Here is a 57,671-nt window from a genome sequence, read left to right as displayed (position 1 = left end):
CAGGCCAAGGAGAAGACCAAGGACATCTTCAAGCACTGACCAGCACCGACGCCCGCGAAGGCGCTCACGCCTTCCGGTGCCCTATCAGCCGCGGCTTCTGCTCCAGGCCGTCCAGGCCGTGCCAGGACAGGTTCACCAGATGGGCGGCGACCTCCGCCTTCTTCGGGCGGCGCACGTCCAGCCACCACTGGCCGGTCAGCGCGACCATCCCCACCAGTGCCTGCGCGTACAGCGGGGCCAGCTTGGGGTCGAAGCCGCGGGACTTGAACTCGCGGCCCAGGATGTCCTCCACCTGGGTGGCGATGTCCGAGATCAGGGAGGCGAAGGAACCTGTCGACTGGGGGATGGGGGAGTCCCGGACCAGGATCCGGAAGCCGTCCGTGTACTCCTCGATGTAGTCCAGGAGCGCGAACGCGGCCTGCTCCAGCAGCTCCCGCGGATGCCCGGCCGTGAGGGAACTGGTCACCATGTCCAGCAGCCGGCGCATCTCACGGTCCACCACGACCGCGTACAGCCCCTCCTTGCCGCCGAAGTGCTCGTACACCACCGGCTTGGAGACCCCGGCCTTCGCCGCGATCTCCTCCACCGACGTGCCCTCGAAGCCCTTCGCCGCGAAAAGCGTGCGACCGATCTCCAACAGCTGCTGGCGGCGCTCCGCACCTGTCATACGGGTACGACGTGCCCGCCGCTGCTTTTCGGGACTGGGGGTGCTGGAGTCGGTCGCCACGCCGTCAATCATGCCGCCTCGACGGCCTCCGCCCCCTGTCGAGAGCCGCCTTCCCCGGTGTTACGGCGCGAATCGATACGCGAGCGTGACGGCCAGCGCACGTCGTACGCCCACCCGAGCTGCTCGCACCAGCGGATGATCCGCGCCGACGAGTCCAGCTGGCCCCGCTCCACCCCGTGCCGCGCCGAGGTCGGGTCGGCATGGTGCAGGTTGTGCCAGGACTCGCCGCAGGACAGCACCGCCAGCCACCACACGTTCCCGGAGCGGTCGCGCGACTTGAACGGCCGCTTGCCCACCGCGTGGCAGATCGAGTTGATCGACCACGTCACATGGTGGAGCAACGCCACCCGTACGAGGGAACCCCAGAAGAACGCGGTGAACGCGCCCCACCAGGACATCGTCACCAGCCCGCCGATCAGCGGCGGCAGCCCCAGCGACAGCATCGTCCAGTAGATGAACTGCCGGGAGATCGTCCGGATCGCCGGGTCCTTGACCAGGTCCGGCGCGTACTTGTCCTGCGGTGTCCGCTCCTCGTCGAACATCCAGGCGATGTGCGCCCACCACAGGCCCTTGATCAGCGCCGGCACGGTCTCCCCGTACCGCCACGGAGAGTGCGGGTCGCCCTCGGCGTCGGAGAACTTGTGGTGCTTGCGGTGGTCGGCCACCCAGCGCACCAGCGGGCCCTCCACCGCCATCGAGCCCGCGATGGCCAGCGCGATCCTGAGCGGCCGCTTCGCCTTGAACGAACCATGCGTGAAATAACGGTGGAAACCGATCGTCACACCATGACAGCCCAGGTAGTAGAAGAACACCAGCAGGCCCAGATCGAGCCAGCTCACGCCTCCCCAGCTCCACGCCAGCGGCACCGCCGCCAGCAGCGCGAGGAACGGCACGACGATGAACAGCAACAGGGTGATCTGCTCGATCGAACCCTTCCGCTCGCCGCCCAGAGTGGCGGAGGAAAGCGAGGTGTCGGCGGGCTTCTGGGCGTCTTCGATCACATCGGAACCAGACGAGGTCATGCGCGTCCCCTGTGGGGTCGAGGGTTGAGACAGGTGCCGATCCGCGGTCACCGCACGGGACTCTAGAACTCATTCCCTACGGTTCCGTAACCTACGGCGACGTAAGTATGGCAGCGAGGCGTCTCGCAGCAAGAGCCCGAGAGCCTGCGCGTCCTCATGGACACCTATCCTTGGAGTCGGTCGGACAGCGCGGTCCGCTCTGTTTTCTTCCCGGATGTCCGGCCCGTATGCGACCAGTGCGCCGCGCGGCTGACGGACGGGTCCCCTCCAGACGAGCTTCAACACTGCAAGGAGCCGCACCTGTGAGCAGTGCCGACGACCAGACCACCACGACCAACAGTGAGCTGCGCGCCGACATCCGGCGACTGGGTGACCTCCTCGGCGAGACCCTCGTCCGGCAGGAGGGCCCCGAGCTGCTGGAACTCGTCGAGAAGGTCCGCCGTCTCACCCGCGAGGACGGCGAGGCCGCCGCCGAACTGCTGCGTGGCACGGAACTGGAGACCGCCGCCAAGCTGGTCCGCGCCTTCTCCACCTACTTCCACCTCGCCAACGTCACCGAGCAGGTCCACCGCGGCCGCGAGCTGCGCACCCGCCGCGCCGCGGAGGGCGGTCTCCTCGCCCGCACCGCCGACCGGCTCAAGGACGCCGACGCCGACCACCTGCACCAGACCGTCCAGAACCTCAACGTCCGCCCGGTCTTCACGGCACACCCCACCGAGGCCGCACGCCGTTCGGTCCTCAACAAGCTCCGGCGAGTCGCCGCGCTGCTGGACACCCCGGTCATCGAGTCCGACCGCCGCCGCACCGACATCCGCCTCGCCGAGAACATCGACCTGGTGTGGCAGACGGACGAACTGCGCGTCGTACGCCCCGAACCGGCCGACGAGGCCCGCAACGCCATCTACTACCTCGACGAACTGCACGCCGACGCGGTCGGCGACGTCCTGGAGGACCTCACCGCCGAGCTGGAGCGGGTCGGCGTCAAGCTCCCCGACGACACCCGCCCGCTCACCTTCGGCACCTGGATCGGCGGCGACCGCGACGGCAACCCCAACGTCACCCCCCAGGTCACCTGGGACATCCTGATCCTCCAGCACGAGCACGGCATCAACGACGCCCTGGAGATGATCGACGAACTCCGCGGCTTCCTCTCCAACTCCATCCGCTACACCGGCGCCACCGAGGAACTCCTGGAGTCCCTGCGGGCCGACCTCGACCGGCTCCCGGAGATCAGCCCCCGCTACAAGCGCCTCAACGCCGAGGAGCCCTACCGGCTCAAGGCCACCTGCATCCGGCAGAAGCTGGAGAACACCAAGCGACGCCTGGCCACCGGCACCCCGCACGAGCCCGGCGCGGACTACCTCGGCACCGCCGAACTCCTCGCCGACCTGCGCATCATCCAGACCTCCCTGCGCGCCCACCGCGGCGGCCTGTTCGCCGACGGCCGGCTGGCCCGGACGATCCGCACGCTCGCCGCGTTCGGCCTCCAGCTCGCCACCATGGACGTCCGCGAGCACGCCGACGCCCACCACCACGCCCTCGGCCAGCTCTTCGACCGCCTCGGCGAGGAGTCCTGGCGCTACTCCGACATGCCCCGCGAGTACCGCGGCAAGCTCCTCGCCAAGGAGCTGCGCTCACGCAGGCCGCTGGCCCCGACCCCGGCGCCCGTCGACGCGGCCGGCGAGAAGACCCTCGGTGTCTTCCAGACCGTGAAGAAGGCCCTGGAGGTCTTCGGACCCGAGGTCATCGAGTCGTACATCATCTCCATGTGCCAGGGCGCCGACGACGTCTTCGCGGCAGTGGTCCTCGCCCGCGAGGCCGGACTCATCGACCTGCACGGCGGCTGGGCGAAGGTCGGCATCGTCCCCCTCCTGGAGACCACCGACGAACTCAAGGCCGCCGACACCATCCTGGAGGACATGCTCTCCGACCCCTCCTACCGCCGTCTGGTGGCGCTGCGCGGGGACGTCCAGGAGGTCATGCTCGGCTACTCCGACTCCTCCAAGTTCGGCGGCATCACCACCTCCCAGTGGGAGATCCACCGCGCCCAGCGCCGGCTGCGCGACGTCGCCCACCGCTACGGCGTGCGGCTGCGCCTCTTCCACGGCCGCGGCGGCACCGTCGGCCGCGGCGGCGGCCCCTCGCACGACGCGATCCTCGCCCAGCCCTGGGGCACCCTGGAGGGCGAGATCAAGGTCACCGAACAGGGCGAGGTCATCTCCGACAAGTACCTCATCCCGTCCCTGGCCCGGGAGAACCTGGAACTGACGGTCGCCGCCACGCTCCAGGCCTCCGCCCTGCACACCTCCCCCCGCCAGTCGGTGGAGGCCCTGGCCCGCTGGGACGCGGCCATGGACGTGGTCTCGGACGCGGCCCACGGCGCCTACCGCCGCCTGGTGGAGGACCCGGACCTGCCGACGTACTTCCTCGCGTCGACGCCGGTGGACCAGCTCGCCGACCTGCACCTGGGCTCCCGGCCCTCCCGCCGCCCCGGCTCCGGCGTCTCGCTCGACGGACTGCGGGCCATCCCCTGGGTGTTCGGCTGGACCCAGTCCCGGCAGATCGTCCCCGGCTGGTTCGGCGTCGGCTCCGGCCTGAAGGCGCTGCGCGAGGCAGGCCTGCGGCAAGAAGGGGACACCGTCCTGGACGAGATGCACGAACAGTGGCACTTCTTCCGCAACTTCATCTCCAACGTCGAGATGACCCTCGCCAAGACCGACCTGCGGATCGCCCAGCACTACGTCGACACCCTCGTCCCCGACGAGCTCAAGCACGTCTTCGACACCATCAGGGCCGAGCACGAGCTGACCGTCGCCGAGGTCCTGAAGATCACCGGTGAGGCCGACCTGCTGGACGCCACCCCGGTCCTCAAGCAGACCTTCACCATCCGCGACGCCTACCTGGACCCGATCTCCTACCTCCAGGTGGCCCTGCTCAAGCGCCAGCGCGACGCGGCCGCGGCGGGCGACCCGGCCGACCCGCTGCTCTCCCGCGCCCTGCTCCTCACGGTCAACGGCGTGGCGGCGGGCCTGCGCAACACCGGCTGACCGCCGCCTTCGGACACGGCTGTGCCCCCGGGGTCGTACACCCGGGGGCACAGCCGTATGTGTCTACCGCATCGCTGTGTCTACTGCACCGCGAAGAACGCCGCCGTCAGCAGCGCGATCCCCGAACCGCCCAGCACCCACGCCACCCGCGTCAGCCGCAGCCCCCCGGCCACCACCACCGACGCCAGCAGCAGCGCACCGCCCAGCGGCACCCACGAGTACAGGACCCCGGCGGGGCCCGACCGGACCACGTCATCGGTGCCGGGCTTCACGATCACGTCGTACGTCTGCCCCTTGCGCACCGCCACCGACTTGTCGATCACCACACCGGAACGCGCCGACGCCCCCGCCGAGACGGGCGTGAACGGCCCCGAGCAGGTGTCCGCACCGCACGAGGCCACCTTGACGGTGCCCTGCTCCTTGCCCTTCGTCAGCATCACGTGCTGCGCGGTGCCCCAGGAGCCCCACACACCGGCGATCAGGATCAGCACGGCCACCGCGCCCATCGACACGACACGCAGCGCGTCGACCGGAGCCGTACGGGAGGAAGCGGCTGAGGCAGCAGGCATGGCCGGGATCATTGGCCATTTCCCTACGGTCGGTCAACTTCCGTAGAGGACAAGCGGGGGACAAGTCAGGAGTTGTACGAGCTTTGCGCCCGCTCCAGCCCCTCGGTCACCAGCGCCTCCACCGCGTCGGCCGCCCGGTCCACGAAGTAGTCCAGTTCCTTGCGCTCGGCCGAGGAGAAGTCCTTCAGCACGAAGTCGGCGACCTGCATACGACCCGGGGGGCGCCCGATCCCGAACCGCACCCGGTGGTAGTCCGCCCCCATCGCCTTCGTCATCGACTTCAGCCCGTTGTGGCCGTTGTCCCCGCCGCCCAGCTTCAGACGGAGGACGCCGTAGTCGATGTCCAGCTCGTCGTGGACCGCGACGACGTTGGCGAGCGGCACCTTGTAGAAGTCCCGCAGCGCGTTCACCGGCCCGCCGGACAGGTTCATGAACGACATCGGCTTCGCCAGGATCACCCGCCGGCCGGCCGGCCCCGGCGCCCCGATCCGCCCCTCCACGACCTGCGCCTGCGCCTTGCCGGCCCGCTTGAACTTCCCCCCGATCCGCCCGGCGAGCAGATCCGCCACCATGAAACCGACGTTGTGCCGGTTCATCGCGTACTCGGGCCCGGGATTGCCGAGCCCGACGATCAGCCAGGGGGCGTTGGCGGGGGTGGTCACGTCCATCTCGATTCCTCGTCCGCACGGTGCGTAACGCCGTGGTACTTTCCTGTAGTCCCCAAAAGGGGCCGGTTCGGGCTGGACCGCAGCCTTCGGGTTGGAAGCCCGCCGCTTCGGCGGTGGGCGGAGTCACGTCTCCTTGATACGCGCGAGCGAGAAGGAGAGCGAGCGCGCGTGCAGCGCGCTCACGCTGCACGTCAGCCGCTGCCCCTCGTGAGGAACAGCGGCTGACGAAGCGACGACGGTGAGGATCAGGCCTCGGCGGCTTCCTCGCCCGCGGCCTCGGGGGCCTCCTCCGCCTGCGCGGCCAGGACCTGGAGGACGACCGCGTCCTCCTCGACGGCCAGGGTCACGCCGGAGGGCAGGGTGATGTCCTTGGCGAGGACGGAGGCGCCGGCCTCCAGGCCCTCGACGGAGACGGTGACGGCCTCGGGGATGTGGGTGGCCTCGGCCTCGACCGGCAGCGCGTTCAGGACGTGCTCCAGCAGGTTGCCGCCGGCGGCCAGCTCGCCCTCGGCGTGGACCGGGATCTCGACCGTGACCTTCTCGCCACGCTTGACCAGCAGCAGGTCGACGTGCTCCAGGAAGCCCTTGATCGGGTCGCGCTGCACGGACTTCGGGATCGCCAGCTCGTTGGTCTTGCCGTCGATGTCCAGGGAGATCAGGACGTTCGGCGTACGCAGCGCGAGCAGCAGGTCGTGGCCCGGGAGGGTCAGGTGGATCGGGTCCGAACCGTGGCCGTACAGCACACCGGGGACCTTGGCGTCACGGCGGATACGACGCGCGGCACCCTTGCCGAACTCGGTGCGCGTCTGGGCGGCGAGCTTCACCTCGGACATATGGATCACTCCTCGTAGAGGTAGATACGGACGTGGTCACCCGGCCACGAACGGCCTGCTACGAAGAGCGCGTCGATAACGGAGGCGTGGCCTCCCTCGCCGAGCAACTTCAGAAGTCTACTCGGCGCGAGAGGCCACGGAGAAATCGATCAGCACCCTGCGGGCGCGGACGATCATGCAGAAGCGTTTTTACAGCTCACTGCTCACGCTCACTGCTCGTCGAACAGGCTCGTCACCGAACCGTCCTCGAACACCTCACGCACCGCACTCGCGATCGTCGGCGCGATCGACAGCACCGTGATCTTGTCCAGATCCCGGCTCAGCTCACCCGGCGTCGGCAGCGTGTTCGTCAGTACGAACTCGCTCACCCGCGAGTTCTTCAGCCGGTCCGCCGCCGGACCGGAGAGCACGCCATGCGTCGCGGTCACGATGACGTCCTCCGCACCGTGCGCGAACAGCGCGTCCGCGGCCGCGCAGATCGTGCCACCCGTGTCGATCATGTCGTCGACCAGAACGCACACCCGGCCCTTGACCTCACCCACGACCTCGTGGACGGTCACCTGGTTCGCCACGTCCTTGTCGCGCCGCTTGTGCACGATCGCGAGGGGCGCACCCAGCCGGTCGCACCAACGGTCCGCCACCCGCACCCGGCCGGCGTCCGGAGACACGATGGTCAGCTTGTCCTTGTCCACCTTCTTGCCCACGTAGTCCGCGAGCAGCGGAAGCGCGAACAGGTGGTCCACGGGACCGTCGAAGAAGCCCTGGATCTGGTCGGTGTGCAGGTCCACGGTCAGGATCCGGTCCGCACCGGCCGTCTTCATCAGATCGGCGATCAGCCGCGCCGAGATCGGTTCACGGCCCCGGTGCTTCTTGTCCTGCCGGGCGTAACCGTAGAAGGGCACGATCACCGTGATGGAGCGGGCCGACGCGCGCTTCAGCGCGTCGATCATGATCAGCTGCTCCATGATCCACTGATTGATCGGAGCCGTGTGGCTCTGGATCACGAAGCAGTCGGCACCACGCGCCGACTCCTGGTAGCGGACGTAGATCTCGCCGTTCGCGAAGTCGAAGGCCTTCGTCGGGACGACCCCGACACCCAGCTGGTGGGCGACCTCCTCGGCAAGCTCGGGGTGGGCGCGGCCGGAGAAGAACATCATCTTCTTCTCGCCGGTCGTCTTGAACCCGGTCACAGCACTGTCTCCTCAGAGGTGTCTCAGCCGTACAGCCGGCTCACGAGTGACCTCCGCGCCAGGCGCGAGGGGTCGAACCAGCTGGTTAGGTGCGGGTGTGCACTTATCACGGTACGACGTCTTCGGCGCACCTGTTTCCGGTCAGTCCTCGCTCGTGCCCTGCCGGGAAGCCGCCTCGGCAGCCTTCGCCGCCGCGCTGCCCGGCCGCTTCCGGGCCACCCAACCCTCGATATTCCGCTGCTGACCGCGGGCCACGGCCAGCGAACCGGGCGGCACATCCTTCGTGATCACGGACCCGGCAGCGGTGTACGCACCGTCCCCGACCGTGACAGGAGCCACAAACATGTTGTCCGAACCCGTCTTGCAGTGCGACCCGACGGTGGTGTGGTGCTTGCTCTCCCCGTCGTAGTTCACGAACACGCTCGCCGCGCCGATGTTCGAGTACTCGCCGATCGTCGCGTCGCCCACATACGAGAGATGCGGAACCTTCGTCCCCTCACCGATCGACGCGTTCTTCGTCTCCACGTACGTACCGATCTTGCCCTTCGCCCCCAGCCGGGTGCCCGGCCGCAGGTAGGCATACGGTCCCACGGACGCGTCCGCACCGATATGAGCGGAATCGGACACCGTGTTGTCCACCCGCGCCCCCGCACCGACCCCGGTGTCCTTCAGCCGGCTGTTCGGCCCGACCTCCGCACCCTGCCCCACATGCGTGTCACCCTGCAGCAGGGTGTTGGGGTGGACCACGGCATCCTGCTCGAACGTCACCGTCACATCCACCCACGTCGTGGCCGGATCCACCACGGTCACACCCGCGAGCATCGCCCGCTCCAGCAACCGGTCGTTGAGGATCCGCCGCGCCTCCGCCAGCTGCACCCGGTTGTTGATCCCGGCGATCTCCCGGTGGTCACCCGCCACGGACGCCCCCACCCGATGCCCGGCCTCCCGCAGGATCCCCAGCACATCGGTCAGGTACTCCTCGCCCTGGCTGTTGTCCGTCCGCACCTTCCCCAGCGCGTCCGCCAGCAACTGCCCGTCGAACGCGAACACACCCGAGTTGATCTCCCGGATCGCCCGCTGCGCGTCGGAGGCGTCCTTGTGCTCCACGATGGCCGTGACGGCCCCGGAGACCTCGTCGCGCACGATACGGCCGTAACCGGTCGCGTCCGGGACCTCCGCCGTCAGCACGGTCACGGCGTTGCCGTCGGCGTGGTGGGTCCCGGCGAGCGCCGTCAGCGTCTCCCCGGTCAGCAACGGGGTGTCCCCGCAGACCACGACCACGGTCCCGTCGACCGCCCCGCCCAGCTCCTCCAGCGCCATTCGTACGGCGTGCCCGGTGCCGTTCTGCTGCTCCTGCACGGCGGTACGGACGCCGGCGTCGACCTCGCCGAGATGCGCGGCGACCTGCTCACGCGCGTGTCCCACGACGACGACCAGGTTCTCGGGGTCCAACTCACGGGAGGCGGCGAGCACATGACCCACCAGGGAACGGCCACAGAGCTGATGCAGGACCTTGGGTGTGGCCGACTTCATACGGGTGCCCTCACCCGCTGCGAGAACGACGACGGCTGCCGGGCGAATGGCGCTCACGGATGTGCCCTTCGGCTTTTTGGACGGGTGGGGACATCCGCAGGATACCGGGGCGTTTCATGGGGGACATGGGAGCGGGCCCTGACGGTGCTGTCGCACGTCAGGACCCGAACCGAGTATGGCTCCCCCGCCAGGACTCGAACCCGGACAGATGGCACCAAAAGCCACAGTGCTGCCAATTACACCACGGGGGAATATTCTCGACTAAACCGGACATTTAGCAAGGTCGTCGAGTGGCGCCTCCTACTATGCCGTACCGGGCGCCTTCCATGCGACGGTACAAGTCGGCGCCCTTGAGCACGTGGACGACCAGGCGGCCACGGTAGGTCTCCGAGGTGTTCTTCCGGCTCGCCCTCGGGGTGTGCCCCCCGGGGGCCCTCTGGAATGCGGAGCGTTCGACGCTCGCCGCATCGGCCCGGAACTCCTCGGCTTCGGTCGTCGAAATCCTGGTGCTTGTTGTGTGGATGCGCCACGGGCGTACCGTCCGGGCGGAATGCGCCATTCCGGGTTCGAACGGGTGTGGTTCAGCAGTTCGAGGGATTCCGGAGGGTTTCGGTGCTGTTCGGTTACGGAGTGTGGTGTAGGGCAGTAGACGAAACTCACCGGAAAAGCCCACCCTCGCGCCCGTAGGCTGGACGCATGACCACGACGGGGGCAGACCACGCGACGGCCGTGACCGGGCCGTGGTGGTGGTCGCGGTGGCGTAGTGCGGTTCTGGACGGGGCGCTCGCCCTGGTGTCGGCGCTGGAGTGCGGCGCCGAGGGGATTCCGTTCGCGCGGGACGCGGGGGTCCCGTTGTCGGCGGGGATCGTGTTCGGTTTGCTGGCCGGTTCCGTGCTGCTGCTGCGCCGGAAGTGGCCGATAGCCGTCGTGCTGGTCTCGATCGCGATCACGCCGGCCCAGATGGGCTTCCTGATGGGGATCGTCGGCCTGTACACCCTCGCCGCCGCGGAGCTGCCGCGGCGGATCATCGTGGCGCTGGCGGGGATGTCGCTGCTGGGCACGATGATCGTGACGTTCGTGCGGGTGAAGCAGGACATGGCGCGGGGGGATCTGACGCTGGGGGACTGGTTCGTGCCGTTCGCGGCGGTCACGACGTCGCTCGGGCTGACCGCTCCGCCGCTGCTGCTGGGGCTGTACGTGGGTGCGCGGCGGCGGCTGATGGAGAGCCTGCGGGAGCGGGCGGACAGTCTGGAGCGGGAGCTGCAGCTGCTCGCGGAGCGGGCGGAGGAGCGTGCGGAGTGGGCGCGGGGTGAGGAGCGGACGCGGATCGCGCGGGAGATGCATGACGTGGTCGCGCATCGGGTGAGCCTGATGGTGGTGCATGCGGCGGCGTTGCAGGCGGTGGCGCGGAAGGATCCGGAGAAGGCGGTGCGCAACGCCGCGCTGGTGGGGGACATGGGGCGGCAGGCGCTGACGGAGTTGCGGGAGATGCTGGGGGTGTTGCGTTCGGGGGAGAGCGTGCAGCGCCGTACGGCGTCGTCGGCGTCCTCCGCGGCGGTGCCGCTGGCCGCGGTGGGGGTGGCGGCCGCGGTGGCGGCTTCGCGGGTGGCGGAGGAGGAGGGGCCGTGGCTGTCGGAGCTGGAGGAGCTGATCGGGCAGTCGGCGGCGGCCGGGATGGCGGTGGATCTGTCGGTGGAGGGGGAGGTGCGGTCGTACGCGGTGCAGATCGAGCAGACCGCGTACCGGGTGGTGCAGGAGGCGTTGACGAACGTCCACAAGCACGCGGCGGGTGCGAAGACGCATGTGCGGCTCGCGCATCGGGGGGTGGAGATCGCGATGCAGGTGGAGAACGAGCCGCCGCCGGAGCCGGCGTCGGCGGCGTCGGTGAGGCTGCCGTCCGGTGGGAACGGGCTGGTGGGGATGCGTGAGCGGGTGCTGGGGCTGGGCGGGGTGTTTGTGTCGGGGCCGACGGATGCCGGGGGTTTTCGGGTGTCGGCGGTGATTCCGGCGGTCTGAGCGCCGGCCCGGTTACGCGTGGGTGGTGAGCCGGACGGGTTCGACGCCCGCGATGAGGGTGGTGAGGGCGCGGTCGATGTCGGGGCCGACGTACCAGTCGCCGGTGTGGTCGAGGGTGTAGACGCGGCCGTCGGCGTCGATGGCGAGGAGGGAGTGGGTGTCGGTTTCGGCGCCGAGAGGGCAGACCTCGGTGTCGAGGGCACGGCCGAGGTCGCCGAGGGTGCGGGCGAGGTGGAGGCCGTGGAGGGGGTCGAGGTGGAGGGTGGCGGGGGCGATCTGGCGGCCGGGGCCGGTGGGGGTGATGTGCAGCCCGCCGAATTCGGCCCAGGCTTCCACGGCGGCGGGGAAGACGGTGTGCCGGTGTCCGGCGGGTGAGGTGTGCTCGCGGAGGGTGTCGGCCCAGAACTCGGCTTGTTTTATGTCCCAGCGTCCGGGCTGCCAGCCGGCGGTGCGCAGGGCGGTGTCGACGGGCGCGGAGAAGCGGGTGGGGTGCATCTGCCCTTCGTTCGTGTGTGGTGCGGGTGTGTGCTGTGGGGGCGTGGGTGCGGGCGTCAGTCGCCGGTGGCGGGGTCGACGACGTGGACGCCGAAGTGGGCGGTGAGGGCGGTGCAGGCCCGGCAGGGGGCGGCGAAGCTGCCGTGCAGGGGGTCGCCGTCCTCGCGTATCCGGCGGGCGGTGAGTTTGGCCTGCTTGAGGGCTCTGCGGGCTTCGCCGTTGGTCATGGGTTTGCGGAGGGCGCGTTTGCTGCGGGCCGCGTCGGCGGAGCTGATGTGCCGTGAGATGAGGATGGCTTCGGCGCAGCGGCCGGTGAAGCGGTCGCGTTGCCCGCTGGGGAGGGTGTCGAGGAATTCCTGGACCAGCGGGTGGAGGGGGGGCGGCTGGTCGCCGCGGGCGGCGGTGCCGGTGAGGGTGGCGCCGCGGACGGAGAGGGCGGCGGCGACGGTGGGCAGAATGCCGTCGCGGCGGTGCTGGAGGGTGGGGGCGGGGGGTGTTTCGGTGCTGCTCCAGCCGATGCGGGGGTCGCCGTGGGCGGCGCTGTGGCCGGCGCCGGACATGGCGGTGTGTGGTCCCGTCTGTGTTGCGTTCATGATCGTCTTCCCCTCCCGGGGATCCCCCCGAAAATCACAGACTGCCAAATCCCGTGGCGGGTGCGGTAGCTGGGGCGGTGCGACACGCCCGGGTTTGGGCAGGCTGTCACGGCAGGGTGACGGCTGGTCACGGAAGTGGAGGGCCGGTGACCGGGGTTCGTGTACCGCATAGGCTGTCGCCACCGCGATGGGCGCGGTCGACGCGTCTGGGACGTGGGAGAGACAGCCGGATACGGGCCGTGGCGCGCCTTGGGGTGCGGTTTCGGTTCGTACAGAGTGCCGCAGGGGGCATCCGTCATGACGACAGGTCGGCTCGGGCTGGGGGCACCGCTCAGCGGCCAGGCCGGGGGACAGGCCGCGCCGCCTAACGCGGCCTATGCCGGGCAGGTCGTGCACTTCCCGGATCCGGTCCGGGCGGCACGTCACCCGAGAGGGGTACGCGTCGACGAGCGTGGCTACCCCGATTTCTCGCCCTACGCGCGTGCGGCCGCGGAGATCGCGGATCCGCCGGAGGGTTTCGGTGTCGACGAGTTGCGGCTGACGGACTTCGTGTCCGCGAACGCGGTGTTGTCGGCTTCCGGGCACGAGTTGTGGGACACGGTGCCGGCGGTGGCGACGCCGCACGGGTGGACCTGGCATCACGTGGTGGGTTCGCGGCGGCTGGAGTTGGTGCCGGTCGAGGTGAAGGCGTTGCTGCGGCATCACGGTGGGCTGGTGACGACGCGGGTGGACCAGGGCAAGCGTGGTACCCGTCCGTTGCAGGAGACGCGGCCGGCGCACTTCGGGCTGCCGAAGTCGGGTGTGGCGGTGTCGGAGCAGCAGGTGCAGGGGGTCGAGGAGGACCTGGGGTACCGGCTGCCGGGCGCGTACCGGTCCTTCCTGAAGGCGGCGGGTGGGTGTGCGCCGGTGGGTACGGCTCTGCACGCGGAGCTCGGACTGCTGCTGGACCAGCCGTTCTTCACGGTTCGCGACGAGGCCGCGGTCAACGACCTCGTGTACGTCAACAAGTGCCTGCGTGACCATCTGACCAAGGACTACCTGGGCGTCAGTTTCGTGCAGGGCGGTCTGCTGGCGGTGAAGGTGAAGGGCGACCGGCTGGGTTCGGTGTGGTTCTGCGCGTACGACGACGTGCGCGACGTGGATCCGTCGTGGTCGCCGGCGGAGCGCGTGGAGCGGCTGTTGCTGCCGTGCGGTGAGGACTTCGACGTGTTTCTGTCGCGACTGGCGGGTTCTCCGCCGGAGTTGGAGACGGTGGCGAACCTGATGGTCGACGGTGGTTTCGCGAGTGCCGTCCCGGTCTCTTCTGTTGGCTCGGGGGAGTGAGTCTCGGCATGGTGACGTTCGCGCAGGCGCAGGAGCGCGCGGAGGAGTGGATCAACGGGGACGTGCCGGCGTACCAGCATCGCGAGGTGCGGGTGCGGGAGTTCGGCCTCGGGTTCGTGGTGTGGGGCGAGGACCGTGCGGAGGGTCCGCGTTCGGACGCGGGCGGGCAGCGGTTGGTCATCGCCCGGGACAGCGGTGAGGCCACGCTGTGGCCGGCGTTGCCGGTGGGTGAGGTGATCCGCCGGTACGAGGAGGAGTACGGCCGTGAGGCGGAGGTCGCCGACGCGGTGCCGGCGGCGGCCCGGGTGGACCTGAACCAGACGTCGTTCCTGTTGAGCCCGCCGGAGTGGCTCCAGGAGGCGGCGGACAAGCTGGGGATCCCGGACCGCCGGTCCGGGGGTGACGGGGCATCGGCCGGTGCCGGTTCCGGCACCGGTGGGCTTGCGGAGACGCAGGCCGGGGTGGCTGGGGCCGGTCCGGCGGGGAACGGTGGTGCCTCCTGGCCGGCGGCCGGTGCGGGTGCCGGTGCGGGCTCGGGTGGTGTCGGAGCGCGTGCGGGCGCAGGCGCGCCCGCCGGGGCGCAGGGGGCGTCAAGTGCGCCGGGTGTGCCCGACGGCGCGACTCCCTGGGCCGGTACGGACACGAACGCCGATGCCGGTGAGGACCGTTCCGTCCCGCTGCCCGCGACGGTCTTCGCGCCGCCGCTGAGCGACGCCGACGACGGTGCCCTGGGCGATGCGGAGACGGCGCTGATGGCGGGGGGCAGCCAGCTGCCGCGCACGACGGAGGCCCCGGCGCTCGACCGCCCGGGTGCGCCCGGAGCGCACGGTACGGCTGCCGTGCCCGGCGCACCGCAGGACAGCACGCCTCCGCCGCCTCCGCAGGGCGTCCCGTCGTACGACTACCCGCAGGGACCCGCGGCTCCGCCCGCGCCTCCGCAGGCTCCCGCGGCTCCGCCCGCGCCGTCTTCCTACGGCTACCCGCAGGGACCGGCGGCTCCGGCCGGGCCTCCGCAGGCTCCCGCGGCTCCGCCCGCGCCGTCTTCCTACGGCTACCCGCAGGGACCGGCGGCTCCGGCCGGGCCTCCGCAGGCTCCGGCCGCCCCGGGCTACGGCTACCCGCAGGCACCGGCCGGTGCGCCCGACGCGCCCCGCCCTCCGGCGGGTCCGGCCGCTTCGGGCCGGTCGCTCGCACCGAACGCCAGTGACATAGCCGACGCCGCGACGAGCAAGGCCGCGCCTCCTGCACGCAGGGCGCGCGGTGCGGCGGGCGCGCCGCCTCCACCGCCGGGCGTTCCGGGAACGCCGGGTGCACGTCCTGGAGGCACGCCTCAGCCGTCGGCGCCGGGTGCGCCTGGCGTGCCGGGCGCACCCGTCAGCGGGTATGCGCCGACGCAGCTGGTGTCGTCGTTGGGTCCCAAGGGGCCCGCGGGTCCGATGGGCGCGGGGCAGGCGCCGGGCACGCAGACTCCGCCAGGTGCCCCCGACTCGCCCGGTGCGCCGGGTGTTCCGGGCGGCCCGCCCCCCGGTGTCGATCACGCGGCCACGATGCTGGCCGGCCCGGGCGGGATGGGCGGGGGCGCGCAGCAGCCTCCGGGCGCCCCGGGCGTACCCCCCGCGCCGGGCGCATCGCAGCCCCCGAACGCCCCGGGCGCACCTTTCGCCTCCGGTGCACCGCAAGCCCCTGGCGTCCAGGGCGCACCGCGGCCGTCCGGCCCCCCTGGTGCCCCTGGCATGCCCCCCGCGCCCGGCGCGCAGGGCCCTGCCGGTGGCGCGGTTCACCACGCGCAGACCGTGCTGGCCGGGCCTCCGGTGGGTGCCCCGGGCACCCCCGGTATGCCGCCGGGCGCTGCGCAGATGCCGCCGCCGATGCCGGCCGGTGCGATGCCGCCGCCCCCCGCCCCCGGCCAGCAGCAGCCGGCGTACGGCTACCCGCAGCAGGGGCAGCCGACCGTGGGCCCGGGCTATCAGGCGGTGCTGCGCTACCGCGCGCAGGACGGTTCGGAGCAGCAGCTGATCCGGCGTTCGGCGCCGGGGACGCCGCATCCGGAGTGGCAGATCTTCCATGAGCTGCGGGCGATGAACGTGCCGCCGGACCAGGTGCTGGAGCTGCACACGGAGCTGGAGTCGTGCGAGCTGCCGGGTGCCTACTGTGCCCGGATGATCCGGGAGCAGTGGCCGCAGGCGCGGCTCGCGAGCATCGCGCCGTACGGGACGGACCACGCGAGCCGGCAGCAGGGGATGCGGCAGTTGCTGGCGCACCAGGGCGAGTTGCACCAGGTGGCGGCGGGTCCCGCGCGACCCGCGCCGGTGCGGGCGCCGTTGCCACAGGTGCAGGCGGCGCCGCCGATCCCGCCGGAGGCGATCGGGCAGGAGCTGGCGGCGGCGTTCGGTCCCGGCGTGTTCCGGTTCGAGCAGGTGGCGGTGGACCGGCAGGGTGTGCCGCCGATCGTGGCGCACACGCTGGTCGCGGCGGGGCTGCCGCTGGACATGGGACCGTTCTTCTGGGCGCAGGCCCAGCCGGGCCGTCCGGTGCCGACGCTGGCGGAACTGGCGCAGGAGCGCGGGGTGCAGCCGGCGCCGGACGCGGGGTCGTACCTGGTCATGGGCACCGACTTCGGCAAGGCGGTCTGTGTGCAGTACGGGACCGCGAACATCGTGGCAGTGCCGGTGGAGGCGGGGCCGGGCGGCGGTTCCGTACCGCCGCAGTTCGTCAACACCGGGCTGCCGGAGTTCGTGCGCTGTCTGGCGCTGCTGGGCCGGATGTGGCGGCTCAGGTTCGGCCTGAACCAGGAGCAGGCGGGCCGCTGGACCGTCGACTTCCAGGCCCAGTTGGCCTCCCTGGACCCGGCGGCGCTCGGTTCGCCGGAGAGCTGGTGGTCGGTGCTGCTGGAGCAGATGTGGGACGGGCTGCTGTAGCGCGGCGGTAGGACGACCGGTGGGGCCGGTCCGGGCGGGTGTCCGGGCCGGCCCCACGCGCGCGTGCACGCTTTTGCCACCCGGTGTGCGTGGTGCGCGGGCATGATGGGCGGGTGGACTTCGAGCCGTACCGGGGCGAGTTGGTGGCGTACTGCTATCGGATGCTGGGCTCGTTCCACGAGGCCGAGGATCTGGTGCAGGAGACCATGCTGCGCGCCTGGAAGGCCCGTGACCGCTACGACCCGGCGCGGGCGTCGGTGCGGACGTGGCTGTACCGGATCGCCACGAACGTGTGCCTGACGGCCCTTCAGGGGCGCGCGCGAAGGCCGTTGCCGTCGGGGCTCGGGAAGCCCGGCACGGATCCGGAGGCGCCGCTGACGCCGGCGCTCGACGTGCCGTGGCTGGAGCCGTTCCCCGACGCGCGCCTCGATGTGGAGGTGCGCACGGATCTGCGGCTCGCGCTGGTGGCAGCGCTGCAGGTGCTGCCCGCGCGGCAGCGCGCCGTGCTGGTGCTGCGCGAGGTGCTGGAGTTCAGCGCCGCCGAGGTCGCCGACCAGTTGGAGACGTCGGTGCCGGCCGTGAACAGCGCGCTGCAGCGGGCGCGTGCCGCTCTCGCGGGCATGGGTGCGGCGGACGAGGTGACCGAGCCGGACGATCCCGGGGTGCGGGAGGCGGTCCGGCGGTATGCGCGGGCGTTCGAGGCGGCCGATGTGCCCGCGCTCGTACGGCTGCTCACCGACGACGCGGTCCTGGAGATGCCGCCGCTGGCGCTGTGGTACCGGGGCCGTGACGACTACGGCCTGTTCATGGAGCGGGTGTTCCGGATGCGCGGCACCGGCTGGCGTACGCGCCTGCTGACCGCCAACGCGCAGCCCGCGCTCGCCGCGTACGCCCCGGAGCCCGGCGGCGGTCACCGACTGCACAGCGTGCAGGTCCTCACGGTCAGCGGCGAAGGCCGGATCGCGCGCAACACGGTGTTCACGGACCCGCGCGCGCTGACGACGCTGGCACAGCAAGAAGCTCCCTGAAGAAGTTCGCGAAGAAGTCCCGCGAAGAAGTTCCGTCCACGCCGATGAGTCCGCCCGATGCCGCCGGTATGTACCGGTGACCATCGAGCGAAGGGACAACCGTCATGAGCGTTGTCGTCATCCAATTCACCACCCTGGACGGGATCGTGTCCGACCCGGACGGTTCCGAGGGCACCCCGTACGGCGGCTGGCTCTTCCGGTTCGGCCGGGAGGAGATCGCCGGGGACAGGTTCCGTCTGGGCAGCGTCCTGGACGAGGGGGTCGTACTGCTGGGGCGGTCCACCTGGGAGGCGTTCTCGCAGCTGTGGCCGGGCCGCGACGACCCGTTCTCCGCGCGCCTGAACGCCGCGCCCAAGCTGGTCGCCTCGCGCACGCTGTCCGATGTGTCCGCGTGGGCCAACTCCCGTCTCGTCGACGGTGATCTCCTGGACGCCGTCAAGGCCGAGCAGCGGGACGTGGTCGTCATGGGCAGCATCGGAGTCGTCCACGCGCTGGCGGCCGCCGACCTGGTCGACGAGTACCGGCTGGTGACCTTCCCGACCGTGCTGGGCACCGGCCGGCCGCTCTTCCCCGCGGGCAGCCCATCTGTCGAACTGGAGTGCGTGTCGGCGGAGCGGTCGGGCGCGACGGTGCTGACCCGCTATCTGAGGGCGCGCGACTGAGCGTTCGCGCCCCCTGGTGCGCTCACATCCCCGGGAACAACACGCGTTGCTTCGACCGTGACGTATCTGCGGAGTGTCGCGTTATGAACAGTTAAGCCCGATCCATCAAGATGTGCGCGAAATAATCATTTCGTGCGGGTCCGGTGGAGAGGGGTTCCCAGGGTGAGCAGCACATCGATGTCGCCGTACTGCTTCGTGACCGTCCGGGGGCGTGGCTACCGCCCCGAGCAGGTCGACACGTTCATGGCGGCTCTGTCGGAGGACCGGGACGCCGCGTGGGAACGTGCCGCGCGGCTCACCGTCCTCGCCAAGGACATGGAGAGGGAGGCCGAGCGGCTGCAGGCCGTCGTCGCGGAACTCCCGCCGCAGACGTACGAGTCGCTCGGGGACCGTGCGCAGCGTGTGTACCGGCTCGTGCTGGAGGAAGCGGCGGCCCTGCGCGAAAAGGCCCGGCGCGCGCTGACGGACGACGTCGCGGAGGCCTCGGAGCGTGCCGAGAACACCCGCAGTACGGCACAGGAACAGTCCGACGCGCTCCGCGCGGACACCGAGGAGCGCACCCGCCAGCTGCTTCTCGCCGCACGCGCCGAGGCCGACGACATCCGCGTCGGCGCCCGGCTGGAGGTGAAGGAGCAGCGCGGCGAGGCCCTCGGTGCGGTGCGCGAGGTACGGCAGCGCACCACGGCGATGCTGGCCGAACAGGCCAAGGAGCACGCCGAACGCTGGGCCGAGGCGGAGCGCGAGGAGGTCGCGAGCGCCGCCGCCGTCGACGCGCACAACGCCGAACGCATCGCCCGTGCCGAGGCCGCCCTGTCCGAGGCGAAGTGCGCCCTCGGTGAGGCGGAGGAGTCCTCGCGCCGTGCCGAGGAGGCGGCGCAGACGCGTGCCGAGGAGATCCTCGCGGAGGCGCGGGCCCGGGAGGACCGCATCGCCCGGGACACCGAGCGGGTGCTGCGCGAGCACGGGGAGACCTGGGACGGCGTGCAGGCGCACATGGACCACATGCGCAACAGCCTCATGTCCCTGACGGGGCGCGCGACGGCGGAATAGCGCACCCGGCCGTGGGCCGCGCCCCCGCGTACGCCAGGTTCGAGTCCCTTTCCGTACGCGTCGGCGCAGCCCCCTTCCGTGCGCCGTCGGCTCAGCGCCTTCCGTGCGCCGTCGGCTCAGCGCCTTCCGTGCGCCGTCGGCTCAGTGCCTTCCCTGACGCCGTCGGCTCAGTGCCCCCGTCGTTCCGCCCCCGCCAGGATCCACCCCTCCACCGCTTCGTACTGCCGCCGCTGTTCGGCGGCCCCGCGCCGGCCGGAGACCGCCGTCCCCAGCCACCCCAGGAAGAACCCGGCCGGGATGGAGACGATGCCGGTGGTGGTGAAGGGGAACCAGTTGAAGTCGGCGTGCGGGAAGACGGCGCCCGGCGATCCGGAGACCAGGTTGGTGCCCGGCATCAGGAGCAGCACGGTGAGGGTGCCGCCGAGGAGCGTGCACAGGAGGCCGGTGCGGGTGTAGCGGCGCCAGAAGAGGCCGTAGACCAGGGCGGGGGCGAGGGCGGAGGCGCCGAGGCAGAAGGAGAGGGTGGCCAGGGGCTGCAGGCTGTGGTGCTGGACCAGGACCGCCAGGAGGATCGTGGGGACTCCTATGGCGAGTGCGCAGACGCGGGCCAGGTTCATCTCGCGGCGGGCCGGCATCTCCTGGACACGGGTCGCGAAGACGTCGTGGGCGAGGGAGTTGGCGCAGGCGAGGATCATGCCGGCGACGGAGGCGAGCAGGGTCAGGAAGATCGCCGTGGTGACGGTGGTGAAGAGCAGGGTCTCCGCCGTCGACACGTCGGTCCCGAACGCCGCGCGGGAGCCGAGCAGATACGCGGTGTTGCCCTGCGGGTCGGCGGCGCTGATGGCGGCACGGCCGACCAGGGCGGTGGCGCCGAACCCGATGATGCCGATGATCAGCACGAACAGGGCCACCCCCGACACCGCCCAGGACATCGAGCGCCGGACCTGGCGGGCGCTGGAGGCCGTGTACATGCGCATGGTGATGTGCGGGAGACAGGCGCCGCCGATGACGATGGTCAGCTCCGAACTGATCATGTCCAGCCGGGGAGCGGGTCCGCCGCGGAACTCGAGGCCGGAGTGCAGGTAGGCGGTGCCGGCGCCGCTGCCCTTGGCGGCCGCGGTGAGCAGGGCACCGGGATCCCAGTCGAAGCGGTGCAGGATCAGCAGGGCGACGACGATGCCGGAACCGAGCAGCGTCACGATCTTCAGGATCTGGATGAGCGCGGTGCCCTTCATACCGCCGATGGCCGCGTAGCTGATCATCAGGGCGCCGAGGCCGATGACACAGCCGGTCTGCACGGACCCGTCGGAGAAACCGAGGATGAAGGCCATCAGCTGGCCGGCGCCGGCCAGCTGGACGAGCATCAGGGGCAGCAGGGCGGCGATGGTGACCGCGCAGGCCGCGATCCGTACGCTCCGGCCGGGCATCCGGCGGGCCAGCGCGTCGCCCATGGTGAACCGGCCCGCGTTGCGCAGCGGTTCGGCCAGCAGGAACATCAGCAGCAACAGCGACAGGGCGGTGCTGAGGGCGAGGACGACGCCGTCGTAGCCGCACAGGGCGATCACCCCGCCAGTGCCGAGGACGGTGGCCGCGGAGATGTAGTCGCCGGCGATGGCCAGGCCGTTGCGCAGCGGCGAGAGGGAGCCGTAACCGGTGTAGAACTCGTCGAGGTCGTCGCGGTCCGGGCCGGTCATCACGCACAGCAGGAGGGTGAGCGTGGCGACGACGGTGAAGGCGATCAGGGACATGGACTGGGCGGAACCGCTGAAGCCGGTCACCGTACGGCCCCTCGCCTGGCGTCCAGTTCGGCGGTTCTGCGGATGCGGTCCGCGAGCGGGTCGACATGGCGGCGCGCGGTGTGCTCGTACAGCGCGATCGCCAGCCAGGTGACGGGGAGTTGAAGGAGTGCGAGGAGCAGGCCGGCGGGGATGCCGTCGGCGACCGTGCTGGTCATCAGGTGCGGGGCGAACGCCGACAGTACCAGGAACAGCGTGAAGTAGCCGAGCGCGGTGAGTGCGGCGGTGCGCCGCTGCAGCCGGTAGGCGCCGCGCAGTACCCGGAGGTCGCTGTGGTGCCCGACCGGCTCCCGGTGCGGCACATGCCGGGGCCGTGGCGGCTCCGGGGGCAACGGCTGCCAGGGATAGGTCAGTTGCGAAGGCTCGCGTGGGGAAGGGTCGTAGGACATCCCGGTGCTCCTTGCATGGCTCGGGTCCGTGGCGGCGGACCGCAGGGAGGGGAGGGAACCGGGGACGCACGTTACTCGCAGGTATACGGGGCGCGCGGCTTTTTCCTTCAACTGGCCGGTCGGTATGCGCTTACTGTGCGGCGGCGGTCTGACCTCGGGTGTTACCCGCGTTAACCCGTCCCATACAACTGTTCGACGCCGGGCGGAGTCATATGAGCGGGGGTGCGTCTTGCCCCGCAGTTCGTCCATCCGCCACCGAGACTTCATATGGGGACCCATGTTCCAGACCTCTCCCGGACTTCGCCTCCTCGGGCGGACCGCCGGCACGATCGGCGCCCTCGCCCTGGTCGCGCTGGGCGCCACTCCCGCCGTGGCCGACGGATCGGCCCCCGGGGTGGTCCTGGGCAAGCTCGCCCCGGTCGACGGGGCCGAGCCGGGCAGTTCCTTCCAGGTGCCGGGCCAATTCACCAACACGGGCGCGGAGGCGCTCGGCAAGGTCTGGCTGTCGTACACCCTCACCCGCGGACTGAGCCTCACGGAACTGCCCTCCAACTGCTCCTCCCTCAAGATCCCGACAATGGACGAGATCCCCAACATGACCGAGGCGGTCTGTGAGTTCGACCAGACCGTGAAGCCGGGCGTCGTCTACGCGCCCGAGAAGCAGCTGACCTTCGACGTGCTCGACTACGCGTTGTACGACGACGTCACGGTGGGGATCGACACCGCGGGGTTCCCCTATCCCGGGGACAACTTCTCGCATCCGGAGCCGGGATCCGGGCCCGCGATCAAACTCGTCGAGCAGCCCGGCGCCACGCCGGCGGCCCCCGGCAGCGCGAAGCACCCGACCGGGGACGTGGCCTATGTGCCGGTCACCGCCGCGAACACGGCCGACTTCCAGGTGACGGGAGCGCGCCTGGAGGGCGTCGTCGGGGACACCGTCCCCCTGAAAGTGAAGATCACCAACGCCGGGCCGGCCTGGGTGTACCGGCGGGACCGTGCGACGGCGGCACAGGTACTGATCAAAATGCCCGCCGGTACGACGGTGGCCAAGAGCGACAACTACTGCACCAAGGCGGGCTCCGGGACCTACACCTGCTCCAGCGGCTACGCCTGGGTCCCCGAAACCTACAAGCAGACCTTCACCTTCGAACTGAAGATCGACAAGGCCGTGTCCGGGGCCGAGGGATCGATCGAACTCACCGGCCGCTCCCGGCCGTTCGACACCGACGCGAAGAACGACAAGGCCGACATCCGGCTCGACGTGACCGGCGGCAAGGGGTCGTCCGGCGGCGGCGCGAGCTCGACGCCCTCCACCGCATCCGGCGACGACCTGGCGAACACCGGTTCCGGTACGGCCCTCCCGCTCGCGGGCGCCGCCGCGGCCGCCGTCGCCCTCGGCGCGGGCGCGCTTCTGGCGGCCCGCCGGCGCGTGAACAGGCGGTAACCGCGCGAACGGGCGGCAGCAGGGCGGGCCTTCGGGACGGCGACGATCCCCCGGAAGCGCCGGAGAGAGGGGCCGTCCCTCACCGCTCCGTCAGGACCGGAAAGCGCCGGGGCGCCAGCACCAGCAGCACCACGAAGGCCAGCGCCGCCGCGCCCGCCGCTCCCAGGTACACCGCGTGCACCGCGTCCGCGATGGCCCGCCGGGTCGCCTCGGGCGCGGTCCCGGCGGCCAGGGCGCGGGTGACGGAGTCCAGGTCGCCGGCTCCGCCCAGGCGCGCGGACAGCACCCCGTTGGCCACCGCCCCGAAGGCCGCCGCGCCGATCGTCTGCCCGGTCTGCCGGCAGAAGAGGACGGACGCCGTCGTGGTGCCGCGCTCCGCCCAGCCGACGGTGGACTGGACGCCCACGATCAGCGGGAGCTGAAAGAGCCCCAGGGCGGCGCCCAGCAGGGTCATCAGCAGCGTCGGCTGCCAGGCCGATCCGGGATACGGCAGGAACGGGAAGGCGAGCAGGATCAGCGCCGCCGCCCCGATCCCCAGCATCGCCGTGTTGCGGAAGCCGACCCGCCGGTACACGTGCTGGCTCAGCGCCGCCGCCACCGGCCAGGTCAGCGTCCAGACGGACAGCACGAATCCGGCGGCCACCGGGGCGAGGCCCAGGACCGACTGGGCGTAGGTGGGCAGGAAGACCGTGGGGGCGACCATGAGGAGTCCGAGCGCGCCCGACGCCAGATTCACCGCGGCGATGGTCCTGCGCCGCCACACCCACCCCGGGATGATCGGCTCCGCCGCCCGGCGCTCGATCCCCACCACGAGCGCCACCAGCGCCAGCCCGGCGGCGAACAGCGCGCACGACGGCGCGGACCACCAGGCCCACGCCACCCCGCCCTGCACGAGCGCCGTCAGCAGTACACCGCCGCACGCGAAGACCGCCAGTGCGCCCATCCAGTCCACCCGCGGGCGCGTGCGCGGCGCGCGCTCCGGCTCGTGCAGGTGGCGCACTATCAGCCAGAGCGCCGCCGTGCCGATCGGCAGGTTGACGAGGAAGATCCACCGCCAGTCCGCGTACGCGGCCAGCACCCCGCCGATCCCCGGCCCGGCCACCGCCGACACCGCCCACACCGTCGACAGCTTGGACTGGATCTTCGGGCGTTCCTCAAGGGGGTACAGGTCGGCCGCGAGGGTCTGCACGGTGCCCTGCAGCGCACCTCCGCCGAGGCCCTGCACGATCCGGAACGCGATCAGCGCGCCCATGTTCCAGGCCAGCGCGCACAGCAGCGAGCCCAGCAGGAACAGCACGGCGCCCACGACCAGCACCGGCTTGCGGCCGAAGGTGTCGGAGAGCTTGCCGTACACCGGGAGGGTCACGGTGACGGCCAGCAGATAGCCGGAGAAGAGCCAGGAGAAGACGGAGAAGCCGTCGAGGTCGCCGACGATCTGGGGGACGGCGGTGGAGACGATGGTGGAGTCGAGCGCGGCCAGCGCCATCGAGAGCATCAGGGCGGCCACCACGGCTCCCCGCCGGCCCGTCCCGGTGTCCCGCCCGGCCGCGCGTATCGCGGGTGTCGTACTCCCCACGCCGGATCCCCTCCCCATGCGTTCCCTATGCATCTATGTCGCGTACGACAGCTTCCCATCCGCCCCGACCTGGCGGGAGTACGCCTCCGCTTGCGTCTCACGCCACGGGAGGGTGGAGGCTGACCGGGCCGGCGGGTGGAGTCCGACCCCTAGACGGTCTCCACCCGCCGGTGGACTTCCCCTAGGGGGTTCTCCGTATCAGGGCCCGGGGAGGGTTCGTACCGCCGGAGGAGGAGACGGCACCCCGGTCGTCCTTAACCTGGCTTTATGCCGCCGGGGGGCGGTTGACCGAACCGGCGGGGGTGGGGTTTTCCCCCGGGCAAGACGGGGCTTCGCACCAGCGCGGGGCACCCCCGCCCACCGCCAGACTCATCGTCGTACCGAACGCTGCACAGCACGGCGCAGCACAGCGCTGCCCGTTCGCTGACCGACTTAGGAGACATACCGTGACATCGGCTGTGACCATTCCCAGGCACGGGGGTACTGGAGGGCGTACGGCCGTTGCCGCGCGGGCGCGGCAGGTCGTCAAGGCGTACGGGGCCGGAGAGACCCGTGTCGTCGCCCTCGACCACGTCGACGTGGACATCGCGCGGGGCCAGTTCACCGCGATCATGGGCCCCTCGGGGTCCGGCAAGTCCACCCTGATGCACTGCCTCGCCGGGCTCGACACCGTGACGAGCGGTCAGATCTACCTGGACGAGACCGAGATCACCGGCCTGAAGGACAAGAAGCTCACCAAGCTGCGCCGGGACCGGATCGGCTTCATCTTCCAGGCGTTCAACCTGCTGCCGACGCTGAACGCGCTGGAGAACATCACGCTCCCCATGGACATCGCCGGACGCAAGCCCGACAAGGAGTGGCTGGAGCGCGTGGTCACCACCGTGGGGCTCGCGGACCGGCTCAAGCACCGTCCCACGCAGCTCTCGGGCGGTCAGCAGCAGCGCGTGGCCGTGGCGCGCGCCCTCGCCGCGCGCCCCGAGATCATCTTCGGTGACGAGCCGACCGGAAACCTCGACTCCCGCGCGGGCGCGGAGGTCCTCGGCTTCCTGCGCAGCTCCGTGGACGACCTGGGCCAGACCATCGTGATGGTCACCCACGACCCGGTGGCCGCCTCGTACGCGGACCGCGTGCTGTACCTCGCCGACGGCCGGATCGTCGACGAGATGTTCAAGCCGACCGCGGACGCCGTCCTGGACCGCATGAAGGACTTCGACGCGCGGGGGCGTACGTCATGACCGTCATGAGGACCTCCCTGCGCAACTTCTTCGCGCACAAGGGACGCATGGCCCTGTCGGCGGTCGCCGTGCTGCTGTCGGTGGCGTTCGTCTGCGGCACGCTGGTGTTCACCGACACCATGAACACGACGTTCGACAAGCTGTTCGCGGCGACCTCCTCCGATGTGACGGTCAGCGCCAAGAGCGCCTCCGACACCGGCCAGACCACCTCCGACAACGGCAGGCCGCCGGTCATGCCGGCCTCGGTGGTGGCCAAGGTCCGGGCGGCGCACGGCGTCAAGTCGGCGGAGGGCACGGTCTTCTCGACGACCGTGACCGTCGTCGACGCCGAGAAGGACAACCTGTCGCCGTCCAGCGGCGCCCCGACCATCGTCGGCAGCTGGAACGGCAACGACGCCCGCACCATGAAGGTGACCAGCGGCACGGCGCCGAAGAACTCCGGCCAGATCATGGTGGACGCCGACACCGCCGACAAGCACCACCTGGGGCTCGGCGACGAACTCGCCGTCATCAGCGCGGTCGGCACCCACACCGCGAAGATCTCCGGCATCGCCGACTTCACCGTCACCAACCCCGGTGCCGCGATCTTCTACCTGGACACGAAGACGGCGCAGCGGACGCTCGTCGGGCAGACCGGCGTCTTCACCAACGTCAACGTGACGGCCGCGGCCGGGGTGACCGACCCGCAGCTGAAGAAGAACGTCATCGGCGAACTCGGTTCCGCCTACAAGGTGCAGACCGCCAAGGAGACCGCCGACGCCAACCAGAAGTCCGTCGAGAGCTTCATGGACGTCATGAAGTACGCGATGCTCGGCTTCGCGGGGATCGCCTTCCTGGTCGGCATCTTCCTGATCATCAACACCTTCTCGATGCTGGTCGCCCAGCGCACCCGTGAGATCGGTCTGATGCGGGCCATCGGCTCCAGCCGCCGCCAGGTCAACCGTTCCGTGCTCGTCGAGGCGCTGCTGCTCGGCGTGGTCGGCTCGGTCCTCGGCGTCGGCGCGGGCGTCGGCATCGCGGTCGGCCTGATGAAGCTCATGGGCTCCATGGGCATGCATCTGTCGACCAGCGATCTGACGGTCGCCTGGACCACCCCGGTGATCGGCCTGATCCTCGGCGTCGTCGTCACCGTCCTCGCCGCCTACCTGCCCGCGCGCCGCGCCGGCAAGGTCTCCCCGATGGCCGCGCTGCGCGACGCGGGCGCCCCCGCCGACGCCAGGGCGGGCCTCGTACGCGCCCTGGTGGGCCTCGTGCTGACCGGTGCGGGCGGCTACGGCCTCTACCTGGCCTCGGCCTCCGAGAAGGCCAAGGAGGGCTCGCTCTGGCTGGGCCTGGGCATCGTGCTCTCCCTCATCGGGTTCGTCGTCATCGGCCCGCTGCTCGCGGGCGGGGTCGTACGGGTCCTGGGCGCCGTCCTGCTGCGGATGTTCGGCCCCGTCGGCCGCATGGCCGAACGCAACGCGCTGCGCAACCCGCGCCGCACCGGTGCGACGGGCGCCGCCCTGATGATCGGGCTCGCGCTGGTCGCCTGCCTCTCGGTGGTCGGCTCCTCCATGGTCGCCTCCGCCACCGACCAGCTCGACAAAACCGTCGGCACGGACTTCATCATCCAGTCCGACGGCGGCCAGCGGATCACCCCGCAGGCGGTCAGGGCCATCAAGGACACGCCGGGGCTCGCCCGGGTCACCGAGTACCGGAACACCACCGCCGACTACACCACGCCCGACGGCAAGACCCTCAAGGACACCGACATCACGGCGGCCGACCCGACCTACGCGACCGACCTGCGCACCAAGACCGTCGCCGGGAACCTCAAGGACGCCTACCTGCCCGACTCGATGTCCGTGCACGACAAGTTCGCCAAGGCGCACGGCATCCACCTCGGCTCGAAGATCACCGTCAAGTTCAGGGACGGGCGTACGGCCCACCTGACGGTCCGCGCGATCACCAGCAGCGACGTCGTCATCGACCAGGGCGCCAAGTACACGTCCATCGCCACGCTCGCCAAGTACGTGCCGGCCGACAAGATGCCGCTCGACCAGCTGGTCTTCGCCACCGCCAAGGACGGGCAGCAGGACGCCGCGTACAAGTCCCTCAAGTCCGCGCTGCACGGCTACCCGCAGTACAAGGTGCGCAACCAGACCGACTACAAGCAGGCGCTCAAGGACCAGATCGGCCAGCTGCTGAACCTGATCTACGGCCTGCTCGCCCTCGCGATCATCGTCGCGGTCCTCGGCGTGGTGAACACGCTGGCCCTGTCGGTCGTCGAGCGCACCCGCGAGATCGGCCTCATGCGGGCCATCGGCCTCTCCCGCCGCCAGCTGCGCCGCATGATCCGCATGGAGTCCGTGGTGATCGCCCTCTTCGGCGCCCTGCTGGGCCTGGGGCTCGGCATGGGCTGGGGCGCCACGGCCCAGAAGCTGCTCGCGCTGCAGGGCCTGAAGGTCCTGGAGATCCCCTGGCCGACGATCATCGGGGTGTTCATCGGCTCGGCCTTCGTGGGCCTGTTCGCCGCCCTGATCCCGGCGTTCCGCGCGGGCCGCATGAACGTCCTGAACGCCATCGCGACGGACTGACGCACCACATAGGAGACCACCGCATACGGGGGTTGCGGGGGAAAGGCCCGGCGCCGGGGAGTCTTGGGGGACTCTCCGGCGCCGGGCACGTCCGCATCTTCCGCCTCTGCCTGCCGAGCCCGGCTTCTTGGCTCGCCTGGGGGGCGCGTGTGTCCGAGAGCCCAAGCTTCTCGGCTCACCGAGTCAGGTGGTTTGGTTGGTGGGGGCGTGTGTCGTTGTCTTCCGAGCCCGGCGTCTTGAATCACCGAGTCGGGTGGTGGGCGTGCGTGTGTCTCTGTCTTTCGAGCCCGGCGTCTTGATTCACCGAGTCGGGTGGTGGGCGTGTGTGTCTCTGTCTTTCGAGCCCGGCTTTTTGATTCACCGAGTCGGGTGGGCGGAGGTCGGGGGGCCGGGGGGGGCGGAGCCCTCTGGGACGGTCACCAGGGCGCCGGCGCGTTCACAGCGCACCGGAGGTTGTCCACAGCCCCCGGCACACGCGCACGCGTCGTCGTACGCTGGAGACCCCCCGGCCGTAGCCCGCGCCGGGCTATTCGCGTTGCCCACCCCCGGACGAAAGCCGCCCTGAATGAGCCTGCACGGTCTGCTCGACGCCGTAGTCAAGGACGCCGCACTCGCGGAAGCGATCAAGGCGGCCGCGGACGGCAACCGCATGCACGTCGACCTGGTAGGCCCCCCGGCGGCCCGCCCCTTCGCGGTCGCCGCCCTGGCCCGCGAGGCCGGCCGCCCCGTCCTCGCGGTCACCGCTACCGGCCGCGAGGCCGAGGACCTGGCAGCCGCCCTGCGCACGCTCCTGCCCTCCGAGGGCGTCGTCGACTACCCCTCCTGGGAGACGCTCCCGCACGAGCGGCTCAGCCCGCGCAGCGACACCGTCGGCCGCCGCCTCGCCGTGCTGCGCCGCCTGGCCCACCCCCGCCCCGACGACCCCGAGACCGGCCCGGTCTCCGTCGTCGTCGCCCCCGTGCGGTCCGTGCTCCAGCCGCAGGTCAAGGGCCTCGGCGACCTGGAACCGGTGGCGCTGCGCACCGGCCAGAACGCCGACCTGAACGACGTCGTCGAAGCCCTCGCGGCCGCCGCCTACGCGCGCGTGGAGCTCGTCGAGAAGCGCGGCGAGTTCGCCGTCCGCGGCGGCATCCTGGACGTCTTCCCGCCCACCGAGGAACACCCCCTGCGCGTCGAGTTCTGGGGCGACGACGTCGAGGAGATCCGCTACTTCAAGGTCGCCGACCAGCGCTCCCTGGAGGTCGCCGAGCACGGCCTGTGGGCGCCGCCCTGCCGAGAGCTGCTGCTCACCGACGACGTCCGCGCACGCGCGCGTGCCCTCGCCGAGGAACACCCCGAGCTGGGCGAACTGCTCAACAAGATCGCCGAGGGGATCGCGGTCGAGGGTATGGAGTCCCTCGCCCCGGTCCTCGTCGACGACATGGAACTGCTGCTCGACGTGCTGCCCAAGGGCGCGATGGCCGTCGTGTGCGACCCGGAGCGGGTCCGTACACGCGCCGCCGACCTGGTGGCGACCAGCCAGGAGTTCCTGCAGGCCTCCTGGGCGGCCACGGCCGGCGGCGGCGAGGCACCCATCGACGTCGGCGCGGCCTCCCTGTGGTCCATCGCGGACGTCCGCGACCGCGCCCGCGAGCTGGACATGATGTGGTGGTCGGTGTCGCCGTTCGCCGCCGACGAGGAGCTGTCCGCCGACACCCTCAAGCTCGGCATGCACGCCACCGAGACCTACCGCGGCGACACCGCCAAGGCCCTCGCCGACACCAAGGGCTGGCTGGCCGACGGCTGGCGCACGGTCTACGTCACCGAGGGCCACGGCACCGCCTCCCGCACGGTCGAGGTGCTCGGCGGCGAGGGCATCGCGGCCCGTCTGGACGTCGACCTGGACGAGCTCGGCCCCTCCGTCGTGCACGTGTCCTGCGGTTCGATCGACTACGGCTTCGTCGACCCGGCGCTCAGACTCGCCGTCCTCACCGAGACCGACCTGTCCGGCCAGAAGGCGGCCGGCAAGGACGGCGCCCGGATGCCGGCCCGCCGCCGCAAGACCATCGACCCGCTCACCCTGGAGCCGGGCGACTACATCGTCCACGAGCAGCACGGTGTCGGCCGCTACATCGAGATGGTGCAACGCACCGTCCAGGGCGCCACCCGCGAGTACCTGGTCGTGGAGTACGCCCCCGCCAAGCGCGGCCAGCCCGGCGACCGCCTCTACATCCCGACCGACCAGCTGGAGCAGATCACCAAGTACGTCGGCGGCGAGGCCCCCACCCTGCACCGCCTGGGCGGCGCGGACTGGACGAAGACCAAGGCGCGCGCCAAGAAGGCCGTCAAGGAGATCGCCGCCGACCTGATCAAGCTCTACAGCGCGCGCATGGCCGCCCCCGGGCACGCCTTCGGCGGGGACACGCCCTGGCAGCGCGAGCTGGAGGACGCGTTCCCGTACGCGGAGACCCCGGACCAGCTGACCACCATCGCCGAGGTCAAGGAGGACATGGAGAAGTCCGTCCCCATGGACCGCCTGATCTGCGGCGACGTCGGCTACGGCAAGACGGAGATCGCGGTGCGGGCCGCCTTCAAGGCCGTACAGGACGGCAAGCAGGTGGCCGTCCTCGTCCCCACCACCCTGCTGGTGCAGCAACACTTCGGGACGTTCTCCGAGCGGTACTCGCAGTTCCCGGTGAGCGTGAAGGCGCTCTCCCGCTTCCAGACCGACACCGAGGCGAAAGGGACCCTGGAGGGCCTGCGCGAGGGCGCGGTCGACGTCGTCATCGGCACCCACCGGCTGTTCTCCTCGGAGACCAAGTTCAAGGACCTCGGCCTGGTCATCGTCGACGAGGAGCAGCGCTTCGGCGTCGAGCACAAGGAGCAGCTGAAGAAGCTGCGCGCCAACGTCGACGTGCTGACCATGTCCGCGACCCCGATCCCGCGCACCCTGGAGATGGCGGTCACCGGCATCCGCGAGATGTCGACGATCACCACGCCCCCGGAGGAGCGGCACCCGGTGCTCACCTTCGTCGGGCCGTACGAGGAGAAGCAGATCGGCGCCGCCATCCGCCGCGAACTGCTGCGCGAGGGCCAGGTCTTCTACATCCACAACCGGGTGGAGTCCATCGACCGCGCGGCGGCCAGACTCCGCGAGATCGTCCCCGAGGCGCGCATCGCGACCGCGCACGGCCAGATGTCGGAGTCGGCGCTGGAGCAGGTCGTCGTCGACTTCTGGGAGAAGAAGTTCGACGTCCTCGTCTCCACGACGATCGTCGAGTCCGGCATCGACATCTCCAACGCCAACACGCTCATCGTCGAACGCGGCGACACCTTCGGCCTCTCCCAGCTGCACCAGCTGCGCGGCCGGGTCGGCCGAGGGCGCGAGCGCGGGTACGCGTACTTCCTGTACCCGCCGGAGAAGCCGCTGACCGAGACCGCGCACGAACGGCTCGCCACCATCGCCCAGCACACCGAGATGGGCGCCGGCATGTACGTGGCGATGAAGGACCTGGAGATCCGCGGCGCCGGAAACCTGCTCGGCGGCGAGCAGTCCGGGCACATCGCGGGCGTCGGCTTCGACCTGTACGTCCGCATGGTCGGCGAGGCCGTCGCGGACTACCGGCGGCAGTTGGAGACGGGAGAGATCGAGGAGGAGCCGCCGCTCGAGGTCAAGATCGAGCTGCCCGTCGACGCGCATGTCCCGCACGACTACGCGCCCGGCGAGCGGCTGCGCCTGCAGGCCTACCGTTCGATTGCCTCCGCCAACTCGGAGGCGGACATCAAGGCGGTCCGCGAGGAACTCACCGACCGCTACGGCAAGCTGCCCGAGCCGGTCGAGAACCTGCTGCTCGTCGCCGGGCTGCGGATGCTCGCGCGCGCCTGCGGGGTCGGCGAGATCGTCCTCCAGGGCACCAACATCCGGTTCGCGCCGGTGGAGTTGCGCGAGTCGCAGGAGCTGCGCCTCAAGCGCCTGTACCCGGGGACCGTCATCAAGCCGGCCGTCCACCAGGTGCTGGTGCCCCGCCCGAAGACCGCGAAGGTGGGCGGAAAGCCGCTGGTCGGACGGGAACTGCTGGGCTGGGTCGGGGAGTTCCTGGCCTCGATCCTGGGGTCGTAGGCGCAGACGCGGACGTCTTCGTACGGGGGAGGCGCACGCCCCGCGACGGTGTGAGCGGGCGTGCGGCCGCGGCAGCCGGGCTTCTCCCGCTGTGTCCGGCCCCCGACTACAAGAAGGAGTCGGGGGCATCCGTCCGCTGAGGCCCCGTCCGGCCCGAACCGTCCGGCGGTTACGGTGGGGGCTGCGGACATCCGCCCTCGTGGGGGCGGCGGAGGGCGAGTACGAGGGGGCGCACGTGGCGCGTCTGAGGAGCGGGGCGGCCGTCGCCGTCGCCGTTGTCTTCGCTGTGGCGGGATGCAAGAACGCGCAGGACAAGGGGGCTTCGGGGGCCCAGGGGTCCGGAGGCGGGGGCGCGGCCCTGGCCGCCGCCGACTCGCTGACCGTCAAGGGCCGGGCACCGAAGACCGGTTACACCCGGGAGAGGTTCGGCTCCGCCTGGGCGGACACCGACTCCAATTCCTGCGACACCCGCAGCGACATACTCAAACGCGACCTGAAGGACGTGAAGTTCACGGACGGCGACTGCAAGGTCTCCTACGGCGTCCTCGACCCGGACCCCTACTCCGGTAAGAAGGTCACTTACCGGCGTGGCCGCAGCCTGGTCGACATAGACCATCTCGTCGCCCTCTCGGACGCCTGGCAGAAGGGCGCCAAGTACTGGGACGCGAGCAAGCGCATAGCCCTCGCCAACGACCCGCTCAACCTCCTCGCCGTCGACGCGAGCGCCAACCGCGGCAAGGGCGACGGCGACACCGCCACCTGGCTCCCGACCAACAGCTCGTACCGCTGCACCTACGTCGCCGCGCAGGTGGCCGTGAAGAAGAAGTACGGTCTGTGGGTCACCGCCGCCGAGAAGGGCGCGATGAAGAAGGTCCTGTCCGGCTGCCCGAACCAGGAACTCCCCACAGGCGGCAACCCGACCGAGGCACCGTCCCGCTTCAAGGCGCGCTGAACCCGGCCCGCCCTCGCCGCGTGCGTCAGTACCCCAGGGAGTGGCCGCGCGGCGGAGCGGCGGGACGGCCCGCCTTCTCCCAGGCGACGAAGGTGTTGGTGCGGGCGAAGACGAACGCCTTGACCGGGTTGGCGGAGTAGGTCCACGGCGGGCTGCCGATGTACCCGCCGATCGCCTTGAACTGCTCGACGGCCTCCGCGTAACGATCCGTCTGGAACAGGGCCTCCGCCAGCAGGTGCCGTACGGTCGGCAGCCGGTGATGCCCGGCCGGTGCCCACGCCACGGCGTCCAGGGTGGCGTCCACGGCCGCCTGCACGAACGGCTGGCGGTACACGGGTGCCTTACGGTCCCGGAACGCGTGCTCCATCAGTGCCTGCAGGCGCAGTACGGGCAGCAGGCTGCCCTGCGGCGCGGCAGCCGCGGCCTGGTCGGCGAACGCGTACATCAGCTCGTGCGAACCGCGCCACTTGGCGCACCAGTACTGCAGAGCGCTCATATGCGCTCCGAAGTGGTGCGGGGCGCGTGCGGTGATCTGGGCCCACAGCGCCCGGAAGTCGTCGTTCGACCAGCCGAGCCCCAGAGCGACGGAGATCTGCGCGATCCAGGGGCAGGGGTCCTCGGGTGACATCCGGGCGGCCTCCTGACAGGCGGGCAGCGCCTCGGCCAGCAGCCGGTGGAAGCCCTCGAACTGCTCGGCCGTGGTGTGCTTCGCCAGCTTCGCACCGCGGACATTGCTCGCGACCTCAAGGAGCGCGTCGGCGTGTACCAGGGCGGCGGACGGGTCGCCGGGGTACTCCGTCCGCCATGCCTTGAGCCAGGCGTCGTCCTCGGCGGCGGCGTGGGTGAGGATGCCGAGCCGGTACCACCGCAGGTCCCAGTCCCGGCCCGCCCCGGCCAGATAGGCCGCGGCCTGCCGCCAGTCACCGGCGAGGGCGGCCGCCGCGACCGCGTCGGCCTCGGGATCGGGGCCCGCGAAATGCTTGTCGAGCTCGGCGGCGGGCACCAGCCCGTACTTGGCGGGATCGATGTTGACCGGCGCCTTGGCCTTCGCCTCCGCCCGGAGGGCCCGCCCCTTGCGGACGTTGCGAGGGAAAGTGACGACCGCGTAGAGGAGAACGCAGGCACCGGCTATGTCGATCAGGATGTTCATACCGGGTCTTTCGGATAGGGGCCGCCGAAGGAAGCGGTCGAAGAGACGGCCGAAGAAGTCGGCTGAGGAGACGGCTGAGGAGACGGCCGAGGAGGCTGTCGGAGCAGGAGAGCGCGGGGTTGTCAGCGCAGGGTGCCGGGCGGGGGTCAGGGCAGGACGGCCGGTGGTGGTGCCGAGTCGCCGACCGGAGCACGACCGCCCCGGGACAGCAGAGCCCGCAGGGGGGCCGTGGTGGGCGGGTCGGCGATCGCGTAGTCCAGGGCCTCCTCCAGCGCCTCGGCGAACCGTTCGGGTGCCAGCGTCCGCACCGGGGGTCCGGACCAGCACAGCTCCCACCGGCACAACCCGGTGTCCAGCGCGGTGAGCAGGGCCAGTCGGTGCAGGGCCGAGCGGAAGGCCGTCCTCGCGAACTCGCGTGCCGCACGGCCACTGCTCCGGCCGGCCTGGTCCGACCTGGGCAGCCGGTCCGCGATGTCGTACAGCAGGCCGTGGTCGATCAAGTCCAGGAGGCGGTCGAGGTGTGTCGCTCCGGATACGCCCACGCCCCTCGCGCCGGCCACCTGAACCATGGCCTCCAGCAGTGGCCCCGCTTCCCGCGCCCAGCTCTCGCGCCGCGTCTGCGCGGGCAGTTCGGCCCAGGGCACCCGCCGCCAGGACCGCGTCTCCCGGCTCAGTACAGCCCGTTCCAGTCCGGCGAGGAGACGGTCCGGCTCCCGGAGCAGCGCGAAGGCGGGACGACGGGGGAGCATGCTGGTGCGTCCGGCGTCGGGAAGTGCCTCCAGCGCCGCGACGCGGTCGGCCGTGGGCGGGTGGCTGTCGTACGGAGAGCTCTCCTCGGGCACCACCTCCGGGAGCGGTCTGCGGGCCCACGCCTCCAGCTCCGCCCGGCGCGCGGGATCCGCGAGCAGGAGGGCGAGCCCGCCGTGGAACTGTCCTTCCGGCGGCAGCAGGCCGGCGTCCCGGCCCATCTGCGCGTACTCGCGCAGGTAGAGGTCGTCGGCGTCTTCGAGCGCGGGGATACGGCGCAGTGCGGTGGCCATGCTGTCCCGGCCGGCGACCCGGGCGGCCGTCAGGTCGGCCGCGTACTCCTGCCGGCGGCTGACGGCTTCGGTCAGGCGCAGACACAGCCGGGCGTACGCGGAGAAGACGAGGGCCAGGTAGTGGTCCGGGCCTCGCGTCGGCTCCCGCTTCACCGGTGGCGGCTTGCCTGCCGCACGGCGCCGCGCGGCCCGCGCCGCGGCCCTTGCCCTCTCCTCGACCTCCTCACGCGCAGCCCGCTGCCGCAATGTGTGCGCGGTGTGCAGCAGTCGGTTGTGCAGCGTCCAGAGCAGGCCGCCCAGCCGGGTGTCGTCGTGCGCGTAGTGGCCCAGTTCGTGCGCGAGGACGGCGTCCAGTTCGTCCTCCGGCAGGCCGATCAGCAGCGCCACACCGAGGAAGAGCTGCCGTTCACCCGCGACCAGCCCGAGCCACCGGGAGTCCTCCCGCACCATGGCGTTGGCCCCCGGGACCACCCGGATCCGAGCGGGCGGCCGAGTGCCCACCCGCTCGCCCAGCTCCCGTACCCGCCGCCACAACTCCGGCTGCTCCTCGGGCGTGAGTGACAGACCGGGCACCTCGTCCTGCCCGTCCCCGGCGCCGCGGCTGAGCAGGACGACCCGCACCACGCACCAGGCGATCGCCAGCGAACCGAGCCAGCCCTCGACGGCCATGACCGTGAAGCCGTGGCCCCGGGCCAGGAAGACGTCCAGGACCGCCAGCGCGACGAGGAGGAGCAGTGCCAGCACGTAGAACCCGAGGAGCAGGCCGAGAACGAGCGCGGCACGCAGTGGAGTTCCGGGCACGCCCCGTTCTCGTACGGCGGTCTCCGCGGCGGCCGCCCGGCCGGGTGGGCGGGACGTCAGGTGCATCGGCATCCTTCACGGAAACGGAACGGAACGGAACGAACGGAACGTCGGTGGGGCGGCGCCTCGGGGCCGGGCTCGGACCCGGCCGCACGCGGCGCCCGCTTCTCCAGCTACTTCTTCAGCTCTTCAGCTACTTCTTCAGCGCCGACAGGATCGTCGTCGTCACCTTCTTCGCGGACGCGGCGCCGTTGTCGCCGCCCGCGGTGGACAGCACGGTGACCACGGAGCCGCCGGAACGGGACGCGATCAGCGTGGTGCCGTTCTCCCAGTGGCCGCTCGTCAGCGTCATCGTGTAGGCCTCGTCACCGAGTCCGGCCGTGGAACTGCCGGTGAGCTTCACCGTGGCGTGCTCGTCGCTGTCCGTGTACGTGGCGCACTCGGCGGCCACGGTACGCAGGGCCTTCATCACGTCGGTCGCCGTGGTGCCCTGGAAGGAGTCGATCTCCTGGTCCACTTCCTCGGTCTTGTTCGCGTAGCCGTTCTGCGCGAACGACACCCCACCCTTGTAGCCGGACACCTGGATCCAGGACGTGGACTCCAGCGCGGTGCAGTCCGGCTTCCCCGTCTTCGGGCTGGACGGGGAGAGGAACTGGCCGCCGCTGTCCGCGGAGCCGTCGGACTCGAGGGTGAGCCCGGACGGGAAGGCCGAGGCGGGCGCCAGCGCCTTCTTCAGCTGTGTGCCGGTGAACAGGCCGGAGTTGGGGTCCTTCGCCTTGGCGGGCTTGGCGTTCGTGCCGGTACCGGAGTCGGCGGTGGAGCCGGTGGAGCCGGAGGAGCAGGCGGTCAGGGCCAGCGGAAGGGCCGCAACGGCTATCAGCATCACGGCACGGGACGGGAGACGCATCAGAAGTCCTTCTGGGGTGGGTGAAACGGATTCACGGCGGGACGGTGATCTGGGCGGGCGATGGTCGGGCTGTTCTCTCCGGTCGCCACGGCCGGCTCGTCTCTAAGCGCTGGGTCAATAAGAACAGAGGCTGTGAACCGAGTCAACACGGTATGCGTGATGCGTCGTTTGCTCGTCTGTGAAGGCGCAGGTCTTGTGTACGTCGATATGCTCGGTGCACACAGGACGAGGGGAGCTGGGCGCGTGCAGGACAACGCCACAGAGGTGACCGCTGCCGGGATCGCACGGCTCGCCGGAGTGGGCCGAGCCGCCGTCAGCAACTGGCGCCGCCGGCACGCCGACTTCCCCAAGCCGGTCGGCGGTACCGAGACGAGTCCGTCCTTCGCGCTCGGCGAGGTCGAGTCCTGGCTGCGCAAGCAGGGAAAACTCGCCGAAGTCCCGCTGCGCGAGCGGGTCTGGCAGCAACTCGCCGGGCACCCCGAGGGCGCTCTGGCGGCGCTGGTCCACGTCGGCTGTGCGCTGCTGCTGATCCACGAACGACCCACTGTCTGGCTCGACGTGAGCGCCGGCTCGGACGAGCGCCTGGCCGCGATGCTGCCGGGCGCGCTGGAGCCGGTACTGACCACGCGCCTCGGCGGGGCGGTGGAGCGTGCGGTTCACAGCGGCCGAGCTGCAGGTGCCGCCGAGGCTGTGAACAGGTCCGGTGGTCCAGAGGGTGTGAACACCACAACGGCTGTCCAGCCCGTGAACACCGCGCCGACGAAACCCGGCGCGCCCGCATCGCCGACGACACCCGGCGCGACCTTCGCCCCCGCGTCACCTGGCGCGGACCCCTCACCGGCCCCGGCCGACCGCATCCCGCCTGTGAACCCCCCGCCCGCCGTTCGCGGCCCCGCCGCCCCCACCACCCCCGGCACCCCCGTCGTCCGCACCCCTACCGGCCCCCGACTTCTTCCGTCTGCCCCGCTCCTGCGTGGCGCCGCCGAACTGGCCGCCGAGGTCGGGGCCCGGCAGGCCTTCGAGTTCCTGCTGGGCCGGCACCTGGACGCCAACCCCCGCCAGTACACGCTCACCCCGTCCGAACTCGCCGGTCTCATGGCAGACCTGGTCGGCCCCGCCCGCACCGTGCTGGACCCGGCCTGCGGGACCGGGGCCCTGCTGCGGGCCGTGGACGTCCGCCCCGGCCAGGAGCTGTACGCCCAGGACAGTGCCCCCGACCTGGCCGCGCTCACCGCGCTGCGGCTCGCGCTGCACTCCCGGGCCGGGGTGCACGGCGCCGCCGGCGACACCCTGCGCGCAGACGCCTACCCGGAACTGCGCGCCGACGCGGTGCTGTGCCACCCGCCGTTCAACGAGCGCAACTGGGGCCACGACGAGCTGGCGTACGACTCACGCTGGGAGTACGGCTTCCCCGCGCGCACCGAGTCCGAGCTGGCCTGGGTGCAGCACGCCCTGGCCCGGCTCGCCGACGGCGGGACCGCGGTCCTGCTGATGCCGCCGGCCGCCGCGTCCCGCCGTTCCGGGCGCCGGATCCGTGCCGACCTGCTGCGCCGGGGCGCGCTCAGGGCGGTCGTCGCGCTGCCGGTCGGGGCGGCACCCCCGTACAGCATCTCGCTGCACCTGTGGGTGCTGCGCCGGCCCGACCGGACACCGGCCACGCCCGAAGTGCTGCTCGTGGACACCGGGCAGTTCGCGGGGGAAGGGCGCGGCGGTCCGGACTGGACGGCGGTCCGGGACGCCGTCCTGGACGCCTGGCGTGCCTTCGAACGCGCCGGGGGACCGGTGGAACAGCCGGGACTGGCCCGTTCGGTTCCGGTCATCGAACTCCTCGACGACGACGTGGACCTGGCCCCCGCCCGCCATCTGCCGCCGGCCACGGTGGCCGACGGCGCGGAACAGCTCACAGTGGTCCGCGAACGGCTCGGCGCCACCCTTCGCCTGACCGTCGACCTCACCCCGCCACCGGCCGACCAGGCACCGCCCGCGCGCTGGCCGCTCACCACCGTCGGTGAACTCGTCCGTGCGGGCGCGCTGGTGCTGCGAACCGGCGGGCACGGCGGCCGCGCGCGTGTGCCCGTGCTCACCGACCACGACGTCCTCGCCGCGGCGCCGCCCTCGGGCACGCTTCCCGAGAGCGACGAGGAGGCCGTACTGACCGAACCGGGCGATGTCGTCGTACCGGTCCTCGGCGGGGGCTCGGTGGCGCGCGTGATCGACGACGCGACGGCGGGCGCCGCCCTGGGGCGCAACCTCGTTCTCCTGCGCCCCGATCGCACGGCGCTCGACCCGTGGTTCCTCGCCGGCTTCCTGCGGGGCACGGCCAACAACCGGCAGGCCAGCAGTTATGCCTCCACCGCGACCCGGCTGGACGTGCGCCGGCTGCAACTGCCCAGGCTCCCGCTGGAGGAGCAACGGCGCTACGGCGCGCGTTTCAGCGCACTCGACGAGTTCGAGCGGGCACTGCGCCACGCGAGCCGACTCGGAGAGCACCTCCTGCGCGGGATGTACGACGGCCTCACCGACGGAACCGTCACGCCCGACTGATTCCCGCCCGAGCGCTGTCTGAGCCCGCCCGAGCCCGGTCGGTCGTTGATCGGTGCGTCCCGGCAGTCGGTACGACAACGGTTCGGTACAACCCGAACCGGTTGTCCGCCCCGGGCCATATGCTCGAACCGACCATCGCACGACCGGTGTCGTCCGCGGACGGACCGCGTTGGGTGGGCAAGTGTGCCCTTTTCGGGGAACCTTCAGGCGACACAGGAGCGATCATGCAAGGCCAGGGCCATGCGCAGCCGGTGCAGCGGCCGCCGCACGAAGCGGTACTGGTTCTGTTGCGCGTGATGTTCGTGGCGATGGGCGTGTTCAGCATCGGCCTCCTGACGTGGGTGATGATGCTGCGGCTGGCCGCCGTGACCCGCAGATCGGTGGACTGGGGCCTGCTCGTGGCGGTGGCGGCGTCCGACGTCCTCAGCTTCGTGCTGCTGGGCACCGAACCCGGCGACGACGTGAACACCACCGGCGGCTACGTGGGAATCACCCTGCTGTTCGGCACGCTCCTGGCCACGATCGTCTACTACCTCGTGGCCGAGGTAGGCCACTTCCAGCGGCAGCGCGCGGCGTACGCGGCGCAGACGTACCCCTACGCGCCCCCCGCCTCGCCGTACACCACGGGGACGACGCCCCTGGGCGTGCAGCCCCCGCACACCCCGCCCCCGCACACCCCGCCCCCGCACACCGTTCCCCCGACGGCCGGGCCACCGCTCTCGCAGTCTCCGATACCCGCCCCGCCCCAGCGCCCGGCGCCCGTCCGGATCGAGCAGGTGCGCGCCGAACTCGACGAGCTCAGTGACTACCTGCGCAAGCACGACGGTCACCACGAGGGCAACCACGAAGGCGGAAGGTGACCGTGGCGACAGGACGTGTCGTCTCCGGCCGCTACGAGCTGTCCACACTCATCGGCCAGGGTGGCATGGGCCAGGTGTGGACGGCGTACGACCAGCGGCTCGACCGGCGGGTGGCGGTGAAGCTGCTGCGCCCCGACAAGGTGGCGGGAGCGGAGGCGGAGGAACTGCGCCGGCGGTTCCTGCGGGAGTGCCGGGTGACCGCCCAGGTCGACCATCCCGGGCTGGTCACCGTGCACGACGCGGGCAGCGAGGGCGAGGAGCTCTTCCTCGTCATGCAGTACGTCGACGGAGCCGACCTCTCCGACCACCTGGCGGAGCACGACCCGTACCCGTGGCAGTGGGCGGTGGCGGTGGCCGCGCAGCTGTGCGCCGTGCTCAGCGCCGTGCACGCGGTGCCGATCGTCCACCGCGACCTCAAGCCGCGCAATGTGATGGTGAAGCAGGACGGTACCGTCACCGTCCTCGACCTGGGCGTGGCCTCCGTCATGGACACGGACACGACCCGCCTCACCCACACCGGCTCCCCGATCGGCTCGCCCGCCTACATGGCGCCCGAGCAGGCGATGGGCGGCGTGGTCGGCCCGTACACCGACCTGTACGCGCTTGGCGTTCTGCTGCACGAACTGCTCAGCGGCGAGGTGCCGTTCGCGGGTTCCACGGCGCTCGGCGTGCTGCACCGGCACCTGTACGAGCCGCCGCTGCCCGTACGCCGGATCCGCCCCGAGGTCCCGGAGCCGCTCGAGAGCCTCGTGCTGAGCCTGCTCGCCAAGGATCCGCAGCACCGGCCGGCGTCCGCGCAGGAGGTCTACGAGAACCTGGCGTCGCTCCTGCCCACGCGCGGGACACCCTCCGGGGCGCCCCTGGACCCCACGCGTCCCTTTTTGCGCCCGCACGCCCCCTGGCCGGACCGGGCCCGGACGCCCGCGCCCCAGCCTGCCGCCCCCGTGGCCGCCGTACCGGACAAACCGGATGTCGCCGCCGCCGTCGACGAGGTCAAGCGGCTGCTCGGGGAGGGGCGCATCACCCAGGCCGTCGACATCCTGGGCGCGATCCTGCCCATCGCCGCCGACCAGCACGGCGAGCGTTCCACGGTCGTACGCACCCTGCGCAAGCAGTACGCGGCCACGCTGATGGACGACGGGCAGTACCGGCGCGCGCTGCCCGAACTGCGTCGGCTCGCCGACGAACGCGCCGCCGAGGCCGGCCAGGCCGACCCACAGGCCCTGCGCTTCCGTTACGAGACCGCCCAGTGCCTGGAGCAACTCGGCGAACCGGCGGCGGCGCTCGCGGAGTACCGCGCGCTGCTGCCGTACTACGAGAACCAGTACGTGGCCGGCGATCCGCAGCTCGCGCACGACGTGCGCCGCCGGATCGGGCATCTGCTGCTGGCGCTCGGTGACCGGCCCGCCGCACACGACACACTCACCCGGCTGCTGATGGACGTGGAGCGGCTGCACGGGCCCGGACACCCGTTGGCGACGGAGGTCCGGCGCACGTTGCAGTGGCTGGGACAGGTGCGCGGCTAGCCGTTGCCGTCCTGGGAGATGGCCGGCTTCGGCCTCCTGATAGGTTGCGGTCCGTTTTCCTCGGTTTTTCATGCACAGTACATACACAGGGGTGGGGTAGGGCATGTCCAGCCATCGGCAGTCGAAGAAGCGCAGATACATCACCTGGGGCGTGGCGGGCGCCGCCGTCGTCGCCGGGGCCGGGATCGCGGCGCAGACCTCCATGGCGGCCACCACCTGGCCCGCCCAGAAGACGTACACCGGCCATGCCTTCGACACCTGTGCTGCGCCCTCCCTGAACGCGATGACGGCCTGGAAGGGTGGCCTCTACGGCGCCGCCGCCGTCTACGTGGGCGGCAAGAACCGCGGCTGCAGCCAGCCCAACCTCACCGCCTCCTGGGTGAAGTCGGTCAGCTCCCTCGGCTGGAAGCTCATCCCGCTCTACGTCGGCGCCCAGCCGCCCTGCCAGAGCGGCTCCAACCCCGAGAAGCTCACCGCCTCCACCGCTGCCTCCCTCGGCGTGAGCGACGCCAACGACGCGGTGGCCAAGGCGTCGGCGCTCGGCATGAAGGCCGGCAGCCCGATCTACCTCGACATGGAGTCGTACGACACCACGAACACGTCGTGCAACAACGCGGTACTGACGTACGTGCGCTCCTTCTCCAAGACGCTGCGCGCCAAGATCTACCGCAGTGGCTACTACGGCTTCACCAGCTCCAGCGCCAAGGCGATCGCCACCGCGACCGACAAGACGGACCTGCCGGGCAATCTCTGGTACGCGCTGTGGGACAAGCAGTACACGACCACCTCGGACTGGCCGTGGGGGGCCACCCAGTACACCGGCCACAGCCGCGCGCACCAGTACCTCGTCAACAGCAAGGAGACGCGCAACGGTTACACGATCACCGTGGACCGCGACGCGTGGGACGCACCGGTGGCGATCACAGGCTGAGGGCGGGGTGGGGCCGGGTCGGGGTCGGGGTCGGGCTCGCGGAGAGTGCGCGTCGACCCGTAAACCCTTCCAGAGGGTGGCGCGGCGGTGCCGGATGCGGCTGTGAATCGTTGGTCGAATGGGTTGGCCAGAGCCTGCCCACTGCCTACCATCGATCACCGCAAGACTTTGTGCACCGTCGCACAATCTCCTCGGGAGGCCTCCTTGCACCGCCGCCGTCGCACCGCGCTAGTCCTCTCCGCCGCGATCGCCGCTGCGGTCCCCTTCCTCACCGCCTGCGGAAGCGGCGCGCACCCGGGCGCGGCGGCCGTCGTCGGCGGCCAACGGATCACCGTCTCGCAGCTGGAGAGCCGCGTGGACGAGGTGCGTCAGGCCCAGCGCGCGGCGGTGCCCGACGAGACGCAGTACCAGCAGGTCCTCGCCTCCACCAGCAGCCTCACCCGGGACACCCTGCACAACATGGTCCTCGACCAGGTACTGCACCGGGCCGCCCAGGACGCGGGCGTCAGCGTCACCCGCAAGGAGGTGGAGCAACTGCGCTCCGGCCTCGAACAGCAGGCCGGCGGAGCCAAGGGGCTGCAGGCCGCCTGGCTGCAGAAGTACGGCATCGCCCCCAAGCGCCTGGACGACAACCTCCGCCTCCAGGTGGAGGCCACCAAGCTCGCCCAGGTGCTCGGCACCGACACCGCCCAGCCCGCCTTCTGGAAGGCCCTGGCCAAGGCGTCCCAGGAACTGCACGTCGACCTCAACCCGCGCTACGGCGCCTGGGACGTCCAGAAGAGCAGCCGTGTGGACGCCAAGACGCCGTGGGTACGGGAGGTCACCTCGGCCGGGACACAGGTGTCGGCGTAGGGAGGCCGAAGGCGGGAGCGGGGGGCTGGGCGGATCGAGTCGTCATGACTGGTCGCGAGTGGTCGTGAGTGGTCATGACTACTCATGAGTGGTCGCGCGAGTAGTCGTACGATCGGCTGATCGCCCCCGCCCTGTGGATGAACCGCGAGGTCGGCGGCGGCGGTGCGTTACGTTCGGAGCGTGAACACCACCAGGCCCGAACCCACCACCCCGCAACCCCCTACGACTCCCCGTGCCGACGCCACCGGGACCGGCCGCATCGTCCTGCTCACCACCAGCCACCGGGTCGCCCCCGGCCTGCTGTCCTGGCCCGCCTGGCAGGTGCTGCGCACGGCGGACCGGGTGCTGTGCTCGGACGGCGCGCATCCGCAGCTGCCGTATCTGCGGGAGGCCGGCACCGCGGTGGACGAGGCCGCCCCCACCGCCCAGGAGCTGGTCGACGCCTGCGCGGGCGGCCGGACCGTGGTGGTCGTGGCGACGGGTGAGGGCGAGCCCGCGCTCACGGACGGACTGGCCCGCCTCGCCGGTTCCGGCCGCGTCGCAATGCCCGAGCTGGAGCTGCTCCCCGCCTCCTACGACCTGCCCGGCGCCCGCCTCCTAGACCTCGTCCAGGTCATGGACCGCATCCGCGCGGAGTGCGTCTGGTCCTCCCAGAAGACCCACGAGGGCCTGGCGAAGTACGCCATCGAGGAGGCGTACGAACTGGTCGAGGCGATCGAGCAGGGCGACCGTGACGAGCTGCGGGAGGAACTGGGAGACGTCCTGCTCCAGGTCGTCTTCCACGCGCGCATCGCGGAGGAGGACCCGGAGGCCCCCTTCTCGATCGACGACGTGGCGGGAGGCATCGTCGCCAAGCTCATCCACCGCCACCCGCACGTCTTCGGCGACGAGACCGCGTCGACGCCGGAGGAGGTCAAGGAGCACTGGCTGCGGACCAAGGCGATAGAGAAGCGGCGGGAGTCGGTGACCGACGGTGTCCCGCTCGGTCAGCCCGGCCTCGCCCTCGCCGCCAAGCTCGCCTCCAGAGTCCACAACGCCGGCCTGGACGTCCCCCTGCCGGCCGGCGAGGGCATCGGCTACGAGCTCCTGGCACTGGCGGCCCGCGCCGAGGCGGAGGGCGTGGACCCGGAGGCGGCACTTCGGGTGGCTGCCCGGGCATACCGGGATGCGATCAGGGAGACCGAGGGAGAGGAGAGGCGGTGAGGACGGGAACGGTGGAGAAGACGGAAACTGCGGAGTCGGTGCTCGGGGGGAAGCCCTATACGGTCAAGGAGTGACCGACCAGCCCCACCCTCAAGCCCCCCAGGCCCTCGTCGCCCCCGACCTCTTCACCTGGGAGTTCGCCACCGATCCCTACCCCGCCTACGCGTGGCTCCGCGAGCACGCCCCCGTTCATCGGGCCACGCTCCCCAGCGGGGTGGAGGCCTGGCTGGTCACCCGGTACGCCGATGCCAAGCAGGCCCTCGCCGACCCCCGGCTCTCCAAGAACCCGGCGCATCACGACGAGCCCGCGCACGCCAAGGGGAAGACCGGGATTCCGGGGGAGCGCAAGGCCGAGTTGACGACGCATCTGCTGAACATCGACCCGCCGGACCACACCCGGCTGCGGCGGCTGGTCAGCAAGGCGTTCACACCGCGCCGGGTGGCCGAGTTCGCGCCGCGGGTGCAGGAGCTGACCGACCGGCTCATCGACGGGTTCGCGGCCGGCGGGTCCGCCGACCTCATCCACGAGTTCGCCTTCCCGCTCCCCATCTACGCCATCTGCGACCTGCTCGGCGTCCCGCGCGAGGACCAGGACGACTTCCGGGACTGGGCCGGGATGATGATCCGGCACGGCGGGGGACCGCGGGGCGGGGTCGCGCGGTCCGTGAAGAAGATGCGGGGATATCTGGCCGAGCTGATCCACCGGAAGCGGGAGGCGCTGCCGGCCGAGGCGGGTCCTGGCGAGGACCTGATCTCCGGGCTCATCCGGGCTTCGGACCACGGTGAGCACCTCACCGAGAACGAGGCCGCCGCCATGGCCTTCATCCTGCTGTTCGCCGGGTTCGAGACGACCGTCAACCTGATCGGGAACGGGCTGTACGCCCTGCTCACCCACCCCGAGCAGCGCGCACGGCTGCAGGACTCGCTCGCCGCCGGGGAGCGCGGGCTGCTGGAGACCGGTGTCGAGGAACTCCTGCGCTACGACGGGCCGGTGGAGCTGGCCACCTGGCGGTTCGCCACCGAGCCGCTCGTCGTCGGCGGGCAGCGGATCGCGCCCGGCGACCCCGTCCTCGTCGTACTCGCCGCGGCGGACCGGGACCCGGAGCGGTTCGCCGAGCCGGACACCCTCGACCTCTCCCGGCGGGACAACCAGCACCTCGGATACGGCCACGGCATCCACTACTGCCTCGGCGCCCCGCTGGCCCGGCTGGAGGGCCAGACCGCGCTCGCGACCCTCCTCACCCGGCTCCCGGATCTGCGACTCGCGGCGGATCCGACCGAGTTGCGGTGGCGCGGCGGGCTCATCATGCGCGGACTGCGGACACTCCCCGTGGAGTTCACGCCCCTCGGTCGGTAAGCCCTCTACCAGCCAAAGGTGACCAGCACTCAAGTCTGTGATCTTCACGTGATCTGCGCGGCATTAACTTGTGACAAGTGATCGTCTGCCTATACGTTCACCCATCAGTGCGGCGCCCCTGCGGGACCCGTCGCGCTGGTCACCGCTGTCGCTCGAAAGGTTTCCGCATGCTCTCCGGGAACGGTCGTCACCGTCGCCCCCGCCAGGCTCCGGCACTCCTCGTCGCGGCCGGAGTGACTGGCTCGGCCATCGCCATCCCGCTGCTCGGCGCCGCGAGCGCCCACGCGGCCGACGGCACCACATGGGACAAGGTGGCCAACTGCGAGAGCGGCGGCTCCTGGAGCATGGACACCGGCAACGGCTACTACGGCGGCCTGCAGATGTCCCAGGACGACTGGGACAAGTACGGCGGCACGGACTACGCCGCCACGCCCGACCAGGCGAGCCGTTCGCAGCAGATCGCGGTCGCCGAGAAGATACTCGCCGAGCAGGGCACCAAGCCCTGGCGGACCTGCGCCCTGCTCGCCGGGCTCTCGTCGGACGACGCCTCGGTGAACGTCGACACAGGACTCACCGGATCGAATGATTCGTCCGGTTCCTCTGACTCCTCCGACTCCTCCGACTCTTCCTCCGGATTGTCGGACTCGTCCTCTTCGTCTGATTCCGGCTCCTCGTCCGACGCCACGGACTCCGGGGCCGGGACGGCGACCCCCGCTCCGAGTTCCAGCGCGAGTGGTGACTCCAAGAAGGACGCCACCGACAAGTCGGCCAAGACGGACAAGTCTGAATCTTCAGACACAAATACCTCGAAGGCGAGCGAGAGCCCCGTAATTCCCGATAGCAGCAGCGAATCGGACAATTCTTGGCAGGCCGGCGGGTCTTGGAGTCTGGTCGACACAGGGGCCGTCGGTAGTAGCAGTGGCAAGCACCGCGGCGGCTCGGCGGACGAAACCGTGAAAAACGGTCAGAAGGTCGCATCCTCCGGCCGTCACGCCTCCCGGGATGCCGGCACCTATACCGTCCGGGACGGCGACACCCTCGCCTCCATCGCCGACTCCCTTGACCTCGACGGCGGATGGCGCGCTCTCTACGCCGCGAACAAGGCGGACATCGGCACCGACCCGAACGACATCACCCCCGGTCAGACCCTGAAACTCGGCAGCGAATCGGACGAAAAGTAGCGGGAGTTGGCGCCCGACTTGGGAGCTGATGTCCGGTTTGGTGAAAGTGTGGGATGAGTCTCAGAAGCCCTGATCATCTTTGAAATTCACCGGATCGCCCGCTTACGGTCGAGGCCGCTCGTCACCACGAGCCCCGGCCGCCGCAACGCCGAGTCCTGCCAGTGGCTGCCCGGGAACAGTCGACGCGTCAAGCGCCGTAGGCAGGAGCGGGGGACCCAAGGTAAGTGCCGGGTCCGGCAGTTGAGCCCTCATGGGCGCACGGCCGAAAGGCCGCCGGAACCGGCTAGGGGTGGAGCCGCGCACCGACACACAGGTGTGCGGCCGGGCAACTCAACCGGCCCGAACCCGACAGCTCACCTCGCAGGCGTCGGTGAGGGGATCCACCATGCTGTTTTCCGGCAAGGGCAAGCACCGTCGTCCGTCCAAGGCCGTTCGCGCCATCGCCGTCGCCGGTGTCACCGGCGTCGCCGTCGCCGCCCCGCTGATGGCGGCCGGCAGCGCCTCCGCCGCCACCGCCTCCGAGTGGGACACCGTCGCCAAGTGCGAGTCCGGCGGCAACTGGTCCATCAACACCGGCAACGGCTACTACGGCGGTCTGCAGTTCTCCGCCTCCACCTGGGCCGCGTACGGCGGCACCGCCTACGCCCCGCAGGCCAACCAGGCCACCAAGGCGCAGCAGATCACGATCGCCGAGAAGGTCCTCGCCGCGCAGGGCAAGGGTGCCTGGCCGGTCTGCGGCACGGGCCTGTCCGGCGCCGCCTACACGGGCAGCAGCGCCGGCTCCTCCAACTCGTCGAGCGGCAGCACGAGCAGCCGTACGACCGACACGCAGGCCGCCTCCCGGTCCGCCGAGCGTCCGGCCGTGACCAAGACCGTCACCACCCCGACCGGCAAGAAGGTCAAGAAGGGCAACGGCGAGTACAAGGTCGTCAAGGGTGACACCCTCAGCTCGATCGCCCAGAAGCACCACGTCAAGGGTGGCTGGCAGGCCCTGTTCAAGCTGAACAAGGACATCGTCGCCGACGCCGACTTCATCTACCCGGGTCAGCAGCTCCACCTGAAGTAAGACCCAGCTGAACCACAGCCCCCACACAGTCGTGGTCCCCATAGTGGGGACCATGTGAGGGTCACCCCCGTCCCCCACGGGCCCCCGCTTCGGTGCGTTTTCCCCCGTACGCACCGGAGCGGGGTTTCTTTTTTGACCCGCTCTTCTTCCGTTCTTCATCGGGACCCTCTTTGTTCCGCGCGTGAACAATGAGTACCGTCTGAGTGTCCACGGGCCGGTCGGTCGACCGGCTGACGGCCCTGGGACGGTTAGGCTCTAGTCGCAAGGCTGAGCAAGGGCCGACAAGGCTCGCGTGCGCCCCGCACAACCAGCGTCACATCCCAAGAAGGAGATGCTCGTGCCGTCCATCGACGTCGTCGTAGCCCGGGAAATCCTGGACTCCCGAGGCAACCCCACGGTCGAGGTCGAGGTCGGCCTCGACGACGGCAGCACGGGTCGTGCCGCCGTTCCGTCCGGCGCCTCCACCGGCGCCTTCGAGGCCATCGAGCTCCGTGACGGCGACCCCAACCGCTACCTCGGCAAGGGCGTCGAGAAGGCCGTCCTCGCCGTGATCGAGCAGATCGGCCCGGAGCTGGTCGGCTACGACGCCACCGAGCAGCGCCTGATCGACCAGGCCATGTTCGACCTGGATGCCACCGACAACAAGGGCTCGCTCGGCGCCAACGCCATCCTCGGCGTCTCCCTCGCCGTCGCGCACGCCGCCTCCGAGGCCTCCGACCTGCCGCTGTTCCGCTACCTCGGTGGCCCGAACGCGCACCTGCTGCCCGTCCCGATGATGAACATCCTCAACGGCGGCTCGCACGCGGACTCCAACGTCGACATCCAGGAGTTCATGATCGCCCCGATCGGCGCGGAGTCCTTCTCCGAGGCGCTGCGCTGGGGTGCCGAGGTCTACCACACCCTCAAGAAGGTGCTGAAGACCAAGGGCCTGTCCACCGGCCTCGGCGACGAGGGCGGCTTCGCCCCGAACCTGGAGTCCAACCGCGCCGCGCTCGACCTCATCCTCGAAGCGATCAAGCAGGCCGGTTACGTCCCCGGCGAGCAGATCGCGCTCGCGCTCGACGTCGCCGCGTCCGAGTTCTACAAGGACGGCAAGTACGAGTTCGAGGGCAAGTCCCGCTCGGCCGCCGAGATGACCGAGTACTACGAGGAGCTCGTCGCCGCGTACCCGCTGGTCTCCATCGAGGACCCGCTGTTCGAGGACGACTGGGCCGGCTGGAAGGTCCTCACCGACAAGCTCGGCGACAAGGTGCAGATCGTCGGCGACGACCTGTTCGTCACCAACCCGGAGCGCCTGGCCCGCGGCATCGAGGAGGGCACCGCCAACGCCCTGCTGGTCAAGGTGAACCAGATCGGTTCGCTGACCGAGACCCTGGACGCCGTCGAGCTGGCCCAGCGCAACGGCTTCAAGTGCATGATGTCGCACCGCTCCGGCGAGACCGAGGACGTCACCATCGCCGACCTCGCCGTCGCCACCAACTGCGGCCAGATCAAGACCGGCGCCCCGGCCCGCTCCGAGCGCGTCGCCAAGTACAACCAGCTGCTGCGCATCGAGGAGATCCTCGACGACGCGGCGGTGTACGCCGGCCGCTCCGCGTTCCCGCGCTTCAAGGGCTGAACCCCTGCGGCCCGCAGCGGCCGGTAGAGGGTAAGGCTTAGCCAGTCGTACGTACGTCCCCGTACCCGGTCCCGTACCGTGTCCGGGGACGTACGCACGTATCAGGGCGACCAGGGAGGCGGGGACATGGCCGTGAAGGACCGGGACCGGTTCTCCACCGCGACCAGGCTCAAGCTGCTCGGTGAGCAGACGGCGGCCCGGGTCTACCGCTCCCAGACCAGGCGTCAGGCCCGCCGCTCCCGGCTCACCGGCCGCGCGGCGCTGCTCGCGATCGTGCTGTGCACGATGATCGTCGCGCTCGCCTATCCGATGCGGCAGTACGTCTCGCAGCGCGCCGAGATCTCCGACCTGGAACGCAGGCAGCAGCAGGCGCAGCAGCGGGTCGAGCAGCTGCGGGACCTCAAGGCGCGGTGGCAGGACGACTCCTACGCCGAGCAGCAGATCCGGCAGCGGCTGCACTATGTGATGCCGGGGGAGACCGGCTACATCGTGATCGCCCCCGGTACGGCCAAGCAGGCGCACGCCTACCTCGGGGCGGCCGACCGGCCCTGGTACGCGAACGTCTGGGACGGCGTCGACAAGTCCGACGCGTCCGACCAGTGAACCGACAGAAAGCCACGCAGAACACAGTCATGCAAACGCCTCCGCCCTCCACTCCGCGTACCGAGCCCACCGACGCCGACGTCGAGGCCTTCAAGCAGCAGCTCGGGCGGCCGCCGCGCGGGTTGCGGGCGATCGCGCACCGGTGCCCGTGCGGGCAGCCGGACGTCGTGGAGACCGCGCCGCGGCTGCCGGACGGGACGCCGTTCCCGACGCTGTACTACCTGACGTGTCCCAAGGCCGCGTCCGCCATCGGGACCCTTGAGGCCAACGGCGTGATGAAGGAGATGACGGCGCGGCTGGAGAGCGATCCGGAGCTGGCGGCGGCGTACCGGGCCGCGCACGAGGACTACATCCGGCGCCGGGACGAGATCGAGGAGCTGACGGGCTTTCCGAGCGCGGGCGGGATGCCGGACCGGGTGAAGTGCCTGCATGTGCTTGTCGCGCACGCGTTGGCAGCGGGGCCCGGGGTGAACCCGCTCGGTGACGAGGCTCTGGCGATGCTGCCGGAGTGGTGGCTCAAGGGCTCCTGCGTCGTCACCGGCGAGTGACGCACCCCCCAGGGGGCTCCGCCCCCTGGACCCCCGAGACCTTCGCCCACCCACCACCCGACTCGGTCGGTCGAACGGTCCCCGCCCCGGCTCGGTCGGTCGAACGGTCGCCCACTCGGCTCGGTTGGAGGAACGGTCGCCGCCCCGGCTCGGTCGGCCGAGAAGTCACGAACAGACAAGGACCCCACCGTCATGACCCGCGTCGCCGCCATCGATTGCGGTACCAATTCCATCCGGCTGCTTGTCGCCGACGTGAACCCTGAGACGGGGGAACTCGTCGATCTGGAACGCCGTATGACGATCGTTCGGCTCGGGCAGGGTGTCGACCGGACCGGGCGGCTCGCGCCGGAGGCGCTCGCGCGGACCTTCGCCGCCTGCCGTGAGTACGCGGCAGTGATCAAGGAGCACGGCGCGGAGCGGCTGCGGTTCGTGGCCACCTCCGCCTCCCGGGACGCCGAGAACCGCGACGAGTTCGTACGGGGCGTGCTGGACATCCTGGGCGTGGAGCCCGAGGTCATCAGCGGTGACCAGGAGGCCGAGTTCTCCTTCACGGGGGCGACCAGGGAGCTGAGTGGTCGCGACGACCTCGCCAAGCCGTTCCTCGTCGTGGACATCGGCGGCGGTTCGACGGAGTTCGTGGTCGGCGAGGAGCACGTGCGGGCCGCGCGGTCCGTGGACGTCGGCTGCGTGCGGATGACCGAGCGGCACCTGGTGCACGAGGGACACGTCAGCGACCCGCCCACCGAGGCCGAGACCGCCTCGATGTGGGCCGACATCGAGCGCGCCCTCGACCTCGCGGAGGAGACCGTGCCGCTGCGCGAGGCGCACACCCTGGTCGGTCTCGCCGGCTCCGTCACCACCCTCTCCGCCATCCACCAGGACCTGCCGGAGTACGACTCCGTGGCCATCCACCACTCGCGCATCCCCTACGCCCGGGTCCGGGAGATCACCGAGTGGCTGCTGCGTTCGACGCACGCCGAGCGGGCGGCGATCCCCTCCATGCACCCCGGCCGCGTGGACGTCATCGGCGCGGGCGCCCTGGTCCTCCAGTCGATCATGGAGCGGGTGGGTGCCCAGGAGGTCGTGGTGAGCGAGCACGACATTCTGGACGGCATCGCCTGGTCGGTCGCCTGACCCACAGGTCGGCGTGATCCAACCTCGGATGAGCATGCGAAACGACGGGTGAGCGCCCCGAACGGCCTATGACACGCCGTGCCACGACACCTCGCCGGAAAACTTCGTGAAGTTCTTCACAAGGAATTCGGTGCAGGTGAGGGGTCCGGAGGGGTCTCTTGGTCCGTTCGGGGGCTCAACAGGCCCGAGCGGACGCTCGGGGGAGCGTCCAGGGGGTGTTCCTGGAGGCGCTCGTGAGGGTGATATCGGGGGTCCTCACGGTGCCCCCGGAAGCCTGGAGAGGCAGCTCACGCGGCATTGACAACGGGTCGTATCGGAAGCGGGTTCCCGCCGATGACCATGACCTGCGTCACGTGGGCCGCGGAGTGTAGCACGACCCCTGTGGAACCTTGTGAAGGGGCGCACGAGCGGGCCCCTCGGGGCGGGTGGATACTCGATGCCATGAGCACCACGGAGCGTCCCAGGATCCTCGTAGTAGGCGGTGGGTACGTAGGCCTGTACGCAGCTCGGCGCATCCTCAAGAAGATGCGCTACGGCGAGGCGACCGTCACGGTCGTCGACCCCCGGTCGTACATGACCTACCAGCCCTTCCTCCCCGAAGCCGCCGCCGGCAGCATCTCCCCTCGGCACGTCGTCGTCCCGTTGCGACGCGTGCTGCCGAAGGCGGAGGTCCTCACCGGCCGGGTCACCACCATCGACCAGGACCGCAAGGTCGCCACGATCGCCCCGCTGGTCGGCGAGGCGTACGAGCTGCCCTTCGACTACCTGGTCATCGCGCTCGGCGCGGTCTCCCGCACCTTCCCGATCCCCGGCCTCGCCGAGCAGGGCATCGGCATGAAGGGCATCGAGGAGTCCATCGGCCTGCGCAACCACGTCCTCGAGCAGCTGGACAAGGCCGACTCGACGACCGACGAGGAGATCCGCCGCAAGGCGCTCACCTTCGTCTTCATCGGCGGTGGCTTCGCGGGCGCGGAGACCATAGGCGAGGTCGAGGACATGGCCCGTGACGCGGCGAAGTACTACAAGAACGTGTCCCGCGAGGACATGCGCTTCGTCCTGGTCGACGCCGCCGACAAGATCCTTCCCGAGGTCGGGCCCAAGCTCGGCCAGTACGGCAAGGAGCACCTGGAGAGCCGCGGTGTGGAGATCTACCTCTCCACCTCGATGGACTCCTGCGTCGACGGTCACGTGGTGCTGAAGAACGGCCTCGAGGTCGACTCCAACACGATCGTCTGGACGGCCGGCGTCAAGCCGAACCCGGCGCTCGCCCGCTACGGTCTCCCGCTCGGCCCGCGTGGTCACGTGGACACCGCCCCGACCCTCCAGGTCCAGGGCACGGACTACATCTGGGCCGCGGGCGACAACGCCCAGGTGCCGGACGTCGCCGCCCGCAAGGCCGGTGTCGAGAACGCCTGGTGCCCGCCGAACGCGCAGCACGCGCTGCGTCAGGCCAAGGTCCTCGGCGACAACGTGGTCTCCGGTATGCGGGGCTTCCCGCAGAAGGAGTACAGCCACGCCAACAAGGGCGCGGTCGCCGGTCTGGGTCTGCACAAGGGCGTCGCGATGATCGTCCTGGGCAAGACGAAGATCAAGGTCAAGGGCCGTCTGGCCTGGTACATGCACCGTGGCTACCACGGTCTGGCGATGCCGACCTGGAACCGCAAGATCCGCATCTTCGCCGACTGGACCCTCGGCATGTTCCTCAAGCGCGAGGTCGTGTCCCTGGGTGCCATGGAGAACCCCCGCGAGGAGTTCTACGAGGCCGCCAAGCCGGCGCCGGTCGCCGCCCCGAAGGCCGAGGAGAAGGCCAAGGCCTCCTGACCCCGGTCACCGGTCGCCGAAGCAGCTGAACCGACGAAGGACCTCCCGCCATCCGTGGTGCGGGAGGTCCTTCGGCGTTCCCGGGAGCCGGCGCGACGATTCCGGGAGCCGCCGCAATTACATGTTGGCTACATCTTTTTTGCCCAGCCGTAACTCCTTTGCGGGACTGCGCTGCTGCCTCCACGGTGTTTACGTGGTAACCGGCATCCGGGATCGATGTCTTGGAGGTGTGCGCCATGGCCGACGCCGCGTCGCGGCTGGGGAGAGTTGCCGAGCAGGTGCTGGGGGTCCCGCTCCCGGTACGGCTGCGGGCCTGGGACGGATCGCAGGCGGGACCGCCGGACGCGCCGACGTTCGTCGTGCGCAACCGACGCGCCCTGCGCCGCATGCTGTTCAAGCCGGGGGAGCTGGGCCTCGCCAGGGCCTGGGTCGCCGGTGATCTGGACATCGAGGGCGACCTGTACGCCGCGCTGGCCGCGGTGTCGGGACTGGTCTGGGAGCGCGGGGACGGCGGCCGTACCCTCGTCCAGGCCCTGCGCGAGCCCGAGGTGCGGGCGGCCGTCCGTGAGCTGCTGCGGCTCGCCGGACCGCCGATCCCGCCGGCGCCGCCCCGCGAGGAGGTCCGCGGACGCCGGCATCTGCACACCCGCCACAGCGACAGACGGGCCATCAGCCACCACTACGACGTGGGCAACGACTTCTACGAGATCGTCCTGGGCCCGTCCATGGTGTACTCCTGCGCATATTGGGGGGCCGTCGACAATGCAGACACGCTGGAGGGCGCGCAGCGCGACAAGCTCGAACTCGTCTGCGCGAAGCTCGGACTGACCCCCGGTCAGCGGCTGCTGGACGTCGGCTGCGGCTGGGGCTCGATGGCGATCCAGGCGGCCCGGGAGCACGGGGTGAGCGTCGTCGGGGTCACCCTCTCCCAGGAGCAGGCCGCATTCGCCCGTAAACGGGTCGCGGACGCGGGTCTGACGGACCGGGTGGAGATCAGGGTCCAGGACTACCGGGACGTCACGGACGGGCCGTACGAGGCGATCTCGTCGATCGGGATGGCCGAGCACGTGGGGGCCGAGCGGTACCTGGAGTACGCGGAGAACCTGCACGGGCTTCTGAAGCCCGGCGGGCGGCTGCTCAACCACCAGATCGCGCGGCGGCCGCAGCGCGACGAGTCGGCGTACGACGTCGACGAGTTCATCGACGCCTATGTCTTCCCGGACGGCGAACTCGCCCCGATCGGCACCACCGTCACCCAGCTGGAGCGGGCCGGGTTCGAGGTGCGGGACGTGGAGTCGATCCGCGAGCACTACGCCCGCACCCTGCGCCAGTGGGTGGCCAACCTGGAGGCCGACTGGAACCGTGCGGTACGGCTGACCAGCCCCGGCCGGGCCCGGGTCTGGCGGCTGTACATGGCCGCCTCCGCCCTCGCCTTCGAACGCAACCGCATCGGTGTCAACCAGGTGCTGGCCGTGAAGCCCCCCGAGTCGGGCGCCTCCGGCCTGCCGCTGCGCACCCGTACCTGGAACTGACGGCACACCCGAAAGGGGCCCCACGGCGAACGTGGGGCCCCTTCGTGGTGCGTACGGCGCTGCCGCGTACCGCTACTCGGACTTGATCGCCGACAGCATGTTCAGCTTCGCCGCCCGCCGGGCCGGCCACAGGGCCGCCAGGATGCCGACCGTGCCGGCCAGGAGGAGGAAGACCGCCATCCGGGTCCAGGGCAGGACCAGTTCGTACGTCGGCATCTTCGCGCCGACCAACTGACCGGCCGCCCAGCCGAAGAACACGCCCAGGCCGATGCCCAGCACCCCGCCGAAGAGCGAGATGACCAGGGACTCCAGGCGGACCATCCGCTTGACCGCCTTGCGGTCCAGGCCGATCGCGCGGAGCATGCCGATCTCCTGGGAGCGTTCGAAGACCGACATGGCCAGGGTGTTGATGACCCCGAGGACCGCGACGATCACCGCCATCGCGAGCAGGCCGTAGACCATGTTCAGGATCAGTGTGAACACCTGCGCGACGGAGTCGGACAGGTCCTGCTTGTCCTGGACCTGGATCGCCGGGTTGGAGCCGAGCGCCTTCTCCAGCCTGTCCTTGGTGGCGGCGGTCGCGCCGTCCGCCGTCTTGACCATGACCTGCATGTCGGCGGGGTCGGTCACGTGCGGGGTGAGGGTGGTGTTGTCCAGCATGATCCCGCGGATCATCTGGTTGCCCTCGTAGACCCCGGCGACCGTCAGCCGCTGCGCCCTGCCGTCCTCGTAGTGGACGGTGAAGACCGAACCGGCCTTCCAGCCGTGCGACTTGGCGGTGTCGTCGTCCACGACGACGTCCGAGCCGCCGACCTTGAACGAACCGCTGTCCACCGTGAGGTCGGTCAGTTTGCCGATCGCCGAGCCGTCGACGCCGGTGAGGAACTCGGTCCCGCCGTCGATCCGGGAGGCCGCGTTGCGCAGCGGGCTGGAGGCGGTCACACCGTCGGTGGCCGCGACCTTCTTCGCGACGTCGGGGGAGAGCGGGTTGCGGTTGGCCATCGAGACGACGTAGTCCGCGCGGATCGCCGCGCTCGCCATCTTGTCGATGGACTTCTGCAGGCTGCCCGCCATCACCGTCATGCCCGTGATCAGAGTCAGCCCGATCATCAGCGCCGAGGCGGTGGCGGCCGTACGGCGCGGGTTGCGCACCGAGTTCTGGCGCGCGAGCTTCCCGGAGACGCCGAACCCGCGCAGCAGCGGGGCCGCGGCCGCGATCAGCGGGCGGGAGAGCAGCGGGGTGAGGACGAAGACGC

At 70.8% G+C, this 57,671-nt stretch carries 44 protein-coding genes, 1 tRNA gene and 1 riboswitch (2 of these 46 only partly in view); of the genes, 28 read left to right on the top strand and 17 right to left on the bottom strand.

From position 1 onward, the window contains the following. A protein-coding gene (locus tag ACIRR9_RS13230; protein ID WP_384560008.1) for a CsbD family protein crosses the window boundary here: on the top strand, nt 1-39 show its 3' portion. The gene continues 135 nt to the left of window position 1, outside the view; 39 of the gene's 174 nt are visible here — the last part of the coding sequence; the start codon falls outside the window, past its left edge; the stop codon is at nt 37-39. Nucleotides 40-64: 25 nt separating this feature from the next. Here ACIRR9_RS13230 and ACIRR9_RS13225 read toward each other — a convergent pair whose 3' ends face one another. Together ACIRR9_RS13225 and ACIRR9_RS13220 are read right to left on the bottom strand one after the other, a co-directional pair. After that, nucleotides 65-739, bottom strand: coding sequence for a TetR/AcrR family transcriptional regulator (locus tag ACIRR9_RS13225; RefSeq protein ID WP_123976407.1), 675 nt, complete (start codon nt 737-739; stop codon nt 65-67). Beyond that, a complete protein-coding gene (locus ACIRR9_RS13220; RefSeq protein WP_403750688.1) occupies nt 736-1,749 on the bottom strand; it encodes an acyl-CoA desaturase in 1,014 nt (337 codons plus the stop codon). The genes ACIRR9_RS13225 and ACIRR9_RS13220 overlap by 4 nt, the downstream gene beginning before the upstream one ends. A 302-nt stretch (nt 1,750-2,051) precedes the next feature. Between ACIRR9_RS13220 and ppc the strand changes: the two genes are divergently transcribed. Then, complete coding sequence (gene ppc / locus ACIRR9_RS13215) at nt 2,052-4,796, top strand: phosphoenolpyruvate carboxylase (protein ID WP_403750686.1); 2,745 nt, start codon at nt 2,052-2,054, stop codon at nt 4,794-4,796. A gap of 80 nt (nt 4,797-4,876) precedes the next feature. Here ppc and ACIRR9_RS13210 read toward each other — a convergent pair whose 3' ends face one another. The 6 genes from ACIRR9_RS13210 to ACIRR9_RS13185 all read right to left on the bottom strand — a co-directional run bounded on the left by ACIRR9_RS13210 (nt 4,877) and on the right by ACIRR9_RS13185 (nt 9,840). Then, nucleotides 4,877-5,377, bottom strand: a complete 501-nt coding sequence (locus ACIRR9_RS13210) for a hypothetical protein (RefSeq protein ID WP_384560002.1) — start codon at nt 5,375-5,377, stop codon at nt 4,877-4,879. Between the two features lie 53 nt (nt 5,378-5,430). After that, nucleotides 5,431-6,033: an aminoacyl-tRNA hydrolase gene (gene pth, locus ACIRR9_RS13205; RefSeq protein WP_403750684.1), complete on the bottom strand. Its 603-nt coding sequence runs from the start codon at nt 6,031-6,033 to the stop codon at nt 5,431-5,433. A gap of 245 nt (nt 6,034-6,278) precedes the next feature. Next, the gene (locus ACIRR9_RS13200) at nt 6,279-6,866 is read right to left on the bottom strand and encodes a 50S ribosomal protein L25/general stress protein Ctc (protein WP_403750682.1); all 588 of its coding nucleotides are present in this window, start codon (nt 6,864-6,866) and stop codon (nt 6,279-6,281) included. Between the two features lie 209 nt (nt 6,867-7,075). Then, nucleotides 7,076-8,056 (bottom strand): ribose-phosphate diphosphokinase, encoded by a 981-nt coding sequence (locus ACIRR9_RS13195; RefSeq protein WP_365336318.1) that lies wholly within the window; start codon nt 8,054-8,056, stop codon nt 7,076-7,078. Nucleotides 8,057-8,197: 141 nt separating this feature from the next. Then, nucleotides 8,198-9,646, bottom strand: coding sequence for a bifunctional UDP-N-acetylglucosamine diphosphorylase/glucosamine-1-phosphate N-acetyltransferase GlmU (glmU, locus tag ACIRR9_RS13190; protein WP_384559996.1), 1,449 nt, complete (start codon nt 9,644-9,646; stop codon nt 8,198-8,200). Nucleotides 9,647-9,765: 119 nt separating this feature from the next. Then, nucleotides 9,766-9,840 (bottom strand) — tRNA-Gln (locus ACIRR9_RS13185). A 445-nt stretch (nt 9,841-10,285) separates the two neighbouring features. Between ACIRR9_RS13185 and ACIRR9_RS13180 the strand changes: the two genes are divergently transcribed. Then, nucleotides 10,286-11,605, top strand: a complete 1,320-nt coding sequence (locus ACIRR9_RS13180) for a sensor histidine kinase (protein WP_403750680.1) — start codon at nt 10,286-10,288, stop codon at nt 11,603-11,605. 12 nt (nt 11,606-11,617) lie between these two features. On the opposite strand, the gene ACIRR9_RS13175 is transcribed toward ACIRR9_RS13180, so the two are convergent. Together ACIRR9_RS13175 and ACIRR9_RS13170 are read right to left on the bottom strand one after the other, a co-directional pair. After that, a complete protein-coding gene (locus ACIRR9_RS13175; protein ID WP_403750678.1) occupies nt 11,618-12,100 on the bottom strand; it encodes an SUKH-3 domain-containing protein in 483 nt (160 codons plus the stop codon). Between the two features lie 56 nt (nt 12,101-12,156). Beyond that, the gene (locus tag ACIRR9_RS13170) at nt 12,157-12,693 is read right to left on the bottom strand and encodes a YwqJ-related putative deaminase (RefSeq protein WP_384559990.1); all 537 of its coding nucleotides are present in this window, start codon (nt 12,691-12,693) and stop codon (nt 12,157-12,159) included. A gap of 297 nt (nt 12,694-12,990) precedes the next feature. On the opposite strand from ACIRR9_RS13170, the gene ACIRR9_RS13165 reads away from it, so the two are divergent. The 5 genes from ACIRR9_RS13165 to ACIRR9_RS13145 all read left to right on the top strand — a co-directional run bounded on the left by ACIRR9_RS13165 (nt 12,991) and on the right by ACIRR9_RS13145 (nt 19,674). Continuing rightward, nucleotides 12,991-14,016 carry an SMI1/KNR4 family protein gene (locus ACIRR9_RS13165; protein WP_403750676.1) on the top strand — a complete coding sequence of 342 codons (1,026 nt, stop codon included), beginning with the start codon at nt 12,991-12,993 and terminating at the stop codon, nt 14,014-14,016. Between the two features lie 8 nt (nt 14,017-14,024). Then, nucleotides 14,025-16,934 carry an SUKH-4 family immunity protein gene (locus tag ACIRR9_RS13160; RefSeq protein ID WP_403750674.1) on the top strand — a complete coding sequence of 970 codons (2,910 nt, stop codon included), beginning with the start codon at nt 14,025-14,027 and terminating at the stop codon, nt 16,932-16,934. Between the two features lie 113 nt (nt 16,935-17,047). Beyond that, on the top strand, nt 17,048-17,962 hold the full coding sequence (locus tag ACIRR9_RS13155) for an RNA polymerase subunit sigma-70 (RefSeq protein WP_403750673.1): 915 nt from the start codon (nt 17,048-17,050) through the stop codon (nt 17,960-17,962). Between the two features lie 104 nt (nt 17,963-18,066). Beyond that, on the top strand, nt 18,067-18,624 hold the full coding sequence (locus tag ACIRR9_RS13150; protein ID WP_403750671.1) for a dihydrofolate reductase family protein: 558 nt from the start codon (nt 18,067-18,069) through the stop codon (nt 18,622-18,624). Nucleotides 18,625-18,786: 162 nt separating this feature from the next. After that, nucleotides 18,787-19,674 carry a cellulose-binding protein gene (locus tag ACIRR9_RS13145; protein ID WP_403750669.1) on the top strand — a complete coding sequence of 296 codons (888 nt, stop codon included), beginning with the start codon at nt 18,787-18,789 and terminating at the stop codon, nt 19,672-19,674. Between the two features lie 167 nt (nt 19,675-19,841). Here the strand turns inward: ACIRR9_RS13145 and ACIRR9_RS13140 are convergent, their stop codons facing one another. Both ACIRR9_RS13140 and ACIRR9_RS13135 read right to left on the bottom strand, forming a co-directional pair. Then, nucleotides 19,842-21,452 (bottom strand): cation acetate symporter, encoded by a 1,611-nt coding sequence (locus ACIRR9_RS13140; RefSeq protein WP_403750667.1) that lies wholly within the window; start codon nt 21,450-21,452, stop codon nt 19,842-19,844. Beyond that, nucleotides 21,449-21,859: a DUF485 domain-containing protein gene (locus ACIRR9_RS13135; protein ID WP_365351639.1), complete on the bottom strand. Its 411-nt coding sequence runs from the start codon at nt 21,857-21,859 to the stop codon at nt 21,449-21,451. The genes ACIRR9_RS13140 and ACIRR9_RS13135 overlap by 4 nt, the downstream gene beginning before the upstream one ends. Before the next feature lie 277 nt (nt 21,860-22,136). On the opposite strand from ACIRR9_RS13135, the gene ACIRR9_RS13130 reads away from it, so the two are divergent. Further along, nucleotides 22,137-23,303, top strand: a complete 1,167-nt coding sequence (locus tag ACIRR9_RS13130; RefSeq protein ID WP_403750665.1) for a hypothetical protein — start codon at nt 22,137-22,139, stop codon at nt 23,301-23,303. A 79-nt stretch (nt 23,304-23,382) separates the two neighbouring features. Here ACIRR9_RS13130 and ACIRR9_RS13125 read toward each other — a convergent pair whose 3' ends face one another. Then, nucleotides 23,383-24,879 (bottom strand): MFS transporter, encoded by a 1,497-nt coding sequence (locus ACIRR9_RS13125; RefSeq protein WP_403750663.1) that lies wholly within the window; start codon nt 24,877-24,879, stop codon nt 23,383-23,385. A 446-nt stretch (nt 24,880-25,325) separates the two neighbouring features. On the opposite strand from ACIRR9_RS13125, the gene ACIRR9_RS13120 reads away from it, so the two are divergent. The 4 genes from ACIRR9_RS13120 (at nt 25,326) to ACIRR9_RS13105 (ending at nt 33,741) form a co-directional block, all read left to right on the top strand. Next, complete coding sequence (locus ACIRR9_RS13120) at nt 25,326-26,114, top strand: ABC transporter ATP-binding protein (RefSeq protein ID WP_384559971.1); 789 nt, start codon at nt 25,326-25,328, stop codon at nt 26,112-26,114. Beyond that, a complete protein-coding gene (locus tag ACIRR9_RS13115; protein ID WP_403750661.1) occupies nt 26,111-28,690 on the top strand; it encodes an ABC transporter permease in 2,580 nt (859 codons plus the stop codon). The genes ACIRR9_RS13120 and ACIRR9_RS13115 overlap by 4 nt, the downstream gene beginning before the upstream one ends. 565 nt (nt 28,691-29,255) lie before the next feature. Beyond that, nucleotides 29,256-32,789 (top strand): transcription-repair coupling factor, encoded by a 3,534-nt coding sequence (gene mfd / locus ACIRR9_RS13110; RefSeq protein ID WP_365351644.1) that lies wholly within the window; start codon nt 29,256-29,258, stop codon nt 32,787-32,789. Between the two features lie 235 nt (nt 32,790-33,024). Next, entirely contained in the window at nt 33,025-33,741 is a 717-nt protein-coding gene (locus tag ACIRR9_RS13105; RefSeq protein ID WP_403750658.1) for an HNH endonuclease family protein, read from the top strand. A 25-nt stretch (nt 33,742-33,766) separates the two neighbouring features. On the opposite strand, the gene ACIRR9_RS13100 is transcribed toward ACIRR9_RS13105, so the two are convergent. From ACIRR9_RS13100 to ACIRR9_RS13090, 3 genes are all read right to left on the bottom strand, one after another. Next, a complete protein-coding gene (locus ACIRR9_RS13100; RefSeq protein ID WP_403750656.1) occupies nt 33,767-34,891 on the bottom strand; it encodes a hypothetical protein in 1,125 nt (374 codons plus the stop codon). Between the two features lie 146 nt (nt 34,892-35,037). Then, the gene (locus ACIRR9_RS13095; protein WP_403750654.1) at nt 35,038-36,798 is read right to left on the bottom strand and encodes a M48 family metalloprotease; all 1,761 of its coding nucleotides are present in this window, start codon (nt 36,796-36,798) and stop codon (nt 35,038-35,040) included. Between the two features lie 127 nt (nt 36,799-36,925). Next, entirely contained in the window at nt 36,926-37,639 is a 714-nt protein-coding gene (locus ACIRR9_RS13090) for a hypothetical protein (protein WP_403750652.1), read from the bottom strand. A gap of 243 nt (nt 37,640-37,882) precedes the next feature. Between ACIRR9_RS13090 and ACIRR9_RS13085 the strand changes: the two genes are divergently transcribed. The 15 genes from ACIRR9_RS13085 (at nt 37,883) to ACIRR9_RS13015 (ending at nt 56,415) form a co-directional block, all read left to right on the top strand. Further along, nucleotides 37,883-40,183, top strand: a complete 2,301-nt coding sequence (locus tag ACIRR9_RS13085; RefSeq protein WP_403750648.1) for an N-6 DNA methylase — start codon at nt 37,883-37,885, stop codon at nt 40,181-40,183. Nucleotides 40,184-40,407: 224 nt separating this feature from the next. Beyond that, complete coding sequence (locus tag ACIRR9_RS13080; RefSeq protein WP_403750646.1) at nt 40,408-41,043, top strand: hypothetical protein; 636 nt, start codon at nt 40,408-40,410, stop codon at nt 41,041-41,043. A 38-nt stretch (nt 41,044-41,081) separates the two neighbouring features. Next, nucleotides 41,082-42,569 carry a protein kinase gene (locus tag ACIRR9_RS13075; protein ID WP_403751170.1) on the top strand — a complete coding sequence of 496 codons (1,488 nt, stop codon included), beginning with the start codon at nt 41,082-41,084 and terminating at the stop codon, nt 42,567-42,569. A 103-nt stretch (nt 42,570-42,672) separates the two neighbouring features. Beyond that, on the top strand, nt 42,673-43,500 hold the full coding sequence (locus ACIRR9_RS13070) for a glycoside hydrolase domain-containing protein (RefSeq protein WP_384559946.1): 828 nt from the start codon (nt 42,673-42,675) through the stop codon (nt 43,498-43,500). A gap of 204 nt (nt 43,501-43,704) precedes the next feature. After that, entirely contained in the window at nt 43,705-44,352 is a 648-nt protein-coding gene (locus ACIRR9_RS13065) for a SurA N-terminal domain-containing protein (protein ID WP_403750644.1), read from the top strand. A gap of 180 nt (nt 44,353-44,532) precedes the next feature. After that, nucleotides 44,533-45,555, top strand: coding sequence for a nucleoside triphosphate pyrophosphohydrolase (locus ACIRR9_RS13060; RefSeq protein WP_403750642.1), 1,023 nt, complete (start codon nt 44,533-44,535; stop codon nt 45,553-45,555). 70 nt (nt 45,556-45,625) lie between these two features. Beyond that, the gene (locus ACIRR9_RS13055; RefSeq protein WP_403750640.1) at nt 45,626-46,912 is read left to right on the top strand and encodes a cytochrome P450; all 1,287 of its coding nucleotides are present in this window, start codon (nt 45,626-45,628) and stop codon (nt 46,910-46,912) included. A 167-nt stretch (nt 46,913-47,079) separates the two neighbouring features. Beyond that, nucleotides 47,080-48,093, top strand: coding sequence for a transglycosylase family protein (locus ACIRR9_RS13050; protein WP_403750638.1), 1,014 nt, complete (start codon nt 47,080-47,082; stop codon nt 48,091-48,093). 182 nt (nt 48,094-48,275) lie between these two features. Beyond that, a riboswitch (cyclic di-AMP (ydaO/yuaA leader) is annotated at nt 48,276-48,475 on the top strand. 3 nt (nt 48,476-48,478) lie between these two features. Beyond that, the gene (locus ACIRR9_RS13045; RefSeq protein WP_403750636.1) at nt 48,479-49,159 is read left to right on the top strand and encodes a transglycosylase family protein; all 681 of its coding nucleotides are present in this window, start codon (nt 48,479-48,481) and stop codon (nt 49,157-49,159) included. A gap of 331 nt (nt 49,160-49,490) precedes the next feature. After that, entirely contained in the window at nt 49,491-50,777 is a 1,287-nt protein-coding gene (gene eno, locus ACIRR9_RS13040; protein WP_403750634.1) for a phosphopyruvate hydratase, read from the top strand. Nucleotides 50,778-50,903: 126 nt separating this feature from the next. Continuing rightward, complete coding sequence (locus ACIRR9_RS13035; RefSeq protein ID WP_316769886.1) at nt 50,904-51,380, top strand: septum formation initiator family protein; 477 nt, start codon at nt 50,904-50,906, stop codon at nt 51,378-51,380. A 29-nt stretch (nt 51,381-51,409) separates the two neighbouring features. After that, on the top strand, nt 51,410-51,928 hold the full coding sequence (locus tag ACIRR9_RS13030; RefSeq protein ID WP_384559934.1) for a DUF501 domain-containing protein: 519 nt from the start codon (nt 51,410-51,412) through the stop codon (nt 51,926-51,928). Between the two features lie 192 nt (nt 51,929-52,120). After that, nucleotides 52,121-53,062 (top strand): exopolyphosphatase, encoded by a 942-nt coding sequence (locus ACIRR9_RS13025; protein ID WP_403750632.1) that lies wholly within the window; start codon nt 52,121-52,123, stop codon nt 53,060-53,062. Between the two features lie 441 nt (nt 53,063-53,503). Continuing rightward, nucleotides 53,504-54,883: an NAD(P)/FAD-dependent oxidoreductase gene (locus ACIRR9_RS13020; protein ID WP_365341122.1), complete on the top strand. Its 1,380-nt coding sequence runs from the start codon at nt 53,504-53,506 to the stop codon at nt 54,881-54,883. Nucleotides 54,884-55,119: 236 nt separating this feature from the next. Continuing rightward, on the top strand, nt 55,120-56,415 hold the full coding sequence (locus ACIRR9_RS13015; protein WP_403750630.1) for a class I SAM-dependent methyltransferase: 1,296 nt from the start codon (nt 55,120-55,122) through the stop codon (nt 56,413-56,415). Between the two features lie 72 nt (nt 56,416-56,487). Here ACIRR9_RS13015 and ACIRR9_RS13010 read toward each other — a convergent pair whose 3' ends face one another. Continuing rightward, nucleotides 56,488-57,671, bottom strand: the end of a protein-coding gene (locus ACIRR9_RS13010; protein ID WP_403750628.1) for an ABC transporter permease. The gene runs 1,345 nt beyond the window's last position; 1,184 of the gene's 2,529 nt are visible here — the last part of the coding sequence; its start codon lies beyond the right edge, outside the window; the stop codon is at nt 56,488-56,490.

This window comes from Streptomyces sp. NPDC101234 (genome assembly GCF_044767525.1).
Lineage (GTDB): Bacteria > Actinomycetota > Actinomycetes > Streptomycetales > Streptomycetaceae > Streptomyces > Streptomyces sasae.
The sequence above is the reverse complement of the archived record's forward strand: the minus strand, read 5'-3'. Positions and strand labels throughout refer to the sequence as shown.

Coding starts and splice junctions, on each gene's coding strand:
- ACIRR9_RS13175 (WP_403750678.1), bottom strand. CDS start 12,100: ATGCACCCCACCCGCTTCTCCGCGCCCGTCGACACCGCCCTGCGCACC.
- eno (WP_403750634.1), top strand. CDS start 49,491: ATGCTCGTGCCGTCCATCGACGTCGTCGTAGCCCGGGAAATCCTGGAC.
- ACIRR9_RS13045 (WP_403750636.1), top strand. CDS start 48,479: ATGCTGTTTTCCGGCAAGGGCAAGCACCGTCGTCCGTCCAAGGCCGTT.
- pth (WP_403750684.1), bottom strand. CDS start 6,033: ATGGACGTGACCACCCCCGCCAACGCCCCCTGGCTGATCGTCGGGCTC.
- ACIRR9_RS13095 (WP_403750654.1), bottom strand. CDS start 36,798: ATGCACCTGACGTCCCGCCCACCCGGCCGGGCGGCCGCCGCGGAGACC.
- ACIRR9_RS13050 (WP_403750638.1), top strand. CDS start 47,080: ATGCTCTCCGGGAACGGTCGTCACCGTCGCCCCCGCCAGGCTCCGGCA.
- ACIRR9_RS13170 (WP_384559990.1), bottom strand. CDS start 12,693: ATGAACGCAACACAGACGGGACCACACACCGCCATGTCCGGCGCCGGC.
- ACIRR9_RS13130 (WP_403750665.1), top strand. CDS start 22,137: ATGTTCCAGACCTCTCCCGGACTTCGCCTCCTCGGGCGGACCGCCGGC.
- ACIRR9_RS13025 (WP_403750632.1), top strand. CDS start 52,121: ATGACCCGCGTCGCCGCCATCGATTGCGGTACCAATTCCATCCGGCTG.
- ACIRR9_RS13035 (WP_316769886.1), top strand. CDS start 50,904: ATGGCCGTGAAGGACCGGGACCGGTTCTCCACCGCGACCAGGCTCAAG.
- ACIRR9_RS13100 (WP_403750656.1), bottom strand. CDS start 34,891: ATGAACATCCTGATCGACATAGCCGGTGCCTGCGTTCTCCTCTACGCG.
- ACIRR9_RS13210 (WP_384560002.1), bottom strand. CDS start 5,377: ATGATCCCGGCCATGCCTGCTGCCTCAGCCGCTTCCTCCCGTACGGCT.
- mfd (WP_365351644.1), top strand. CDS start 29,256: ATGAGCCTGCACGGTCTGCTCGACGCCGTAGTCAAGGACGCCGCACTC.
- ACIRR9_RS13090 (WP_403750652.1), bottom strand. CDS start 37,639: ATGCGTCTCCCGTCCCGTGCCGTGATGCTGATAGCCGTTGCGGCCCTT.
- ACIRR9_RS13150 (WP_403750671.1), top strand. CDS start 18,067: ATGAGCGTTGTCGTCATCCAATTCACCACCCTGGACGGGATCGTGTCC.
- ACIRR9_RS13180 (WP_403750680.1), top strand. CDS start 10,286: ATGACCACGACGGGGGCAGACCACGCGACGGCCGTGACCGGGCCGTGG.
- ACIRR9_RS13020 (WP_365341122.1), top strand. CDS start 53,504: ATGAGCACCACGGAGCGTCCCAGGATCCTCGTAGTAGGCGGTGGGTAC.
- ACIRR9_RS13080 (WP_403750646.1), top strand. CDS start 40,408: ATGCAAGGCCAGGGCCATGCGCAGCCGGTGCAGCGGCCGCCGCACGAA.
- ACIRR9_RS13220 (WP_403750688.1), bottom strand. CDS start 1,749: ATGACCTCGTCTGGTTCCGATGTGATCGAAGACGCCCAGAAGCCCGCC.
- ACIRR9_RS13160 (WP_403750674.1), top strand. CDS start 14,025: ATGGTGACGTTCGCGCAGGCGCAGGAGCGCGCGGAGGAGTGGATCAAC.
- ACIRR9_RS13015 (WP_403750630.1), top strand. CDS start 55,120: ATGGCCGACGCCGCGTCGCGGCTGGGGAGAGTTGCCGAGCAGGTGCTG.
- ACIRR9_RS13225 (WP_123976407.1), bottom strand. CDS start 739: ATGATTGACGGCGTGGCGACCGACTCCAGCACCCCCAGTCCCGAAAAG.
- ACIRR9_RS13135 (WP_365351639.1), bottom strand. CDS start 21,859: ATGTCCTACGACCCTTCCCCACGCGAGCCTTCGCAACTGACCTATCCC.
- ACIRR9_RS13165 (WP_403750676.1), top strand. CDS start 12,991: ATGACGACAGGTCGGCTCGGGCTGGGGGCACCGCTCAGCGGCCAGGCC.
- ACIRR9_RS13115 (WP_403750661.1), top strand. CDS start 26,111: ATGACCGTCATGAGGACCTCCCTGCGCAACTTCTTCGCGCACAAGGGA.
- ACIRR9_RS13070 (WP_384559946.1), top strand. CDS start 42,673: ATGTCCAGCCATCGGCAGTCGAAGAAGCGCAGATACATCACCTGGGGC.
- ACIRR9_RS13030 (WP_384559934.1), top strand. CDS start 51,410: ATGCAAACGCCTCCGCCCTCCACTCCGCGTACCGAGCCCACCGACGCC.
- ACIRR9_RS13200 (WP_403750682.1), bottom strand. CDS start 6,866: ATGTCCGAGGTGAAGCTCGCCGCCCAGACGCGCACCGAGTTCGGCAAG.